Source organism: Streptomyces sp. NPDC054047 (genome assembly GCF_055585065.1).
This window is the reverse complement of record NZ_JBVJKV010000004.1, coordinates 1-53,871: the sequence shown is the minus strand read 5'-3', so window position 1 is coordinate 53,871 and position 53,871 is coordinate 1. Positions and strand designations below refer to the sequence as shown.

Below are 53,871 nucleotides of genomic sequence, written 5' to 3'. Positions count from 1 at the left end.
GGTAGGATGATCCAATGAAAAATCGGGGGCGCACACTCAAGGTCACGGCAACACTGGTGCTGTCGGCACTCGCTCTGACCGGCTTCACGACCGGCCGGGGGCACGGCGGTGGCGGTCGCCACAGCGGCGGTGGCGGCGGAGGCGGCTGCAGCAGTTCGAGCCAGAACCACGACAGCTCCTCGTCGAGCGCCTCCGGGTCGTCCGGATCGGTGACATCGGGGTCGGGCTACGACGACGATGACGATGCGTACGGCAGCAGTGACGGCGGAAGCAGCACCAGCGGCGGCACCTACAACCGGCGACCGGGCAGCAATTCCACCTCCACCAGCTCACCCGGTGGCGAGCAAATGGAGGACGCGCAGGCCAAGTTGGTCAGCTGCGCGACCAAGGCGGCACCGTACGCGACGGTCAAGGTCACGAACGGCAACAAGAAGACCGGCCGCTTCTGGGTGTCGGTCACCTTCGTGGACGCGGAGGGCATCACCATCACCGAGGAGAGCGAGGAGGTCAAGGTGCCCGGGAAGGGCAAGGCGACCGCCCGCCTGGAGATCGGTGGCGAGGGCCTGGTCGACTCCGTCGAGCACTGCGAGGTCGACCCGCACGCCATCCCCGTGTCCAGCTGAACTCCTGCCTCGCCGACAGGTACTCGCACCGGAACTGCGGGGCGGAAAGGCCGACGGTGATGGGCCCGTCTGAGAACCCAGGCTTCTGGGCAGTTCTGGAATCGCTACGCCTCGGCGAGATACTGGCCGGCACGGTCGGGCAGCGCGTTGCGTGTGAGTTCCTCCAGTTCGACACCTGAAATCTGAAGGCCCGGCTGCCCTTGCGGGCGCTACAGCCCGACCCGTTCCAGGACTTCGCGGACCGCACCGAGGTGGGCCGCCGCTTGGAGGATCAGGTCACCAAGCTGCTGCCGTTCGGCGCCTTCGTGCGGGTCGCCGACGGGATCGAAGGGTTGGTCCACCTCCGGGAACTGGCATGCACGCCCGTGGGGAGCCCAAAGGACGCCGTCGAGGTCGCTGACGAGATCTGCGTCGTCGCCACCGAGATCGACCGGGTGCGCCGCAGGGTGGCCCTGTCCCGACGACAGGCTCCTGCTGCCGGGTGAACCGCCCGTCGCAGACGGCGAACGAGGCGGAGACCGCGACCGGGGCCACGGTCGGACCGACAGGCATGCGCAGGGCCGCGCTCAGCGGCGGGCCGGTGCGGAGGAGCCGTTCTCGACGGTGTCGGCGAGGCGGGCGAGCATGCTGCGGTGGCGTAGCTGCAGGAGCGCGTCGAGTGCGGCGTTGTGCAGGGCGGCGCCCGGTCCGCGCAGGGGGTGCTCGTCGACGATGACCAAGGTCTGCCGGCCCCAGGGTCGCACCTCGATGGCGATGCGGGCGGTGCCGAGCTTCCCGCTGTCCGCCTCCAGTTCGATGCGGCGGGGCGGATCGACGTCACGCACGGTTGTCGTGTTGGTCCCCGTCCAGGGGCCCAGGCGGACGGCGTACTCGATCGAGGAGCCCAGCTGTGGCCAGTCGCTGCCGACCTCGCGGGACGAGTCCGGGCCGACCACCCAGTCGCCGTAGCGGGACCCGTCGGCAAGGACGGCCCACACCTCTGCGGGCGGCCTTCTGATCAGCCGGTGACGTACTGCCATGTCGGCTCCCTCGCCTGCGTCGGAACGGTCCTGAACCGGTGTGCCCAGCGTAGGACGGTCCACACACCGCCGCCTTCTCGCAGATGCTCCGGAAGCCGTGGGCGAGAACCCGGTCGCCTGCGGCAGCGTGCGCCTGCGAGGGTGTCGGCCATGGATTTCGCACCGGGCACCGGACCTGTCCGCCACCACGACACGGGGGCTTGGCTGGCCCGGTTCGCCGGCCGCATGCTCGTGGCCTGCCGGACGTGCGGTGGCCGCGCGGTCGTGGTCCCCCGGCCCGGGCTGCCCGCCCCCAAGTACTTCAGCGAGCTCCTGTTCCAGCCGCGGCGTCTGGCCTGCGGTGGGTGCGGGACCGTTGCCGACTGGTCGCCCCAGGTGCGGGGCGCCGGCCTTGTCGGTGCCGTACTGGGCGGCAGCGAGGATCCGTTCTTCCGGCGGCCGCTCTGGCTGCAGACCCGCTGCGTCGGCCACATCCTGTGGGCCTACAACGAGGAGCACGTCGACGAACTGTCCGCGTACGTGGGCGCCCAGTTGCGCGAGCGTGGCGGGGCGCAACCGACGATGTCCATGGTCGCGCGGCTGCCGTCGTGGATGAAGAGAGCGGACCATCGCTCCGACGTCCTGGCCGGCCTGGAGACGCTGCGGGCGCTGGCCGAGCGGTCGTCGCCCGCCGATCGCTCCGATGCCGCGCACGAGCGCGGTGATCGTTCCCGAGCGCGCCGAAGCATGTACTTCCGGGGCGGGCCCTACTGAGCCGGGATGCTGGGCCCTGCCACTCGGTCCGGACACCGTGGCCGGCCGCACTGGCCGGGAAGTTGGTCCGGCGAGCGGCCGCAGCGGTTCCGTGGGACCAGCCCCTTGCGTCTTGACGTCCCTTCACCAGGCTCTCTACGGTCGCCGCATGGCCACCCGAGGATCTTGAGCCCGCTGTCCATCGGCCGAGCACCGGCCACGGCTCGCCGCGGCGGTGTCGGTGGCCGACTCCGTTGTGAGCCCGTCCCTTCCGGCCCGGCCGTCACGGCCCGCCCCGACGAGCAGGATCTCCATGGCTCCGCACACCACGCCCACGCCGTCCGACGACGAGCCGGCCGCCGCCGCCCGCCACGACGCGTTCCACCCGGACCTCCCCGGCCACGACAGCAGCTCGCCGCCCCTGAGCGCCCGCCTTCACCACATCCGCGCCGACGCCCTCGACGGCGACACCGCGCAGACGGGCGGAATGCGGCGCTTCGCCGCGATCACCGGTGGGAGCGTCGGGTCGGAGCGGATCTGGATGGGCCAGACCCACGTCGCCCCGGACACCACCTCCTCCAACCACCACCACGGGGCGTCCGAGACGGCCATCCACGTCATCAAGGGGCACCCGGAGTTCGTCTTCCTGGACGACTCCGGCGGGACGCCCGAGGAGATCCGGATCCGCACGGCGCCGGGCGACTACATCTTCGTTCCCCCGTACGTCCCGCACCGCGAGGAGAACCCCAGCCCCGACGACGAGGCCGTCGTGGTCATCGCCCGCAGCACACAGGAGGCGATCGTGGTGAATCTGCCCGAGCTGTACGTCCTGGGCAGCGAGCCCGGCGCCGAGCGCGCGAAGGGCTGACGGCAAGAGGCGCCGCCAGGCTGCTCTTTGCGGTGCCCCTCGTCGCGCCTCAGGCCTGCCCGGACCGGCCGACCACACCGTGACTGCCGCAGCAGCCCGGGGCCGTCCACCAGCCCGACGGCGAGCATCCGCCCGTCCCGGCTCCACGTCCGCACCGCCGACCCGCACCCGATTTCTCACCGGCCCGCATGGCGGCGGGTTCGGGTCCTCGGGACGACGCCCGACGATCCCAGCGGCGGAACCTACTCCCCTCGCCCCTCATTGCTGCCGCCGTCTCCGATTTCGTACACGCGCCCCAACCGTGCCAGCGGGGCGCGCGGAACGTGCCCGGCCGGCCTCACCGTGTACGGGCCGACGCGAAACGGTGTCCGGAACACGCAGATGGCGGACCAGATCCCCCAGGCGCCGGGCACGCCGGGCCTTCTCGTGAAGGTGCCTTCCATCGTGACGAGGAAGACCGGCTTCTGAGGGGCACTCACCCGGTCACTTTCCTGCAGGTGCTTTATCGCGGCGTCCTGAGTGGTCGCCACCGCCCTGAGGTTGCGCGGTGCGTCCTCGCCCCAGGGCCGGGCCCACTCGCGAGCCGCTGTGCGAAGACGGTCAAGCACATCGTCCGGGATGACGCCGTCGTCCATGTCCGCACCGTAGACGCGCCTCGATATCGCGCAAGGTCCCGCGCTGTACCGGGGGCGGGGCGTCCTTGTGCGCCGCGGGCAGCTGAACCGAGGGGCGGGAGACCGCGTACTTCTGTTTGGGGCGCGGCTGGATGGGGGACCACGTGGTAACTTCCGTATACAAGGTGTATGCGATCTCTGGGGGTAGTGGTGGCATCGGGTCGGGAGAAGGCGTACGCGTACCTCAAGGACACGGTGCTGACGGACCCCGCGATGCAAGGGGAGTTCCTCTCCGAGCAGGACATCGCCGATCGGATCGGTGTCTCGCGCACCCCGATCCGCGAGGCACTGCTCCTGCTGGCCGCCGAGGATCTGGTCGAGTTGGTGCCCAAGCGCGGTGCGCGGGTGGCGCCGCTGTCGGGGCGTGAGATCACCGAGCTGATGCAGCTGCGCGGGATCGTCGAGCGGTTCGCGGCGCAGCACGTCATCGACACGGGGCGGGCCCCGGTGCGGGAGTTGGGCGAGTTCCTGGAGCAACAGCGCGTGCTGAGCGGCCCCGAGCAGGCCAAGGAGTTCATCGACGTGGATCATCTGTTCCACTCGTCGCTCGTGTCGGCCGTGGGCAATGCGCTGCTGGACCGGCATTACGAGGGGCTGCGCAGCCGTCAGGTGCGGGCCGGTGTCGTGGCCCTGTACAACCAGCAGGGCCGGCAGGACGCGGTGCTCGACGAGCACCAGGCGATCGTGGACGCGCTCGCGGCCGGTGACGCGCAGGCCGCGTGCGCGGCGATCGACAGTCATCTGGAGTCGACGCTGAAGGTGTTGCTGGCCGGATAGCCGGGTGCGGTGGAGGGGTTACAGCGGCGCGCCGCCGGGCCGGGGGCCCTGGCGAGAGCCCACCGGCCCGGCGGGGAGAGGCAGTTGCGGGGCCGGACTGCTCAGCCCGGCTCCCCCAGTCGGCGGTTGGCCAGCACCGGGATCTTCTTGCGGACCGCCGCGACCTCGTCGGCGTCCACCTCGGTCACGATGAGCTCCGGTTCGGCACCCAGGCGGTGGTGCACCGTCCCGTCGGGGCCGACGAGCATGCTGTGCCCCACTCCGGTGGGCGCCGCGCCCACCGGCTCGATGCCGCCGGTGGCCGGGTCGGCCTGACCGACGGCCGCGACCCACAGCGTGGCGTCCAGGGCACGGGCCCTCACCAGCAGCTCCCACTGATCGACCTTGCCGGGGCCCGCGCCCCAGGACGCGGCCAGCAGGGTCGCGGTGGCCCCGGCGTCGGCGTGGGCGCGGAACAGCTCCGGGAAGCGCACGTCGTAGCAGGTGGCAAGGCCCAGGCGGACGCCGTCCACGTCGATGGTGACGACCTGCGATCCGGCGGCGACGGTGTCGGACTCCGCGTAGCCGAACGCGTCATAGAGATGGATCTTGTCGTACGTGGCTTCGGTGCCGCGCCCGGTGGCCAGCAGGGTGTTGGCCACCCGGCCGCCGGAGGCGGGGGTGAACATGCCCGCCACGACGGTGATGCCCGCCGTCTCGGCGATGGCGCGGACCCCGGTGGCCCAGGGGCCGTCCAGGGGCTGGGCGAGCGGCGCCAGAGGGGTGCCGAAGCAGGCCATCGACGCTTCGGGGAAGACGACGATGTCCGCGCCGGCGTCGGCTGCGCGTCGGGTCCATTTCTCGATGAGGGCGAGGTTCTTGCTGGGCTCGGGTCCGGTGGTGAGCTGGCTCAGTGCGATGCGCACGGTGGGCCGCCTTTCGGCGTCGGGAGGGGTGGGAAGGGCGGAGGTCTCGGAGGTCAGGGAGCGGCGGCGGGCACGGTCACGGGACTCGGGAGGCGGGCCCGGTCACGGGACACGGGAGGCGGGCCCGGTCACGGGACACGGGCGGCGGGCACGGTCTGCGGTGTGCCCACCCCCGCGAGCTGTGCGTCCTCCTTCTCGGCGTGGGCGGCGTCGCGGCCCAGGCAGAGCCCGATGAGGGTCACGGCCGCGGCGGCGGCGAGGTAGAGCGCCAGCGGGATCCAGCTGTCGTAGGAGCTGAGCAGGGCGGTGAACAGCAGCGGGGCGATCGCTCCGCCGATGAGGCCCGCGAGAGTGTAGGCGAGCGAGGACCCGGTGTAGCGCAGGCGGGGCGAGAACTGTTCGGCGACGAAGGCCGCCTGCGGGCCGTACATGAAGGAGTGGATGGCCAGGGCCACCACGACGCCGCACACCAGCAGGATCCAGCTGTCGCCGTCGACCACGAGGAAGAACACGAACGGCCAGGCTCCCGCGGCGAGGGCGGAACAGCCGTACAGCAGGCGGCGGTTGACCCGGTCGGAGAGGGCGCCGGCCAGAGGGATGAGGAAGATCTGCAGGAAGGAGCCGAGCAGGACGGCCGTCAGAGCGGAGCCGCGTGTCATACCCAGTTCGTCGGTGGCGTAGGTGAGGACGAACACGGTGAACATCGCGTAGAGCACGTCGGGGGCGACCCGGCTGAGGATCGCGGCGCACAGGGCGCGGGGCTGGGTGGTGAAGACCTCGCGGATGGGGGCTTCGGGCCGGGACTCCTCGGCTTCCATGGCCTTGAAGACCGGGGTCTCCTCCAGCTTCGCCCGGATCCACAGGCCGAAGGCGACCAGGACGCCCGACAGCAGGAAGGCCACGCGCCAGCCCCAGGAGAGGAACTGCTCCTCGGTCAGGAGCACGCCTAGGGCGGCCAGTACGCCGTTGGCCAGGAGGTTTCCCGCGGGCGGTCCGATCTGTGCGGCGGAGGCGTAGAAGCCGCGGCGGCGCGGGTCGCCGAACTCGCTGGAGAGCAGGACCGCGCCGCCCCATTCGCCGCCGACCCCGACACCCTGGGCGAACCGCAGCACGACCAGGGCGATGGGGGCGGTGACGCCCGCGGTGGCGTGTGTGGGCAGGATCCCGATGAGGAACGTGGCCGCGCCGATGAGGACCAGGGTGGCGATGAGGACCTTCTTGCGGCCGATCACGTCGCCGAGGCGGCCGAAGACGAAGCCGCCCAGCGGGCGTGAGACATAGCCGACGGCGTAGGTGGAGAAGGCCAGCAGGGTGCCGGTGAGGGGATCTTCCGAGGGGAAGAAGAGATCACCGAAGACGAGTGCCGCGGCGGCGGAGTAGACCGCGAAGTCGTACCACTCCAGAGCGGTCCCGGTGAGGCTGGCGAAGAAGGCCCGGCGGACGCCGGAGCGGTCCGGCGAAACCGCCGGTGGGCCCTGAGGGGTGTGCTGCATGCTTCCCGATCCTTGCGTCGAGGGACATCGACCTGGACATCGACCTTCCGGCATACTTCTTGTATACAGGTCGTATGCGCAACCCCCTCGCCGGAAGTTGACCGTGTCGAGACCCGCCCCCTTTCCTGGAGTGCCCCATGACCGTGCTGACCTTCGAACTCCCCGACGGCTCCACCCGTGACGTCGACGTCGTACAGGTGCTCAACGCCGGATACGCCGGGCGTCAACAGGCCGACGTCGCCGCGCACGTCGCCGAACTCGCCCAGCTCGGGGTGCCCGCGCCGTCGGTGACCCCGGCCCTGTACCCCGTCTCCCCCTACCTGGCCCAGCAGACCGACCGGGTCGCCGCCCCGCACGCCCGCACGTCGGGCGAGGCCGAGTGGGCCCTGGTCGTGGCGGACGGCGGCGAGCTGCTCCTCACGGCCGCCTGCGACCACACCGACCGCGACCTCGAGGTGCACGGCGTGGCCTGGAGCAAGAACGCGGCACCCGATGTCCTGGCCCGCCAGGCCTGGCTCCTGGCCGATGTCGAGGGGCGCATCGACGAGCTGACCCTGCGCGCGTGGGTCACCGCCGAAGACGGCCGGGAGACCGAGATCCAGCACGGCACCCTCGCCGAACTGCTCACTCCCGCCTACTGGGCCGGCGTACTGCGCGAACGCGGCGGCCTGACGCCCGGCACCGTTCTGATCTCGGGCACGATCCCCATGGCCGAGGGCGTGGACCAGTTCGCCGAGGGCTGGCGCGTGGAGCTGGGCGATCCCGCCACCGGCAACACGATCCGGCTCGCCTACCAGGTGGTCCCTCTGCCCCAGCCCATCGGCTGAGCGGGCGTCGTCGACCGGCCGGGACGGCTCGCGGCGGGGATGCGACGCGGCTTCTCGACTCGGGGCGCCTCCGGGCCGGTTGGGGTCCAGCCCCTACGGGATCGTTCAGGGGCGTCCCGGCATTGCGCCACCCACGGCTGCCCCCTCACGGCCGGCCGATGCACCTAACGGGGCCGCAGGGCAGACCGGGTGACGTTCTTGAGGAACAGCACCGGCGTGGCCGCGGTAGCCACCGCGAACACCCCGAAGGCCAGCCGCATGCCGCCCAGTTCGGCCAGCAGGCCCACCAGGGCCGCGCCCAGCGGCATCGCACCGAAGTTGAAGAGGCGGGCCGCCGCGCCGTAGCGGCCGAGCATCCCGTCGGGGACCATGCGCTGGGTGATGGTGCGGGCGTTGACCGACCAGAGCGTGCCGCCCATGCCGCCGACGAAGGCACCGGCCGCCACCGCCCAGATGTTGGTGGTCAGGGCGGGCAGCGCCACCATCGCGATGGTGCCGATCAGATCGGCGAACATCGCCCGGCGCGCGCCGAGCAGCCGGTTCACCCAGGTCACGGCCACCGTGCCGGCCAGACCTCCGATCCCGAGGGCGCTGAGCAGGATGCCGTACTGCTGCGGCCCGAGCTCCATGACCTGCTTGGCGTAGAGCGGCATGAGTGCCAGCCAGGCACCCCAGACGGCGGAGAGCACGGCGACGACCACGGACAGCGTGCGCAGCAGCCGGTCCCGCCACAGGAAGCGCAGCCCTTCGGCGATGCGGCTGTTGACCGAGACACGAGGCGCGTCCGGGGCGGGCCTGCCGGGCCGGAAGGACCCCACCAGCAGGAGCAGGGCGAGGGCGGCGACCGCGTAGGACACACTGATCACGCCCAGCGCCAGGCCTGTTCCGGCGGCCAGCAGCAGCCCGCCGACGAAAGGCCCGGCGAATTCCTGTCCCACGGTCTCGGCCCCCACCATCCAGGTGTTGGCGCGCTCCCGCCCTGCCTCCGGCACCGCGGCCGGGACCAGCGCGGAGCCGGAGGTCGAGGCCAGTACGTCGGCGACGCCGAGAATCACTCCGGCGGCGAAGAGCCGGCCGAGCGTGATGCCGTCGGTCACGGCGGAGAGGGTGAGCCAGCCCATGGCGGCCAGCCGCATGGCACTGGCTCCCCAGAGCAGCCGCCGCCGGTCGAACCGGTCGACGAGCACGCCGACGTGCAGGGCGACGAACAGCCAGGGCAGTGTGAGGGTGAGCGAGACGGCGGTGACCTGGGCGGGAGATCCGGTGAGTTGGGCGGCGAGCAGCGGGAGGGCCATCTTCATCACGCCGTCGGCGAGGTTGGTCGCTGCGGTGAAGCCGACCAGGACAGCGGTGTTGCGACGACCGGGGTCCGGTGGCGAGCTCCCCTCCAGCGCCAACGCGCCGCCGCTCGCTGCGGCTTCCGTCCGTTCATGCACCGTCGTGGCCATGCCCATCCCCCTAACTGGCTAACGCTTTAGCCGGTGAGATCACCTTGGCGCACACCTCCCGTCGGCCGCAACCGGTAAAACGGTTAGACGGTAGAATGGCGGAAACCCGCGGGAGGTGACGCGCCATGCTGGAACCACCGGTCTCAGCCGTCCTGGTGGAGGCATTCGCCAACACGGTCGACGTGGAAGAGGCGAGCGACGAGATCGCCACCCCGGCCGGCCTGTCCGGCTGGCTGAAGGGCAGCGGCCTGCTCGACGCGCCCGGCGAGATCCCCACCGAGGTCCACACGCGCTACCTGACCCTTCGCGCGGGCATCCGCGAGGAGCTGGGCGCCCATGTCGGCGAGACCCCCGACCCGAAACTGCTGGCCGCAGCGGACCGCGTACTGGCCGAACACCCGGTGCTGGTCACCGCGGGCGGCCGCCTGATCCCCGCGGCAGGGCTGCCACCGCAGCGCTCACCACTGGCCGCGCTGGCGATCGCATGGAGCGAGCTGGTCACGACCGGGGACGCCGCCCGGCTCAAGCGCTGCGCCGAGCACACCTGCGGCTGGGTGTTCTGGGACGTGTCAAAGAACCGCAGCCGCCGCTGGTGCTCGATGAAGGTGTGCGGCAACCGCAACAAGTCCCGCTCGTACGCGTCCCGGCAGCGGGAGGCGACCTAGGCGGTGCCCGGCCGGCAGGCACGGCTGGTCACCCTGGCCACCGAGGAACCACCGGCGGCTGCCCGGCGTCGGAAGCGGCCGATACGCTGCGCGCACAGGTCATGATCATGGCTATGCCGGCAGGTCACGGGGATTGGGTTCAGCATGTCGTTTGGGAACGAGCACCGGTTGCCGTCGGACATAGGGATGGCGCTGGCGCGTAAAGAGCGTGCGCGAACCGAGCACTTGGCGCTGCCAGGACTGACAGCGGTCCTGGTCGCCGTAGCGGCCTTCCTGCTGCTGGTGCCGGTGGACTTCAACGAAACGGTCGTGCGCCCCAGCGGAATGGAGCGCAGCCTCTCTCTGGAGTGCGGCTCCGTCATCTCCCCCAAGGCGAAGGTGACGGACGGGGGTTTCTCCAGCTACCCCGGCCAGTGCACCGCGCAGCGGACCCAGTGGGCCGGCTACGCCGGGCTCGCGCTCGCGGGCGCTCTCGTGGTCATGACGGTCGGCGCCGCCGTCCAGCGCAGGAAGCCGAGTCCTGCCGCGCCCTAGCGGTCGCCGCCATTTCCCAGCAGCGCAGCCCGACCATCCCCCAGCCCCGTCGGTCAGCCTCTTCCACCACCTCGCCCCACCCCCTGAGGAACGCGGCGAACGAGGCGAAGTCGCATATCCAGCCGGTCGGTACCGCCGCGTGCCGGGCGAACGGCTCTCGCAAGGTGTCCAGGTCAGGGGCTGCCTGGTGCCAGAAGGCCTTGCCAGAAGGTCTGGTACGCCATGTACGCCATGTATGACAGACCCTCCCAGAACAGCGCGTCCGCGAACCGGTCCAGAGCGGTTCGCAGACCGGGACCGGCGAAGTCCCTGACGTGCTACCAGCGTTCACCGGCCCAGAAGTGCGGCTTGTAGGAACCGAGGGTGTTTTCGATGCACACGCCCATTCCGCAAGGTCAGGCTCCCTGATCAAGCCATCCCGGGCCGGCCGGACCGCCGCTACGCATCACGTTGACAGGCTTGTGTCGACATGTTGCTATAAGGCGCTGCTCAACCGGACTTGCGCATGTCGCAGGCCGTTCGGGCACCGGATCGACACCGGATCGACAGCCACTTGACCGGGGGTGGCGCCCCCGAACCCAGAGCGAGGAACCATGCCGCAGCGCGCCGCGACCATCGTCGGCGGCGGGATCGGCGGCCTCGCGGCGGCCATCGCCCTGCACCGGCGCGGATGGCGCGTCGAAGTGCTGGAGCGCGCCCCGCGGTTCACCGAGATCGGTGCCGGTATCTCCCTGTGGCCCAACGCGCTGCGCGCCCTTGAGGCGCTCGGACTGGCCGACGCCGTGCGGGCACTGGGCGCCGTCGAGGCCTCTGGTGGGGTACGCGATCGCCGGGGCCGCTGGCTGTCCCGTACGGACAACGGGGAGCTGGCCCGCCGGTTCGGTCATCCTCTGGTGGTCCTGCACCGTGCGGACCTGTTGCGGGTGCTCGCCGAGGCGTTGCCCGCCGACCGCCTGCGGTCGGGCAGTGAGGTGCGCGCGGTCCGCGACGACGGCCAGGGTGTGGTCGTCGAGCATTCTGGGGGCGCGTCGCGGCCCGATCTCGTGGTCGGCGCGGACGGATTGCGCAGTGTGGTCCGCGGTGCGCTGTGGCCCGATGCCGCCGGTCCTCGATATGCCGGGTACTCCGCCTGGCGCATGGTCACCGAGCCCCTGGCCGAGCCGCCCGCCGAGGGGGCGGCGACCTGGGGTCGCGGAGAGAGGTTCGGTCATACGGCGTTGCCGGGCGGGCGGATGTACTGCTTCGCGACCGCCTCGCTGCCGGCGGGCACAGCCGTCGGCCCGTCCGAACACGCCGAGCTGCTGCGCCGGTTCGGGGCCTGGCCCGATCCCATCCCCGCCCTGCTGGCCTCCGTCCCCGAGGGCGCGGTGCTCCGCCATGACCTGTACGACCTGCCGCCGCTGCCCACCTTCGCCCGTGGCCGGGTGGCGTTGCTGGGCGACGCGGCCCATGCCATGACCCCGAACCTGGGCCAGGGCGCGTGCCAGGCCCTGGAGGACGCGGTCACGCTGGCCCACTGCCTCGACGGCGCCCCGGACGTGCCCGACGCGCTGCGCTCGTACGACCTGCTGCGCCGCCCGCGGACCCAGGCCATCACGCGCCGCTCCGCCCGGCTCGGCGCGCTCGGCCAGCTGTCGTGGCCGCCGGCGGTGCTGGTGCGCGACACGGCCGCCCGGCTGATGCCGGCGCGGGTGACGCTGCGTTCCATGGCTCCGGTACTCGGCTGGACCGTGCCCGGTGACCGGGTGACCGCGGCGGGGAGCGGGAGCAGCTGATGCCGGACTGGACCTATCACCCGCTGCGTGGCGCGGCCGCCGCCGTCCTGGGCCTGCGCCGGTCGCAGCGGGCGGCGCTGCGGATGCTGGCCTCGGTCGGTTCCCGTCCTGCCGGTGCGCGGTTGATCGCCCGGGGGTTCGGCCACCGCCATCCGCCCCGGCGTCTCGCCGGTGAGATCGCCGGTGTGCCCGTGGCCGTCCGGCTCGGCATATCCGTGCCGCCCTCACTCGCCCGCGAGACGGTCCGTGCCATGCCCCCGCTGGGGGCGGGTGTCGTCGAGGTCGCGCCCGTCTCGGCGGCGGACGTGCACGCCGTACGCGAGGCCGCCGTGGGCCGCTCGATCCCGCTGGTCGTCCGCACCTGCGACCCGGAGGTCGAGGCCGCTCTCAAGCCGCATGTCGACGGGTTCACCAGCAGCGACGACCCGCACATCAGGCAGGTGTCCGATCCGTCGGTCACCGCCGCGGCAGCCGCGCTCGAAGAGCCGGGCGCTGTCGTGCTCGCCCGGCCGCAGGTCCTGGTGGCGGCCGGGCCCGGCTGGTTCGCGCGGGTCACCGAGGCAGCCACACCCACCGCGCCCGCACCGGAGCTGCGGGACGTCGGCCGCGACCCGCGCCGCTGGCCCGCCTGGTGGTGGGCGCTGCTCGTCGGGCTCGGCATGACGGGGGCCGGACTCGGCGCAGCGGCGATCACGCTGGGGCCGGTGCTGCTCTGGTACGACCGCGACTACCTCGGCATGACGCTGCACGAACTGCACGCCGCCAACCACCATCTCGTGCACTTCCTCCAGCACGACCGGATCACCATGGCCGGCACGATGGTGGCGATCGGCGCCCTCTACACGGGCCTTGCCGTGGGCGGGATCCGGCGCGGCTGGCCCTGGGCCCGCGAGGTGTATCTCCTCTCGGGGGCGGTCGGCTTCCCCACCTTGTTCTACTTCCTGGCCACCGGCTTCGTGGAACCCCTGCACACCGCGACCGCCCTCGTACTGTTCCCGATGTTCGTGATGGGAGTCCGGCGCACCCCGCACGCGGCGCGGTGGCGTCTGGCGCCCGAGGGGCCGGAGCCGGAGCGCCGACGGGCGCTGGTGGGCCAGCTGTTGATGATTCTCACGGGAGCGGGACTGTTCGTCGGCGGGGCGGTGATCTCGGTGGTCGGTCTGACCGACGTCTTCGTCCCGACCGACCTGACGTTCCTGGGCACCGACCCGCACACGCTGGAAGCCGTCAATCCGCGCCTTGTGCCGTTCCTGGCCCACGACCGTGCGGGGTTCGGCGGCGCCCTGATGTCGGCGGCGGTGGCGATCGTGCTGCTCAGCGCGTGGGGCTGGCGACGCGGTGAGGCGTGGGTGTTCTGGAGCCTGGCCGCGGCGGCGGCCGCCGGGTTCCTGCCGGCTGTCGTGGTGCACGGCTCGATCCACTACACCGACTTCATCCACCTCGCGCCGGTCTACTTCGGCATCGCCCTGACCGGCACCAGCCTGCTTCTGGCGCGTCCCTACCTCTGCGCCAAGGCGTCGGCGAACCCGGCGAACTGACGGTCCGCTCCGCGACCGCGCCGCCCCTTGCGCCGGCGGGAGCCGTCCGCGCGGGTCAGGTCTCCGCGCCGCCGCCGATGCCGATCTCGTTGCCGTCCGGGTCGCGGAAGGTCGCCTTGCGGACGCCGTTGGAGTACGTCTCGCGCGTATCCGGTTTCAGGCCCCGCTCGGCGATCTGCGCGAGGCGGGCGTCGAAGTCCCCCACGAAGACGGTGTGCAGGGCGTGCCCGGCGTGCTCGGGCCGTACCTCGATGAAGACGTACCGGTGTTCGGCGAGCTCCCACACCGCCTCGGTGTCATTGGGCAAGAAGGCCGGCGGCGTGCCCAGGAGCCGCTCGTACCAGGCCACCGCCACGGTGTAGTCGCTGACAGGAATTCCCGCGAACAGGTCTACGGACATATCGCCATGCTAGTGGCGCGCGGGGGTTTGATCCGGTCGGTGCGGCGGGCCATCCGGGCCACGGTCTGGGCCACGACCTGGGCAAGGAGATCACTTTCCCCCGCACTCTCAACGTATATCCCGCCAGGGGGCTTGCGGCAAGACCCGGGTGGTGGCGCAAAATCATCGACCAAGGCCACAACCTGCGGAAATGAGGGCACGACGTGCGTGTGTTGTCGACAGAGCCGGTGGCACCGGTGATCCGATCGGGCACCGCCGTGCGACGGAGCACGGCCGCCTCGGAGGTATCGCAGTGAGCGAGCAGTACGTGCTGAACCTGCAGGACATCGACGACACGCAGGTCGCGGTCGTCGGCGGCAAGGGCGCGCACCTGGGCGAGCTGTCGCGGATCGACGGCATCCGCGTGCCGGGGGGCTTTTGCGTGACGACGGACGCCTTCCGTCGGGTCATGGCCCAGGCCCCGTCGATCGACGGTCATCTCGATCAGCTGGCGCGCCTGGACCCGGACGACCGGGAGGCGATCCGCACGCTCAGCGCGCAGATCCGCCGGACCATCGAGGAGACCGCCGTCCCGGGCGATCTCGCGGCGGCGGTCACCCGCGCGCTCACGCAGCTCGGCGAGCAAGCCGCGTACGCCGTGCGATCCAGCGCGACGGCGGAGGACCTGCCGACGGCCTCCTTCGCCGGCCAGCAGGACACGTACCTGAACGTCGTGGGAGCGGCGGCGATCCTCCAGCACATCAGCCGGTGCTGGGCCTCGCTGTTCACCGAGCGGGCCGTGACCTACCGCCGGCGCAACGGCATCGACCACCGTACGGTCCACATGGCCGTGGTCGTGCAGCGGATGGTCCTCCCGCATGCGTCCGGCATCCTGTTCACGGCCGACCCCGTCACGGGCAACCGGAAGGTCGCCACCGTGGACGCCGGCTTCGGTCTCGGCGAGGCCCTGGTCTCGGGCCTGGTGAACCCGGACGTCTACAAAGTGCGCGACGGCGCGATCATCGAGAAGACGATCGCCGCCAAACAGCGTGCCGTTCACGCCGTGCCCGCCGGCGGTACGCGGGAAGTGGTGATCGACTCACGGCAGCAGGAACAGCCGGCGCTGACGGACGCGCAGGTGGTGCAGCTCGTACAGCTCGGCCGGCGGATCGAGGCGCACTTCGGCCGTCCGCAGGACATCGAATGGTGTCTGGCCGAGGGGGACTTCCAGGTCGTACAGAGCCGTCCCATCACGACGCTGTTCCCGATCCCGGAGGCCGACGACCAGGAGAATCACGTCTACGTCTCCGTCGGCCACCAGCAGATGATGACCGACCCCATGAAGCCTCTGGGGTTCTCCATGTGGCAGCTGACGGCCATGGTGGCGATGCACGAGGCCGGCGGACGACTGTTCGTCGACGTCATCGAGCGGCTGGCCCAGCCCGCGAGCCGCGCCGGGCTCCTGGACCTCATGGGAAGGGGCGATCCGCTGGTCAGGGACGCCCTGGAGACCGTCATCGACCGTGACGACTTCATCCCCTCGCTGCCGGATGCGGGTCCCGGCGGGCCGCCGGCCGGTGGCGCGTCGGCCAGTGGTGCATCGGCCAGTGGTGTGTCCGTCCCGGTCGAGGCCGATCCGGCCATCGTCACCGAGCTGATCGAGCGCAGCCAGGTGTCCGTCGCCGCTCTGCGGCGCGACATCCGGACGAAGACCGGACCGGCGCTGTTCGACTTCCTCCTGGAGGCCTTCGAGGAGCACAAGCGGGTCCTCGGCGATCCGATGAGCATGCGGGCCATCATGGCGGGGATGGAGGCCACGTGGTGGCTCAACGACAAGCTGCTGGAGTGGCTGGGCGAGAAGAACGCGGCGGACACGCTCACGCTGTCCGCCCCTGACAACATCACCTCGGAGATGGGCCTTGCGCTGCTCGACGTCGCGGACGTGATCCGCCCGTATCCGGAGGTGGTGGCCTTCCTCCAGAGCGTCGAGGACGAGGACTTCCTGGACGGCCTGGCGAAGCTCACGGGCGGGACCGAGGCACGCGCCGCCATCGAGTCCTATCTCGACCGGTACGGCATGCGCTGCGTCGGCGAGATCGACATCACCCGGCCGCGGTGGCGGGAGCGCCCCACCACGCTCGTGCCCGTGATCCTCGACAACGTCAGGATCTTCGAACCGGGCGCAGCCGAGCGGCGCTTCGAGGAAGGCCGGCGGAAGGCGCGGGAGAAGGAACAGGACGTGCTGTCGCGCTTGCGGGCCCTGCCGGACGGGGACCAGAAGGCCGACGCGGCCAAGCGGATGATCGACCAGGTACGGGGCTTCGCTGGGTACCGGGAGTACCCGAAGTACGGCATCGTCAGCCGCTCCTTCGTCTACAAGCAGGCCCTGTTGGAAGAGGCCGAGCGCCTCGTGCGGGCAGGGGTTCTCCGGGAGAAGGAGGACATCTTCTACCTCACGTTCCACGAACTCCACGACGTCGCGCGCTCGAACCAGGTGGATGACCGGCTCATCCAGCAGCGCAAGGAGGCGTTCCGCTCCTACCAGGCGCTCACACCGCCCCGGGTGCTCACCTCCGACGGTGAGGCCGTCACCGGGTCGTACCGGCGCGCGGACGTGCCGGCCGGGGCCCTGGTCGGCGTGCCGGTGTCGGCCGGGACCATCGAGGGACGCGCCCGCGTCATCCTCGACATGGCGGAAGCGGATCTCGAAGCGGGCGACATCCTGGTCACGGCCTTCACCGACCCCAGCTGGTCGCCGCTGTTCGTCGGCATCGCGGGCCTGGTGACGGAGGTGGGCGGTCTGATGACCCATGGCGCGGTGATCGCCCGGGAGTACGGCTTGCCGGCCGTCGTGGGCGTGGAGCAGGCCACCCGGCTGATCCGGGACGGGCAGCGGATCCGCGTGCACGGAACCGACGGGTACGTCGAGCTCCTGCCGTGACCGCCGGGCCGTCCCAGCGGCCCTTCGGGAGCGCGGCCACAGCCCTCCGCTTGGCGGGCGTGTCGATCCAGAGGCCTCGGGCCGCCGCGCTCCCCCACCTCGTCCGTGCACCTCATCCGTGCCGGGCGAAGACCTCCCGGACCGTGCCGAGTGCCGCGTCCTTCTCCGCGGGATCGTCGTACCAGCCCTCGGCGTCCCGATAGGCGATGAAGGACTCGGCGGTGAACTCCTGGCCGAGCAAATAGGCCTCGAGGCAGTAGTCGAAGCCGGATTCGCTCATGGGGTCCAGATCCGCCTGGTCGCAGTGGTCCAGGAACCCTTCGGCTGCCCGCCACTGTGTGCCGTCGAACCAGAACACGCCGCCCGCGTAGTGGATCGTCTCGTCCGTCCCGTGTTCCGTGAGGTTCAGGGATTCGTAGTTCTCAGGGCGGTTGCGCACCAACTGGACGAGATCCGCGGGAACTCCGCGATAGAGCGACTCCTGCTCGGCGAAGGTGCCTTCGGCGTAGAGGTTCAGATCCGTCTCGTGATCGAAGGTCAGCAGCATCGCCCGGCCGTCGGGCGTGAAGTACCACACGGCCGACTGCCCGCCGCTGTCGTTCCAGGCGAACCGCTCGGCGCCCTCCACCGTCACCGGCGAGACATCGACAATCGTGTGGAGGATCGCGGCGCGTCGCCGTATCTCCGCGATCGGGGCCGCCTTCAGGGCGTCCCAGGTTTCGTCGTTCATGGGGCTCAGATTAATGAACTCCCGCCACCACTCGGCGACAGGGCCGGAAAAGGATGCGCTGCTTTGCGACCACGGGCTGGAGGTGGCACGAAAGTCTCTATTTCGCGCTTGTCCTGTAGATCGTTCCGTTGGAGGCTACGTCCATGCAAAATCAGCCGACATTCGTATTTGTCCATGGTGCCTTCGCCAACTCCTTCTCGTTCGCGCCGCTTCAGGCCGAGCTCGGCCTGCTCGGGCACCGCTCGGTGGCCCTCGATCTTCCGGGGCACGGGTTCGAGGCGACCTTCCCCGCGGCCTACCAGGCTCCTCAGGATCTCGGCGCGCTCGCCGCGGAGCCAGGGAGAATCAAGGGGGTGACCCTTGCCGACAATGTCGCCCGCGTCATCGAGGTCCTGGAGCGGGCGAAGCAGAACGGGCCGACCATCCTCGTCGGCCACAGCAGGGGCGGCGCCACGATCACCGCGGTCGGCAACGCCAGGCCCGACCTGATCGACCGGATCATCTATGTCTCTGCCTGGTGCCCCGTCGACCTGGACGTCAACGACTACTACGCCGAGCCGGAGATGGCCACGGTCGACCCGAGTACGTTCGCTGCCGCGCTCGCCGGCAACCCGGCCGAACTCGGTCTGCTGCGGGTCAACTTCCGTACCGCCGACCCGGAGACGCTCGCCGCGATGAAGCAGGCCTTCGCCGCCGACCTCAGCGACGACGAGTTCCGCACGTTCTTGGGCACTTTCCAGCCCGACGAGAACCTCGACGTGGGCACGTCCGCCGACCGCACGCAGGCCGCCACGTGGGGCCGGATCCCCAAGTCCTACGTGCGGTTGACCGACGATGTCAGCATCCCGCTGGCCATGCAGGACCGCATGATCCGCGAGGCCGACGCGCTCACGCCCGACAACCCCTTCGACGTCGGGACCCTCGGTGGGAGCCATCTGAGCTGGCTCGTCCATCCGAAGCCCGCCGCCCAGTTGCTCGCCGAGCTCGCCACGCGCTGACGGTTGCCTTCTGGTCATCGCGGTACGTGCGGCGGCCCGGCGCAGTCACTGCGCCGGGCCGCCGCGCGGCTGTCCCCACAGTTCGCGCAAGGCCGCGTTGACCGCGGCGGGTTGCTGGGTGTGCGGGTAGTAGCCGTCCACGCGCAGCAGCCGGCCGTCGACGGCCTCGGTCACGGCTTCGGCGCAGGCGATCAGCGGCTCGCCCGCGTAGGTGCGGTACATCTCCGGTGCGTCCTGCCAGGTCCCGCAGATCACCAGCGTCGGCCACGGCGCGGCCCGCAACGGATTCAGGGGCACGGCCGCTTCCCATACGGGACGTTCGCGCATCGACGTGGCCACGGCACGCAGGCGCTGCGGGGTGGGGTCGGGCATGGCCATGCCCAGGCCTTCCGTGGAGGCACGCAGGTACTGCTCCGGCGTCACCGAATCCGGCACACCCGCGCTGTCTCGCACCCGGTCCAGCATGGCCTCGACGACGGGGTGGTGGGCGGCCGCGGAGAACGCGGCGGGCTGAATCAGCGTCAGGGAACGTACGAGGTCGGGGCGGCGCCCGGCTGCGAGCATGGCTGCCAGGCCGCCGTTGCCGTGTCCGACCAGGTGCGCGCCCCCGTCCTGCCGCGTCAGCAGGTCCACCAGGTCGTCGGCGTCGGTGTCGTAGTCGCTGCGCTCGGTGTCGGGGCTGTGGCCGTAGCCACGGCGGTCCACCAGCAGCAGGCGGTAGCGGTCGGCCAGTGGCCGCTGGGCCGCGAACCCGTACGCCTCGTCGCTGCCCCACGTGAAAATGTTGTGGGCGAAGACCGCCGGGGCCCCTTCGCCGCCGGTCTCGTCCCACACCGTCACGTGTAGCGCGGTCATGCGCGACCTCCCTCTCTCTGGCCGTCCGGGCGACGTGATGCGGACGGCCCGTCAGCCGCCGCAGGTGTCATGGGTGCTGACCAGGGTGCTGGCCAGGCCCTTCCCCCGTGTCGGCGAGTCGGCTGGGGGACAGGTCCGTCGGGTCCTCGTCCGCTTCCAGCAGTGTGTCGGCGGGGCCGATGATGAGTGGGTCCGCCTCCCCCACCGCGTCCTTGTCCATGGCCTCGTAGTCGATGCGCAGCAGCAGGTGCCGGATGGCTTCGAGGCGCCCGCGGCGCTTGTCGTTGAACTTGATCACCGACCACGGTGCGTGGACGGTGTCCGTGGCGCGGAACATCTCCACCTTGGCGTGGGTGTAGGCGTCCCACAGGTCCAGTGAGGCCAGGTCCGTGGGTGAGAGCTTCCATTGACGTACGGGGTCCACCTGGCGGATGGCGAAGCGGGTGCGCTGCTCCGCACGGGAGACGGAGAACCAGAACTTGACCAGCACGATGCCGTCATCGGTGATCATCTTCTCGAAGAGCGGGACCTGCTGGAGAAATTCGTCGTGCTGCCGTGGCGTGCAGAAGCCCATGACGGGCTCGACGCCGGCACGGTTGTACCAGGAGCGGTCGAAGAAGACGATCTCCCCCGCGGCCGGCAGCTGTGCGACGTACCGCTGGAAGTACCACTCGCCCGCTTCCCGCTCGGTGGGCTTGTCCAGCGCGACGATGCGGGCCCCTCGGGGGTTGAGGCGCTCGGTGAAGCGTTTGATCGTGCCGCCCTTGCCCGCGGCGTCCCGCCCCTCGCACACGACCACGATGCGCTGGCCCTGCTCGCGCACGGATCTCTGCAGTTTCAGCAGCTCGATCTGCAGGATCCGCTTCTGGCGTTCGTAGGCCTTGCGCCGAAGCTTCTCCGCGTAGGGATAGTTCTCCCGCCAGGTCTGCAGGGGCTCACCTTGCCCGTCGAGCAGTACCGGACGCTCCGGCCGGGCCTCATCCACCGACAGGCCGTCCAGCAAACCTTCCCCGTCCTTCTCGTCCGACGTCACGCCTTCTCCTCTCATCGACACGTGCCGTCTTCTTACTACCCCCATCGAGCACTACTGCGCAGAAAACGCCATAAGCCCTGCGACGTCCCCACGCGTCGCGGTTCCGCGCCCCGGGGCCGCCCCGCTCACCGGGCGGCGTCAGCGGCGTCGTCCACCGTGCGCCCGCCGGGCTGGTGGGTTGCCGTGCTCTCCCAAGTGGCTTCTGCACCAGCGGTGTTCAGTGCGGGGTGAGCGGCGTCGCGAACTCGACGCGGGACAGCTTCTGAGGGTTGCGGACATAGTCGAGGCCGGTGATGCGGGCGTCCTCGACACGGGGGGACGAAACGCTCCGTCGCCGGGTCGGTGGCGTTCTCGCTCATGTATCGGGGCCATCTCCTTCGTGGCCTGCGGCGCTGATGATCGCATGCGTGGGGCGCGCCCCGGATACTTCGTCAGGCCGCCGGTTCGGCGACGACCGGTGTCTCGACGGCCGGTGCCTCGTCGCGCACGGCCTGGAGGAGCAGTTGCGGGCGCTTGGCGTCCTTGGTCCACCAGGTGCGCTTGCCGGGCTTGCGCGCCTCGTAGGCCAGCTGCCAGGCGATGCTCCGGCAGATGATCTCCTTGACCTTGGCGCCCGTACGGCCGGCGAGGTAGTACCGGTTGGCGGTGTCGTCCCTGCTGGCGAACTGGAAGATGCCGGCGCGCCGTCCGAGGCTGATGCACTGGCTGACGAACCCCACGTCGACGGTGGCGGGCCGCTCCCCCGCGATGCGGCTGAGCACGGTCTCGGCGGCCTGCGGGCCGAGCTGGACGGCGGCCTGGCAGCTCATCCGGTACGGCAGGTTCGACGGCGCCGCCGAATCCCCGGCCGCCACGATGCGCTCGTCGTCCACGCTGGTCAACGTCTCGTCCGTGAGCAGGCGGCCCAGGGCGTCGGTACGCAGCCCGCTGCGGGCGGCCAGGTCCGGCACACCGAATCCGGCGGTCCAGATGGTCACCTCGCTCGCCATCTCACGGCCGCCGCTGAGTCGTACGGCATCGCGCGTCACCGCCGTCACCGTCGCGTCGGGGCCTTCGATCACGGTCACACCGAGCCTGGCCAGCCGCTTGGCCACCGATCGTCGCCCCCGAGGGTGCAGGTAGGGGCCAAGTTCCGTGCCGCACACCAGGGTTACGGTGCGGCCCTCCTCCGCCAGCTCGGCGGCGGTCTCGATGCCGGTCGGTCCGGCGCCGACCACCGTCACCGCGGCCGTCGCGGGCGCGGCCTGGACGACCGGGCGCAGCCGCCGCGCCTCCTCCAGGTCGGCCAGCGGGTAGGCGAATTCGGCCGCTCCGGGCACGCTCGGGTCGGCGCTGCCGCTGCCCACCGCGTAGATGAGGTGGTCGTAGTCGAGTGCGCCGCCGCTCGCCAGGGTCACGCTGCGCTCGGCGGCGTCGATCCGTGTCACGGTGTCGACCACCAGATCGATGCCCGCGGCCAGGACCTTGCCGTACTCCATGACGGCGTCGTGAGATCCGCCCACCAGTTGGTGCAGGCGGATCCGCTCGACGAAGGTCGGGCGGGGGTTGATCAGGGTCACTGTCACGTCGTCACGCTGGGTCAGTCGATTGGCCGCCATGACACCGGCGTATCCGCCGCCGATCACGACCACTGCGGTGTTCTCACTCATGGCATCTCCTTCGTCTCTGTCGGTTCAGCCACAAGACACCGCGTGATCGACCGCTGTGACAGCATGTGAGGCAGGTCACTTCACCGCCCTGTGCGTGCCAGGAGTCCCGCCCCGATGTCAGCCCGCCAGTGGCCGATGCGCCCGCACATCCACCGGGCGTCCATCGGGATCGCGAGCCGTCATCGTCCACTGCGCGGGCAGTGTCTCGATCGGTCCGACCGGCCACCCGGCACGCAGGACGCGCTCGCGCACCTCACACAGCTGGCTGTACGTCGCCACACGCAGCCCCCATCCCGCCCCACTCAGGGGGTCGAGGTCGGTGGTGGGGGCGGTGGCGGTCTCGACGATCATCAGGTGGTCGGCGCCGCCGACATCGACGGCCGCGATCCGAGGATCGGAAGGGGTCGCGGCACGCTCGAAGGCGAGCGCCGCCCCGAGCAACTCCGTGTAGTACGTCACGAGCCGGTCGAGGTCGGTCGTGGAGAGGGTCAGATGGTTGATTCCGAGGAGTTCAGGCATGGTTGGGCAACTCTAAGGCCGTCACTGAACGGCACCTGGTGGTCCGCCGGAGACAGCGGACCAGGATCCCTGAAGCAGGTTCGCGGGCCCTGCAGGAACAGCGCGAGGTGGAGCCGCCGGTGGCTTGGCTAATCTGCACGGGTGACCACCGACCTGACCCTGCTGCCGCGTGTCGCCTATCGCGGGCAGGAGGTCACCGCGCCCCGGCTCCGGGCCCTGCTCGCGCTGCTCGCGGGCGATGTGCGCACCGGCTGTAGCGCCGAGCGGCTGGTGGCAGGGCTGTGGCCGGAGGAGTCGCCGGAACGGCCGGGAAAGGCACTGCAGGTGCTCGTGTCCAGGGCGCGGGCCCAGTTGGGCGCCGATGTCATCGCGAGCACACCGGTCGGATACCGGCTCGCCCTCGTCGAGGAGCAGGTCGACAGCTCCGCCCTGCTGCTGCACGCCGCCGTGAGCGCACAGCGGGCCAGGGCCGGGGACCACGCGGAAGCGCTGGCAGCGGCCGAGGCCGGGCTCGCCCTGTGGGAGGGCGCCCCTGGCGGGGACGGTGGCACCGGCGATCCCGTAGCTGCGTTGCGCACCGAACGCGCCCCCGTGCGCGCCACGCTCGTCCGCGCCCAGGCGCTCGCGCTCGCCCGCCTGGGACGGCATGCGGAGGCGTCCGGGCCGCTGGCCGTGGCCGTCGCGGAGCATCCGCGTGACGAGGAGGTGCTCGCCGAACTGCTGCGTTCCGAGGCGGCGACGGCGGGCCCGTCCGCCGCGCTGACGCGGTACGAGGCCTACCGTCGTGAGCTGCGCGAGGCGCTGGGCACGGATCCGGGCGCCGGGCTCAAGGCCGTGCAGCAGGAGTTGCTGCGCGGCCAGGCGCCTGTGGTCAGGCACGGGGTGCCGCATGAGCCCAACCCGCTGCTCGGCAGGGACGAGGACATCGCCGCGGTGGAAGGGCTGTTGCGCGCCTCGCGCGCCGTCACCGTCGTCGGGCCCGGCGGTCTTGGCAAGACCCGGCTCGCGCACGCCGTCAGCCGCCGGGCCGAGCAGCGCGTGGTGCATTTCGTGCCGCTCGCCGGCCTGACCGCGGACCAGGACGTGGCCCGCGAGGTGGCCACCGCGCTCGGTGCGGGCGAGGGGCGGCACGGCGTCGTGAGCGGCCACGGCGCGGCCGACCCGGTGTCGGGCATCCTGGGCGTGCTCGGACCGGGGCCCGCCTTGCTGGTGCTCGACAACTGCGAGCAGGTCGTCCAGGGCGCCGCCGGTCTCGTACAGGCACTGGTCTCCTCCTCCAAGGAGCTGCGGGTGCTCGCCACCAGCCGGGCCCCGCTGGACCTCACGTCGGAGGCGGTGTACGCGCTGCCGGAGCTCGGACTCGACACCTCCGTCGAGCTGTTCACGCAGCGGGCGCGGGCCGCGAGGAGCGGTGTGGAGCTGCCGCCGGACGCGGTGGCCGAGCTGTGCCGCCACCTCGACGGGCTGCCGCTGGCCGTGGAGTTGGCCGCGGCGCGGGTGCGGGTGCTGTCGGTGCCGGAGATCGCCCGCCGCCTCGGCGACCGGTTCGCGCTGCTGCGCGGCGGCGCGCGGGACGTGCCCGAGCGCCACCGCACGCTGCACGCGGTCGTGGAGTGGAGCTGGAACCTGCTCGCGCAGGACGCCAGGGCGGCGCTGCGCACGCTGTCCGTCTTCCCCGGCGGCTTCCGTGGTGACGCGGCGGAGCAGGTGCTGGGTGCGGACGCGCTGTTGCTGCTGGAGCAGTTGGCCGGCCAGTCGCTGCTCACCGTCGCCGACACGCCGGTCGGCGTGCGGTTTCGGATGCTGGAGACCGTACGGGAGTTCAGTGCGGCCCGCCGTGCGGAGGCCGGTGAGGATGACGAGGCCGTGGGCCGGTTCCTGGCGTGGGCCCGGGACTTCGGGGTCGCCCGGCACGAAGTGCTCTTCGGCCCGGAACCCTCCGCGTCCTCTCGGCCGCGCTCGAGCGCGGAGGACCCCGTCGCGGCCCGGGAACGGATCAGGGCCGAGCAGGACAATCTCGCGCTGGCCCTGCGACACGCCCTGGCCCGTGCCGACGGCCCCACGATCGCCGCCCTGACCGCCGTCCTGGCCGCTTTGTGGTCCACCGACTCCAACTACCCGCGCCTGGCCACCCTCGCCGCGGACACCGGCCCGCCGCTTTCGCACTACTCCCCCACGCCCGAGTACGTCGAAGTCGCCCGCTCCGCCGCGGTGTTGTGCACGGCGGGCCTGTTCATGAACCACGGCCCGCGAGCCGTGCGCCAGCTCATCACCCTGCGGCGGCTTCCTGCGGCGACGCCGGACACCCTGCCGCGCGCCACGGCCGTCGTGCTCGGCGCTCTGCCCCAGATGCGGCCTCCCGACTACGACGTGCTGCACCTGCTCTGCGCCGACGCGCAGCCGCTGGTCGCCGCCATCGCCGAATGCGTGGCCACGTACGTCTGGGAGTACGAGCACGACATCGACCGCGCGCTCGCCTCGGCTCGCCGGATGATCACGGCACTGGCTCCGGTCGACAACCCCTCCCTGCGGCTCATGGGCCATTCCCGGCTGAGCGAGCTGTCCTTGCGGATGGGGCAGGGCGAGACCGCCTACGAGCACCTGCGGGCGGCGCTGAAGACGTTGCCGCGGCTGGGCGGCGAGCACGACTACATCGGCATCCGCTCGGCCCTCGTCCTGGCCTGCCTGCAGCGCGGGGAGCCCGACGAGGCCGAGTACTGGCTGCGGCAGGTGGAGGGCGAACACACCCCGCAGGAGGACACCTTCTACAGCCCCGATCTCGGCAGCCGCGCCGAGATCGCGCTCACCCGGGGGCTGACGGAGGCCGGACTCGGCCTGTGGCGCAGCGCCGTGGAGCGGATGCCCGAGGCCGGTTCCCTGCACGGCGGCGACCCTTGGCTCGACCCGTGGGCGCTGCAGGTCCAGGCGGCCGCGGTGACGGCGCACGCGCACGCCGGCCGTCTCGACCTCGTCGCCGGGCCGGTCGACCGGCTGCGCCAGCGGCTGCGGACACTGCTGAGTGGGCCGCCCCGCTCGCCCACGGAGCTGCCGGTGTTCGGGTCGGTGCTGCACGCGCTGGGCATGGCGGGTCTCGCGTGCGGTGAAGCCTTCGCCGTACGGAAGATCGCGCTGGCCGAACGGCTGCGGGCGCCACGGGAGTTCCAGCCGACGATGTCGGCGGCCCGCGCCCGGCAGGCGGCCGAGAACGCCGACCGGGCGGCGTACGCCGACGCGGTGTCGATGTACGCGGCCCTGGCGCGGGACGAACTGTGGCGGGCGGCCCGCGACCTTACTTCGGGTCGCGGTTGAACAACGCCGTCGACCAGCGGTAGCCGAGCGCGGCCAGGCCCACGCACCAGGCGATCGTGATCCAGCCGTTGTCGCCGATCCCGCTGCCGAGCAGCAGGCCGCGCAGGGTCTCGATGGCCGGGGTGAAGGGCTGGTACTCGGCGATCGGCTGGAACCAGCCCGGCATCGCGTCGGCGGGGACGAAGGCGCTCGAGATGAGCGGGAGGATCATCAGCGGCAGCGCGTTGTTGCTGGCCGCCTCGGCGTTGGGGCTGGCCATGCCCATCCCGACCGCGATCCAGGTGAACGCCGTGGCGACCAGCACGAGCAGCCCGAACGCCGCCAGCCACTCCAGGGCCGTGGCGTCGGTGGAGCGGAATCCGATGGCCACGGCGACGGCGCCGACGAGCACCACGCTGATGATCGCCTGCAGCACGCTGCCGACGACATGCCCCACGAGCACCGAGCCGCGATGGATCGCCATCGTGCGGAAGCGGGCGATGATGCCCTCGGTCATGTCCATGGAGACCGACACCGCGGTGCCGGCCGGAGTGGCGCCGAGGGTCATCAGCAGGATGCCCGGGACGAGGTAGGCGATGTAGTCGGAGCGATCGGCGCCGCCGCCGCTGATGCCCGCGCTCATCACATCGCCGAAGACGTAGACGAACAGGAGCAGCAGGACGATCGGCGTCAGCAGGATGTTCAGGGTGAGGGACGGATAGCGGCGCGCGTGCAGCAGGTTGCGGCGCAACATGGTGGCCGAGTCCTGTGCGGCCAGGGAGAGCGAGCTCATCGGACGGCCTCCGTGGGGTGGTTGGGGACGGTGGAGCCGCCGGTGAGGGCGAAGAACACGTCGTCGAGGTCGGGGGTGTGCACGGTCAGCTCGTCCGCCTCGATACCGGCCGCGTCGAGCCAGTCGAGGAGGGAGCGCAGTTCGCGCTGGCTGCCGTCGCTGGGGATCCGCAGCGACAGCGCCTCGTTGTCCCGGGTGACCTCGCGCAGGGCCAGGGCAGCGCTCTGATAGGCGGCCGGGTCGGCGAAGCGCAGCCGGACATGCCCACCCGGGATGAGCCGCTTGAGCTCGTCGGCGCTGCCTTCGGCGGCGATCCTGCCGTCGTTGAGGACGGCGATGCGGTCGGCCAACTCGTCGGCTTCTTCGAGGTACTGGGTGGTGAGGAAGACGGTCACCCCGCCGGTGACCAGCTCGCGGATGATGGCCCACATGTTGTGGCGGCTGCGGGGGTCAAGGCCGGTGGTCGGCTCGTCGAGGAAGATGATCCGCGGATGGCCCACCAGCGTCATGGCCAGATCGAGGCGGCGCCGCATGCCCCCGGAGTAGCTGGCGGCGGGCTTCTTCGCGGCGTCGACGAGGTCGAAGCGATCCAGCAACTCGGCGGCGACCCGGCGGCCTTCACGGCGATTCAGGTGGTGCAGGTCGGCCATGAGGAGCATGTTCTCCTCGCCGGTGATCAGGCCGTCGACGGCGGAGAACTGCCCGGTGACACCGATCGCGGCCCGCACGGCCTGCGGGTCGACGGCCAGGTCGTGGCCGCCGACGTGCAGGTCTCCGGTGTCGGCACCGATGAGCGTGGAGAGGATCTTGACGGTGGTGGTCTTGCCGGCGCCGTTCGGGCCGAGCAGGGAGAAGACCGTGCCGGCCGGCACCGCCAGGTCGATGCCGTCGAGGACCGTCTTGTCCCCGTAGGCCTTGCGCAGCCCCGTGGCCGCGATGGCGAGGGAGGGCGATGTCGTTGTCGTCATGCCGCAGAGGTTGCGGCAGGGCGCCTTCAGCGCGGTTTCACGACGGTTTCAGCGCCCCGGAACCCGAGGGTCCTCGAAGTGCCTCGATGTGCCGGGCGTGAGACCACCGGCGAGGGCTCGGCCCGGGACCTCCTCGATCCGTCCGCGGTCGAGCAGAGCCGTGGGCAGGTGTGGCTGCGGCAGGGTGAGGGGGAAGTCCGTGGGCAGGTGTGGCTGCGGCAGGGCGAGGGGGAAGTCGTAGTCGTACGCCGGGCTCGCCATCGCCAGCGGTCCCAGCGCCACTCGGGCGCGCGGCGCCGCCGAGTCGCCCCAGTAGGTGCCGTGATGCGCGAGGGCTTCGGCCAGGGCCTCGGCGGAGGCGTCGTGGCCGCGGGTGAGCAGGCGGTGGAAGAGGGCGGCGGGTGGTCGGACGTCACCACCTCCCGGCCTCCGTGGAAGAACATCCTCGGGCTCTGGAAGGGGCTTGAGGGCACCGACATGCTGCGTCTGAACAAGGCGTATCTGGGGGCCGGCAAGCAGTACGGGGACACCACGTCCCGGCAGACCATCGCGGCGCACGAGCTCGGCCACGCCCTGGGTTCTGCCACAAGAACCCCTCGCCCTACGGCTCGTTGATGGCTCCACACCTCTACGACATGTCCTCCAACGCGGAGCCGACGTCACGGGACCGGCGGAACTACCACGCGCTGTGGGGATGAAAGGCAGAACAATGAGCGAGGTTCGCCGCCGTCCGGCGGTCGCCGCGGCGGCGCTGACGGTGCTGGGATGTGCGGCCTGGAGCGTGTACAGCCTCACCGGTCCCGGCAGGAGCAACGGCCCCACGGAGGCGGTCACGCTCTACGATCCTCAGGACGCCCGGCAGGTGGCGGGGACCGCCGACCACGTGTTCGTCGGCACGGTGGTGGGCCGGACCGGTGAGCGTGACATCTACGGCATCGTCTCCGACATGTACGCCGTCCGCGTCGGTCAGGTCTTCAAGGGAAGCGTGCGCGACACGACCACGGTCAGTCATTACCAGGGGGAAGAGCCGCTGGACGACGGATCCTCCTACGTTTTCGCGACCGGGCGCGTACCGGACAGCCAGAGCCACGCCGTACTCCTGGAGACCACCCCGCCCCCCATCGGCATCCTCGACGCCCCGGCCCAGACGATCTCCGCGGCCGCCGCTTCCGGTGGCCGGACGATCAGCGAGTACTGGACGTGGGCCGTGGAACACGAGATCGACGTCTCCCCCAGGCAGGACCGGTGAGCGGCAGGCGGGAGCGGTGAGCGGCCGCATGCCGCCGGCCGACGCCACCCTTCGGCTCCGGAGCCCGGCAGTTGTCAGGGAGTGTCGCCGGACCAGTCCCAGCGGCGCCGGCCGCCCGACCGGGGGCCGGCGGGGCGTGGGTCGTACAGCGCCCGCCCGCCGGCGCCGAAGTGCCCGAGCTCCGTGGGCAGGGCGACGCCGGTCTCCTTCTCGCCCTTGGTCCAGCCGGTGATGTCGAGCAACAGGCCGTCCAGCGGCCCGCCGACCAGCTCGGCGTAGTCCCGCCCCGGCTGGGGTCCCTGCCGGGGATCATCGTGGTCCTGGCCGTAGACCCGGCCGCGCAGCAACTCCTCGTCCCTGTCCATGCGTCCACCCTCCCAGCCGCCACTGACAATCCCCGGAGCGGCGGCCGGCTCTCCCGCTGCTCGGCCGGTGACCATGACCGGCCGGGTCGGCGCCGCGCGAGGCCGTCACCCCCGAACCGGCAGCGGCAACGGCAGCTCCGGATGATGCCGCAGTGCCTCCAGTACGGCGCGCACCGCCGCGCGAGGCGGGGAGCCGCGGCGGATCGCCGCCGTGATGGTGCGGGTCACCGGAGTGGCGAGTTCCCGGGTGGCGACGCGGTAGCGGCGGTCGACCGCAAGGCCGGGCAGCAGCGCGATCGACAGTCCGGCCTCGACGTGCTGGAGGGTCATCATGTAGTTGCTGAAGCGGCACACCACCCGTGGCTCGAAGCTCGCCTGGCGGCACAGGCGCAGCGCGAGATTGGCCATGTAGGACTGCGGGATGTCGAACGCCCAGGGCTCGTCCGCGTAGGCCGCGAGGTCCACGGCGCCGCGACCGGCGGCGGGGTGCTCGGGCGGGACCACCAGCAGGACCGGGTCCGTGGCCAGTGGCACGAGGTCGATGTCCGGTCCCAGCGGCAGCTCGTCGAAGTCCGTGGTCGTGATGATGATGTCCGCGTCGCCGCCGCGCAGCGCGGGCATGCTCGCGTGCGGCTCCAGCTCGAGGAGTTCGACGTCCAGGTGCGGGTGCTCGCGCGCCAGGCGGCTCACCGCCGGTACGGCCATGGTGTGGATCGCGCTCTGGAAGGCCCCGAGGCGCACCAGGCCGGCCGGTTCTTCGCCGAACCCGCGCAGCTCCGCCTCCACGCTGGCCATGTGGTCGAGGATCGCCCGTGCCCGCCGGGCGAGGATCAGCCCGGCCGGGGTCAGCCGCACCCGGCGGCCCGTGCGTTCGATCAGCTGGGTGCGCGTCTCGGTCTCGAGCACGGCGAGCTGCTGCGACACGCTGGACGGGCTCAGGTTGGCGGCCTGGGCGACCGCCCGGACGGTGCCCAGCGTGTCGAGCTGGCTGAGCAGTCGCAGCCTCCAGGGGTTCATCACACCCCTCATTGTTGTGCGGTTCTACCGAACAGGAAAGCCGGAATCGTGAGATGGACGTGTCGCTCGGCGGCCCCCTACCGTCGGCGGCATGACCGCTTCGACCACCGCCCCCGCGTCCACCGACACCTTCTGGGCCGATGCCGAGAGGCATCTCGTGCGCTACGGCGGCGAGTTCACCCACGAGATCATCGAGCGCGCCGCCGGAAGCTTCGTGTTCACCGCGGACGGCCGGAAGATCCTCGACTTCACCTCCGGCCAGATGAGCGCGATCCTGGGCCACTCGCACCCGGAGATCGTCGCGACCGTGCAGCGGCAGGTCGCGTCCCTCGACCACCTCTTCAGCGGCATGCTCAGCCGCCCGGTGGTCGACCTCGCCCGGCGTCTTGCCGGTACGCTGCCCGCGCCGCTGGAGAAGGCACTGCTCCTGACGACCGGCGCCGAGTCCAACGAGGCCGCGATCCGGATGGCCAAGCTCGTCACCGGCAAGCACGAGATCGTCTCGTTCGCGCGGTCCTGGCACGGCATGACGCAGGCCGCCGCGTCCGCCACCTACAGCGCGGGGCGCAAGGGGTACGGGCCGGGCGCGCCCGGCAACTTCGCCATCCCCGTGCCGAACGCCTACCGGCCCGACTTCACCACGGACGACGGCTCGCTGGACTGGCGCCGCCAGCTGGACTTCGCCTTCGACCTGATCGACGCCCAGTCGACCGGCAGCCTGGCCGCGTGCCTGGTCGAGCCGATTCTCAGCTCCGGCGGAATCATCGAGCCGCCGGCCGGGTATTTCGCGGCTCTGCGGGCCAAGTGCCGCGAGCGCGGCATGCTGTTGATCCTCGACGAGGCGCAGACCGGTCTGTGCCGGACCGGGACCTGGTACGCCTTCGAGCGCGACGGCGTCGTGCCCGACATCCTCACGCTGTCCAAGACGCTGGGGGCGGGCCTGCCGCTGGCGGCCGTGGTGACCAGCGCGGAGATCGAGCAGGAGGCGTACGAGCGCGGGTATCTGTTCTTCACCACGCACGTCGCCGACCCGCTGGTGGCGGCGGTCGGCAACACCGTCCTCGACGTCCTGATCCGCGACAGGCTCGAGGAGCGTGCGCGGTCGCTGGGCACCTTCCTCCACCAGGGGCTTGCGGACATCGCCACGCGGCACGAGGTCGTCGGCGACATCCGCGGCCGGGGTCTGCTGGCCGGGCTCGAACTCGTCGTCGACCGCGAGACGAAGCAGCATTCGAACGAGCTGGGCGCACGGGTCACCCGGCGCTGCCTGGAACTCGGCCTGCACATGAACATCGTCCAACTCGCTGGTATGGGCGGCGTCTTGCGCATGGCGCCCCCGCTGACGGCCACCGAGGACGAGCTCTCCCTCGGCCTCGCGATGCTGGACCAGGCGATCGGCGAGGCCTGCGCAGCGCTCTGAGACCTCGGCTCACCGCAGATCGTGGCGATCGTCGCGTAGCCGTTTGCCAGAACCTGAACCAGGGTGTTCGGCTCAGGACGACTGTGATCAGACCTGACCACGTCTGTCGAAGTCCCGTAGACGAAAGAGAGCAGCTGGCCTGAGGCTCACCCGTTGTGCCCGGCAGGGAACATACTGGGCACGAGCGGGAGGGGCGCCCGGATTCGCGTGTCCCACGATCTTGAGGGTGAGTGGGCGTGCTTGGACTACCGCGTGAAGAGCGCCTGGCTCTGGCCTTCGTCGATCTCGCCGACACACTGGTGCAGGACTTCGACGTCATCAGTTTTCTGCACACGCTGACCGAGCACTGTGTGGACCTGCTGGACGTGGCGGCGGCCGGGGTGATGCTGGCCACCCCCGCAGGCCGGCTGGTGGACGCGGCCGCCTCTGATGAGCGCACCCGTCAGCTGGAGCTGGCCGGCATCGAGTGGGACGAGGGCCCGTGCCGGGACTGCTTCCACTCCAGTCTGCTGGTACCGGACATGGCGCTGGCCACCGCATCGGCCCAGATCCGGTGGCCGCAGTTCACCCCTCGGGCGCTCGAGCTGGGTTTCACCTCGGTGGTGTCGGCCCCACTGCGGCTGCACGATCAGGTGATCGGCGCTCTGGGACTGTTCCGGGATCAACCGGGCCCCTTGGACGCCGCCCAGCTGAGGCTGGGACAGGCCCTGGCGGACACTGCCACCATCGGGGTCCTGCAACAGCGCGCGGTGAGCGAACAGATGACCGTCGCGGCGCAGTTGCAGGCAGCGGTGACTTCCCGGATCGTCATCGAGCAGGCCAAGGGCTTCCTGGCCCACCGACGCGGCACCAGTGTCGAGGAGGCGTTCACGGTGATGCGCCACTACGCCCGCGATCACCGTATGCGGCTGACCGACCTGGCCCGGCAGGTCCTGGAAGAATCCGCAGACCCCTCCCTGCTGGACCGCGGACGGTGAGACGGCGGCGCGACCAAGAGCCGAGTCCCTGGCGCCAGTTCGTACCCGGGAGGGGGTGAGGCCGGTGCCCGAGCGGGCGATGGCCTCCTATCTGCGCACCCTGCGCACCCACCCGGGCCCCGGGCCGGCCCCCCTGCCGCTCGAAGCATGCGCCCGGTCACTGGGACTGGACGGCCTGGCCCTGCTGCTGGCCCCCGGCGGCAACAACCCCGAGCTGGTGCAGTCCTTCGGCGAGCGCACCACCGCCCTGGAGGATCTGCAGCTGACCCAGGGGCAGGGCCCCAGCCTGGACGCCGCCCGGCACGGGATGGTCCTCCTGCTGCCCGACCTGGCGGACACCAGCGCCTTCGCCCCCACCCGCTGGCCCGGGCTGCCCGGCGGCGTCGGGGATTTGGGGGTACGCGCGATGTTCACGTTCCCACTGCGTATCGGGGTGATCGCGATGGGCGCGCTCACCGGCCATCGCACCCGGCCCGGACCACTCAGTCACGACCAGCTCGCCGAAGCCTTCGGCCTCGCCGACACCCTCACCCAGATCGTCATCGGCCGGGCCGCCCGGCCGCCCGAGCCCAGCTGCCTGCTGGTGGACGAACCCGGCTGGGAATTCGCCGAGGTCCACCAGGCCACTGGCCTCCTCTCCGCCCAACTCGGCATTACCTGCGCCCAAGCCCTGAGGCAGCTGCGCGGTCATGCCTACAGCCATGACCGCCCGCTGCTGGCCACCGCCCGCGACGTACTGGCGTACCAGCTCCGCCTGGACGACCCCGACAAACGGTGGCCCTAGCCTGCCCACGGCCGTATCGCCCGCCGCACAGCACAGGTCATGCCACGTCCGCAGCCGTTCGGCACAAGAGCACGCAAGTCTCTCCGCCGGGCCTAGAATCCCCCGTGTCGACCGGGTCCCCGTCGGCGCCAAGTCCCCACGGACATCGCGCCATCGGGAAGGGTCTTCATGATCCCCGTCCAGCCCACCGCATGTGTCCAGGAAGTCCGTACGCACGGCAGCTGCAGCCTCGTGATCGTGTGCGGGGAGATCGATCTGCTCACCGCGCCCGGCCTGGTCTGCCACCTCGACTGGCTGACCTACACCGGCCGCCCCGACCTGCTGATCGACCTGCGCCCGGTGTCGTTCATGGACACCAGCGGCATCAAGGCGCTGGCACGCGCACGTGACCGGGCCACCGGCCGATGCGGCAAGATCCGTCTGGTCTGCACGCGGCCTGCGACCCTGCGCCTGCTGCACCACCCGGTGATGCGGTTGGGGCTGGAGACGCTGGAGGCCCTGCCCTCTCCCGAACCACCCCACGTCGCAGCATGAGGTCCGAGGGGTGGGAAATGCCGTGTCGCCGAGACCGAGCCGCTGCCTCCGCCGGCCCCGCGACGGCGGAGGGAGGTCCAGCCGTACGGGGTCTGTGCACCACGTGCCCTCGCGGTGTCTCAGCGCCCCAAACTGCCCGCCTTGAGGGAGCGTTGGGCGAACACGTCCTCGCGTCGGTCTTCCATCTGCCGCAAGGCGTCCTTGCGGTCCCGCTTGGAGAGCCGGTCCAGATACGTGTGGCCGACGAGGTGATCGCTCTCGTGCTGCAGGCAGCGGGCGAAGTAGCCCGTCCCCTCGATGGCGAGAGGGTGGCCGTCCTTGTCGAGCCCGCGGACGACGGCCCGATCGGGGCGGGCCACGGCCATGGTGGCACCGGGCACGGACAGGCAGCCCTCGGGTTCGTCGACGAGGCGGCGGCTTCCCGGGTCGGGCAGGTCCAGGACGGGGTTGATGATGTGGCCGACGTGCCGGATCCCGTCGTCGTCCGGGCAGTCGTAGACGAACAGCCGCAGGTCGACGCCCACCTGGTTGGCGGCGAGGCCCGCACCGTCGGCCACGTACATCGTCAGGAACATGTCGTCGATGAGCGCCGACAGTTCCGCGGTTCCGAACCCGGTCACCTCGCGGCACGGGCGGCTCAGGACCTCCTCCCCCACCACCGTGACCCGGCGTACCGAGCCCCGTTCCGCCTCCGGCGCCTGCGCAGGATACGTGTCGACGGGCCGGCCCTGCACCCGGACTCGCCGGTCTGCGGGACGGGACCGGTCGTGACGAACAGCCATCGCGCTCTCCCCTTCTGCGTCGGGCAAGACCCCCTTGCCAAGGACTTTGCAAAGTAGCAGACTTTGCAAAGTGACTGAAGATGACCTCGACTCCTCCCCCGGCCCGACCGGGGACCGCGCCGACAGCGGCGATGCACTGCGCGAGCACGAGGTCCGTACGGCCCTGATGGACCTGCTGGCCGAAGTCGGCACCGTCACGGCGACCGAAGCCGCCGCCCGGCTGGGACACAGCTCGGGGCTCTGCTCGTTCCACCTCCGCCAGCTCGCCCGCCACGGGCACATCGAGGAAGCCCCTCACCACGGGGGACGCGCGCGCCCCTGGCGCCTGAAGCAGCACCGCCCCGCCGGCGCACCCGCCGAGGAGCAGTTCGGCGACTTGGCGCGCGGCCTCGAGGACGAGAGCTGGCAGCGATGGCTCGCCCAGCGCGACCAGGCACCGGGCGAGTGGCGCCGCGACGAGGCCTTCAGCGCCATCGCCTACCTGACGCCCGCGGAGATGAGCCGGGTCGCGGACACGGTCCGCCGGGCACTCGCCCCCTACCAGGACCGGGAACAGCGTCCCCTGGCCCGGCCGGACGGCGCCCGCCCGGTGGCCCTCATCACCCGGCTGTTCCCCTTGCTGGCGCAGCCCGATTCGGCTGCGGACGGGGGAGACACTCCCCCGGCAGGTACCTAGTTGGTACCTTGGAGATATGCCGTCTCTGAACGTGACTTTCACCGACGAGGAGCTCAAGGGTGTCCGCGCGGCCGCGGCGGCCGAGGGCAAGAGCCTCAAGCAGTACCTGCACGACCTCGGAGTCCGTGAGATGGAACGTCAGAAGTTCGTCGCCGGCGCCTCCACCTGGGCCGACAGGCTGCGGGCGGAGTTCGACGCGGCCAACCCCGAGGAGATTCCACCCTCCGCACGTCACGAGGGGTCCGCGGCCGCCTGATGGTTCTGTTCGTAGACGTCTCATGGCTCTTGGACATCCAGGAGTTCGCCGTGGCCCCCGAGGACATGTCCGTGTCGGACTACTCCGCGCTGGTCGCCGCTGTCGCCCGGCACAGGACGAAGCTGCCGACCCTGGAATCCTCCGACCCGGACGCCGCCTGGCGCGCGGCCGCCCTGCTGCACACCATCGTGCGCCTGGAGCCCCTGCCCTACCGCAACAGCCTGTACGCGGCGTTCGTGGCCGCCCAGTACATGGACCAGTCCGGCGAGGGCATCGATCCGCCCTACGGAGCGCTGTCCGATCTCGTGCGAAAGATAAGCGAGAGCCGCATCAGCGTCTACGCGGTCGCCGACCAGATCAGGTCCTGGAAGGTCTGACCCCCTTCTCGGCGGGCACCCCCTCCCGACCTGACGGCTCGGCCCGGCAGCCGAGAAGGAAAGTCGAAAGAGAAATCTGCCGACGATGTCGAGAAACCGTGGCCGGCTCCGTCCCCGTAGTGAACGCGGCCACAATGGGTCGCACCAGTACCGAGGAGAATCACCATGGCCAAGTACTTGCTGCTCAAGCACTACCGTGGCGCCCCGGCAGCGGTCAACGACGTGCCGATGGACCAGTGGACGCCCGAGGAGATCTCGGCGCACGTGCAGTACATGAACGACTTCGCGAACCGGCTCGAGCAGAGCGGTGAGTTCGTCGACAGCCAGGCACTGGCCTTCGAGGGGACGTTCGTCCGGTACGACGGCGAAGGGCGCCCGCCGGTCACCGACGGCCCGTTCGCCGAGACCAAGGACGTCATCGCCGGCTGGATGGTGATCGACGTCGACAGCTACGAGCGTGCCGTCGAGCTGGCCGGGGAGCTGTCGGCCGCCCCGGGGGCGGGCGGAAAGCCCATCCACGAGTGGCTCGAGCTGCGTCCGTTCCTGTCCGCGGCGCACACCATCACGGAGTGACCTCTGCGATGGACGAGGCCCTGCTCAGGAGCCTCACGCCGAGCGTGCTCGGGGTCCTCGTCCGCCGCGGAGCAGACTTCGCGGCGGCCGAGGACGCCGTGCAGGACGCGCTGGTCGAGGCCATCCGCGTCTGGCCCGCCGACCCGCCGCGGGATCCGAAGGGCTGGATGGTCACCGTCGCCTGGCGCCGGTTCCTCGATGCCGCCCGTGCGGACACCGCTCGCCGTCGGCGTGAGGATCTCGTCGACGAGGAGCCGGCGCCCGGGCCCGCGCCGACGGTGGACGACACGCTCCAGCTGTACTTCCTGTGCGCCCACCCGTCCCTGACGCCATCGTCCGCGGTCGCGCTCACGCTCCGCGCGGTCGGCGGTCTCACCACCCGGCACATCGCCCAGGCCTACCTGGTGCCCGAGGCGACCATGGCGCAGCGCATCAGCCGGGCCAAGCGCACCGTCTCCGGCGTGCGGTTCGACAGGACCGGCGACGTCGCCACCGTGCTGCGCGTCCTCTACCTGGTCTTCAACGAGGGCTACTCCGGGGACGTCGACCTCGCCGCCGAGGCCATCCGGCTCACCCGGCAGCTCTCGGCCGCGATCGACCACCCCGAAGTGGCGGGGCTGCTCGCCCTCATGCTGCTCCACCACGCCCGGCGCGCCGCCCGCATCGCCTCCGACGGCGGCCTGGTGCCGCTGGCCGAGCAGGACCGCGGCCGGTGGGACACCCGGTCGATCGCCGAGGGCATCGGAATCCTGCAGTCGGCCCTGGCCCGCGACCGCCTCGGCGAGTTCCAGGCCCAGGCCGCCATCGCGGCACTGCACTGTGATGCGCCCACCGCCGAGGAGACCGACTGGGTGCAGATCGTCGAGTGGTACGACGAGCTCGCGCGCCTGACCGACAGCCCGGTCGTCCGGCTCAACCGCGCGGTGGCCGTGGGCGAGGCGGACGGACCGCGCGCCGGCCTGTCGGCGCTCGCGAAGCTGGACGACTCCCTGCCCCGCCACACCGCGGTGGCGGCGTACCTCCACGAGCGCGACGGCGACCTGGCGACGGCGGCACGGCTGTACGCCGAGGCGGCCCAGAAGGCCCCCAACCTCGCCGAACGCGACCACCTGACCCGCCGGGCCGCCCGGCTCAACGCCCGCAGGGGGCGCTGACGGATCGCTCTCGGAGTGTTCCCGCGGACGTGGCACGATCCGGGGCTGCGGCCACCTAGCAGGTCTCCCGCGCCCCGCGGTCACTGCACCGAACGCAGGGGCGGGTGCTGCGTCGTGACCCCTGGGGGCTGGAGCAGGGGCGCTGGTTCGGGGCCGGGGTCCTCGGTGTCCACGACGCCGGCGGCCGCGTGGTCGAAGCCGGCCGGCCATCGCGTGCGCTCGCTGGCCAGCGCCCCGGTCAGACGCGCCTGGAGCAGGTCGGCCGTGCTCAGATCGGAGCCCCGCAGGTCGGCCAGGCGCAGGTCGGCACGGCGGAACACGGCGCCGCCCGCATCGGCCTTGCGCAGACTCGCCTCACGCAGGTCGGCCTCGGTGAAGTCCGCGTCACGCATGTCCGTTTCGGTCAACTGTGCGCCTCGCAGGTCGGCCAGTACGCAGCGTGCCCGGCGCAGGATCGCCGTCGTGAGGTCGGCGTGCCGTAGGTTGACCGCGACGAGGGACGCCTGCGTCAGGTTGGCGTGGTAGAGACCTGCCGCCTCCATGCAGGCGCGGTCGAGGTTGACCTCGTGCAGCCACAGCCCGTCGCAGTCGGCCCGGCGCAGATCCGTGACACTGAGGTTGACCCAGGACTGCTCCCGGGGCTGCTGCAACAACACCCCGAGCCCGGTCAGCGCCACCTGGGCGTCGGCGGCACGGACCTCCAGCGGCACGACGTCGTTGATGGGCACGTCCCTTGCCGGAGACTCCGGCCCGGCAGGTGGCCAGGGCAGATGTGTCCGCAGGTAGGCGGCCTGGATGGAGACGACGGCCTCGCGGTCGCGGGCGGAGTACTCCGCGATCCGCCACAGGGCGTGGAGCCCGCCGATCCGTGTCTGCAGCTTGTCGCTGCCGAGTTGATCGACGGCCGTGCTGAACCGGTCGGTGACATGGCCCTCCTGGGTGGCACGCAACCCGTCCTGGCTGACGCGCAGTTGCCGCCAGGTGGCGTACGCGCCGAACAGCACGACCATGCCGCCCACGGCCTGAAGCAGTGTCGTACGGACGTCGTTCACCGCTTTGAGCCGATCCTGCGCAGCGACGCTCGCCCCGGCGAGATCGTGGTCGACCACCACACCCGGCAGGAAGACGAGCAGCCAGCCCAGAACGGCCGGCCCCGCTGTCGCGGCCAGCAGAGCCGCCATCGCGCGCTGCCGGGCCGGCCGGACACGCCGACGCCTGCCACCGCGCTCCGGCTCCCCCATCTCCATGGGCATGGGACCCTATGCGCCGCTCAAAAAACGATCAAGACGGAGTCAGCCGTCGCCTTCCTGGCGCGTGAACACACTGCTCGCGAGCGAGGACAGCAGGTGGGCGGTGTCGTCGTACACCTTTGCCGCTCCGGCTCGGGTGAGGTCCTCGCCGGGGATGCCGCCGCTGAGGACGGCCAGCGGTGTGACGCCCGCGCGCCGTGCGGATTTCATGTCCCAGACCGAGTCGCCGACGAGCACGCTGTCGCGCGCGTTCGCACCGACCAGGTCGAGGGCGTGGGCGACGGGTTCCGGAGCGGGTTTGCCCTCGTCGACGTCGTCGGCGCTGGCCGTCGCGGCGATGACGTCGTCCGCGTCGACGGCGGCGCGCAGCGCGCCGAGTTCGGCGCCGCCCGCGGAGGTGACAAGGACGACGGTCCACCCCTCCCCCGCCAGGGCACGCAGCAGGCGTCCGGCGTCGTCGAAGGCTTCCAGCCGGTCGAAGTGCGTGCCGTAGAGCGTCTTGTGCGCGGCGCTGATGGCCGCGTCCTGGTCCGTGTCGCGGTCTTCACCGAGGACGTGCCCGATCAGGTCGGTGCCGCCCAGGCCGATGGCATGGTGCACGGCACGCATCGGCACCTGGTGGCCGGCCTGCCGAAACGCCTCCCACCAGGCCGTGACATGCAGGTAGTTGGTGTCGACGAGCGTTCCGTCGACGTCGAACAGGGCGGCACGTGTCACGAGGGCTCCGTTCATGGCCTTCATGGCCTTGCGGGGGGCTTTCACCGTACGCAATGGCCCTACGAGCAGCACGTTTGGCTGGCCGATTCGTGCGCGCAAGCGGGTGAGCCCGCGGTCGATGAGGGCAGGGCGCCGTTTCGCTGGCCGGGCGGCGCAGCGGCGTGAAAGCGACGGTCTGGCATTCCGCTTCGCGGGTACTCGGCGCCTCGCTTTCCCGCTCGTCCTTCCCGTTTTCGCCGCTGGATACCGAGGAGACCCGGATGACGTTCCTTTCCCGAGAGCAGCAACGCGCCGTGCAGGCGCCGCAGTTGGGGAGACGGTCCGTGCCGGTGTGCGCTCCGGCGCCCGCCGTTCGCAGGAGTGCGCACCGGTGAGGGGGCGGTCCCTGCTCTCCGGGGCGCTGGTCGGCGTCGGGATTGCGGCGTTCATCGACGAGATGGTGTTCCACCAGCTGCTGCACTGGCACCACTTCTACGACAAGGCGTCGAGCGAGGCCGGTCTGGTCTCCGACGGGATCTTCCACGCCTTCGGCTGGCTGGCGATGGTGGCGGGCCTGTTCCTGTACGCGGACCTGTGGCGCCGAGGCGCCCGGCACCTCACCGCCTGGTGGTCGGGCCTGTGTCTGGGGCTCGGCGGCTTCCAGCTGTACGACGGCACCTTCCAGCACAAGGCGCTGGAGCTGCACCAGATCCGCTACGGCGTGGATCTGGCGCCGTACGACTGGACCTGGAACGTGATCGCCGTGCTGTTCCTGCTCGCCGGCGTGCTGCTGCTGGTCCGGGCCCGCCGATGACGGCCGTGGTGCTGGTCGTGGCCGTGAGCTGTCTGGGCTATGTGGCGACGGCCCGGCAGCTGCGCCGGCGCGGCGACCGCTGGCCACACCCGCGTGACGCGGCATTCTGCGCGGGCGGCGCGGTGCTCATCGTCTCGTTCGCCGCCCCGTGGGAGGACTGGCCGCCGTTCACCGGGCACATGGCCACCCATCTGGGCATCGGGATGATCGCGCCGCTGCTCTTCGTACTGGGCCGGCCCGTGACGCTGGCGCTGCGCGCGCTGCCGGTGGGACCGCGGCGACGGCTTCTCTCCTGCGTACGGTCCCGGCCGGCGGCTCTGCTCGTGTGGCCGCCGCCGGCCGCACTGCTGCACGTCGCGGGGCTGTGGGCGGTGTACCGCACGCCTCTCCTGGCCGCCGGGCACCACCGGCCCTGGCTGCACGCACTTGTCAGCGTGCATCTGCTGGCCTCGGGCGTGCTGTTCGCCTTCGCGGTCCTGGCCCTGGACCCGCTGCGTCACCGTGCCGGGTACGCGCTGCGGGGCGGAGCCCTGCTGGCCGCGTCGGCGGCGCACGGCATCCTGGCCAAGTCGCTGTACGCCACGGGCCCGCCCGGCACCTCCTATGCCGCGGCCGACCTGCACCTCGCGTCGTACGTCATGTACTACGGCGGGGACGTGGTCGGCATCGCCCTGGCCGTGCTGCTCGGGCGGCAGTGGTACGCGGCCGGGGGCCGGGCCCTCGCCCGGGGCCGACGCACCCCCGGCCCGGAAGCGGACGGGCGAGCGGTGCGGTCGCGGGGCGGGAGGACTCTCGGGGCCCCGCACGATCGCGCCCAGGCCTCTCCCTGACCACTGCCGTGACGCGGCCGCGTAGTGAAGACCGCGCGGGGTACCCGGCGTTCACCCGTCCCCGGAATCCGGAGGTCCCATGCTGTCCGAGACCGTCACCGTGCCCAATGGCGAGGGGGCTCTCCTCGGTGAACTGACCGTGCCGGACACGGCGTTCGGCGTCGCGATCCTCGCCCATGGCAGCGACAACTCCCGCCACAGCCCCCGCGACCGGGCCGTGGCCGACACCCTGAACGACGCCGCACTCGGAACCCTGCTCATCGACCTGCTCACCGCCGACGAAGAGGCCGCCGACTGGGCAACCGGGCGGCACCGCTGCGACATCGATCTGCTGACCCGCCGGTTGATCGCGTCCGTGGACTGGCTCGCCGCCCGCACCGCCGATCTGCCGCTCGGCCTGTTCGGCGCGAGCACGGGAGCGGCGGCGGCGCTCGGTGCCGCGGCCGCCCGGCCCGGCCTGGTGGACACGGTGGTCTGCCCCGGCGGCCGCCCCGACCTGGCCGATGACGAGGTGCTCAGCCAGGTGTGCGCGCCGGTGCTGCTGCTCGCGGGCGGGCGCGACAGGGAGACGCTGCGGCTCAACCGGGCAACGGCCAACCAGCTGCGCACCCTCAGCCGACTGCGCGTGATCCCTGATGCCGCGCATCTGTTCGAGGAGCCCGAGGCCTTGGACGAGGTCGCCGCCGTGGCGGTCCGGTGGTTCGCCGGCATGGGACTGGCACACGCCTGAGCGTCCTGGGTCGGCGCACCCGCACAGCGAAGGAGGGCCCGCGCGCCCGTGCGCATCCATGACCGCAGGTTCACAGCCGCAGGCACGCCGTGCGGGCCGTGGCCGCACATCGCGCGTACGTCAGGCGCCGGGCGGCGTCCCCGCACCGGCCGTCGGGGCACCGCCCATGCCTGACGCAGCATCAAGAACCAGCCGTGCAGGGGCACTTCTGCGCTCATGACCCAGCAGCTCCCGACCCGGCCCCTCACCTCACACCCCACCCCCCGGCACCCGCCACCCCATCCCATCACCATGTGACCGGCATCACAGTGCGCCATCCCACATCCTCAGGTCATCATATGACCCGATCGCCGCACGGATTCAGAGCCGGACCGCACCCCGGGCCGCACCCCGGACGGCACGGCACAGCGAGACGAGGATGGGCATGAACGACCAGGACAGGCCGACACGGCCGCGCGTAGGCGTGGTGGGGCTGGGGGCCATGGGGCTCGGCATGGCGCGCAGTCTGCGGAACGCGGGCTTCGATGTGGGGGTCCACGATCTGCGCCCCGATGTGGCCTCGGCCTTCGCCGAGGAGGGCGGCAGCGCCTTCGCCTCCGCCGGTGAACTGGCGGCCTCGGTCGACGTCCTGGTCGGCGTCGTGGTCAACGCGGCGCAGGTCGAGTCGGTGCTGTTCGGGCCCGGCGGCGCGGCCGAGCGGCTGCATCCGGGCTCCGTCTACGTCATGTGCTCCACGGCCGACCCCACCTGGTCCGCCGAGCTCGAACGGCGCCTGGCCGAGCGGGGCGTGCTCTACCTGGACGCCCCCATCTCCGGGGGCGCCGCACGCGCGGCCGGCGGCGAGCTCACCATGATGACCTCGGGCGCCCCCACCGCGTACGCCATCGCCGATCCGGTGCTCGAAGCCATGAGCAGCACGGTCTACCGCCTGGGCGACGAGGCCGGGATCGGCTCCAAGGTCAAGGTCGTCAATCAGCTGCTCGCGGGGGTGCACATCGCCGCGGCGGCCGAGGCGATGGCCCTTGGCATCAAGGCGGGCGTACCCGCCGATGCGCTCTACGAAGTGATCACGCACAGCGCCGGCAACTCGTGGATGTTCGAGAACCGCATGGCGCACGTACTGGCCGGGGACTACACGCCGCTGTCCGCGGTCGACATCTTCGTCAAGGACCTGGGTCTAGTGCTGGACGCGGCCCGGCCGGAGAAGTTCCCCCTCCCGCTGGCGGCCACCGCCCACCAGATGTTCCTCCAGGCGTCGGCGTCCGGTCTGGGCGGCGAGGACGACAGCGCGGTGATCAAGATCTTCCCGGGGATCGAACTGCCCCACCAGACAGAGCAGTCGGAGGGCTGAGATGGGAATCCGACTCGGTTGCATCGCCGATGACTTCACCGGCGCCACGGACCTTGCCAACAATCTGGTGCGCGCGGGCATGCGCGTCATCCAGCTGATCGACGTACCGCGGACCGGCGTTGAGGGTCCGCTCGACGCGGATGCCGTCGTCATCGCCCTCAAGTCGCGCACCACCCCGGCCTCCGAAGCCGTCGAAGCCTCACTGCGGGCGCTCGAGTGGCTGCGTTCGGCGGGCGCGGAGCAGATCTACTTCAAGTACTGCTCGACCTTCGACTCGACGCGGGCCGGCAACATCGGCCCCGTCACCGAGGCCCTGATGGACGCGCTGGGCACCGATTTCACGGTCGCGACCCCGGCGTTCCCCGACAACGGGCGCACCGTGTTCAAGGGGCACCTCTTCGTCGGCGACGTCCTGCTCAGCGAGAGCGGCATGCGCCATCACCCGCTGACGCCGATGACCGACTCCAACCTGGTCTCGGTGCTCGGCGCGCAGACCGCGCGCCCGGTCGGTCTCATCGACCACACCGTGGTCGCCGCCGGTGCCCAGGCCATCAAGGAGCGCGTCGACGCGCTGCGCGAGGAGGGCATCGGCGCCGCGATCGTCGACGCCGTCTCCAACGACGATCTCGTACGCCTTGGCACGGCGGTCAAGGGGCTTCCGCTGGTGACCGCAGGGTCGGGTCTGGCCATCGGTCTGCCCGCCAACTGGGGCTTCGAGCCCTCTGCTGCCGCGGCCCGGCTGCCCCCGCCCGCGGGTCATCGGGCCGTCGTCTCCGGGTCGGTGTCCACGGCCACCAACGGTCAGGTCCAGGCGTTCCTGCGCGGCGGCCGGCCCGCGTTCAGCGTGGACCCGCTGCGGATCGCGGACGGTCAGGACGTGGCCGGGCAGGCGCTGGCCTTCGCCGCCGCGCACCTGGCCGAGGGTCCGGTGCTCGTCTACTCCACCGAGTCGCCGGACGCGGTCAAGGACGTCCAGGGCCGTCTCGGTGTCGCCGAGGCCGGTGAGCTCGTCGAGCAGACCCTGGCCCGCGTCGCCCAGGGGCTCGTGGAGGCGGGTGTACGTCAGCTCGTCGTCGCCGGTGGCGAGACCTCCGGCGCGGTCGTCCAGGCGCTGGGCCTGACGGGCCTGCGCATCGGGCCGCAGATCGACCCCGGTGTGCCCTGGTGCGCGGCGGCCCTCCCCGGCGGGGACACGCTCCACATCACGCTGAAGTCCGGCAACTTCGGCGGACCCGACTTCTTCACCGCCGCCTTCGGGCACCTCGACGGGGAGTCCGCATGAGCCCGCTCCCCGGTCCGGCCGCACATGACGCGGACGACGTGGCCGCCGCGCGCGCCGAGATCGTCCGGGTGGGCACCAGCCTCTTCGCCCGCGGCTACGTCCACGCCAGCGCCGGGAACATCAGTGCCCGCGTCGGCGACTCCCACCTCATCACGCCCACCGATGCAGCCCTGGGCTTCCTGGACCCCGAGCGCCTGGCCCTGGTCGATGCCGGGGGCGAGCAGATCGCGGGTGATCGCGCCAGCAAGACCCTCACCCTGCACCGGCGTATCTGTGCCGCCGACCCCACGGCACGGTTCGTCGTCCACACCCACTCCACGCACCTGGTCGCGCTCACCCTGGCCGGCGTGTGGAGGCAGGACGACGTGCTGCCGCCCCTGACTCCGTACTACGTCATGAAGGTCGGACACGTCCCGCTCATCCCCTACCACCGGCCCGGCGATCCCCTCGTGGCCGACCTGGTGACCGGCCGTATCGCTGATCGTGCCGCGGGACGCACACCGATCAGGGCCGTACTGCTCGACCGTCTGGGCCCAGTCGTCTGGGGCCCGGACGCCGCATCCGCTCTCGCCGTCCTCGAAGAACTCGAGGAAACGGCACGCCTCTGGCTCCTGACCGACCGTCGCCCCGAGCCGCTCCCCTCCCCCGCTCTCGACGAACTCAAGGCCGTGTTCGGCGCCTCTTGGTGATCGCGCACCGCCCGTCGGAGAATCCCCTGAGCCGCAGTAAGGATTCCGCATGTCCACGTCCACAGAGACGGCCGAGACCCCCGACCTCGTCCGTGAGAACGCCGTGTTCCGCAAGGTCGTTCTGCGCATCGTCCCCTTCCTGATCCTCTGTTACGTCTTCTCCTACCTGGACCGCGTCAACGTCGGCTTCGCGAAGCTGCAGATGTCCGACGACCTGGGTCTGAGCGAGGCGGCGTACGGCCTCGGCGCCGGTCTGTTCTTCATCGGCTACTTCCTCTTCGAGGTCCCGTCGAACCTGATGCTGCAGCGCATCGGCGCGCGCACCTGGATCGCCCGCATCATGATCACCTGGGGGCTCGTCTCGGCGGCGTTCTCGCTCGTCACGAACGAGACCATGTTCTACGTGCTGCGCTTCCTGCTCGGCGCGGCGGAGGCCGGCTTCTACCCGGGTGTGATCCTCTACTGCACCTACTGGTTCCCCTCCCACCGCAGGGCCCGCGTCATCGCGATGTTCATGTCGGCGATCCCCGTGGCCGGCATCTTCGGCAACCCGCTCTCCGGCTGGATCATGGACACCTTCCAGGGGGTCAACGGGTGGCAGGGCTGGCAGTGGATGTTCCTCCTCGAAGCGATCCCGGCGCTCCTCATCGGTGTGGCCACGCTGTTCTACCTCGACAACAACGTGCGCAGCGCCAAGTGGCTCTCCGACGAGGAGAAGGACATCGTCGAGGCGGCGATCGCCAAGGACACCGCGCACCAGAAGCACGGCCGGGTGTGGGACGGCTTCCGCGACGCCAAGGTGTGGCTGATGTGCCTCATCTACTTCTGCTTCGTGATGGGCCAGTACGCCCTGACCTTCTGGATGCCCACCTTCGTCAAGTCCACCGGCATCGACGACACCCTGACCATCGGCGTGCTCAGCGCCGTGCCGTTCGTCGCCGCGCTGATCGCCATGAACCTGTTCGGACGCTCCGCGGACAAGCGCCGCGAGCGCCGCTGGCACCTGGTCGTCCCCAGCCTCATGGGCGCCGTCGGCTTCTCCCTGGCCGCGAGCTGGAGCGGATCGACCGTGCTGTCTTTGATCGCCCTGTCCTTCGCCGCGGCCGGCGTGCTGACCTGCGCCCCGCTGTTCTGGTCGCTGCCCACCGCGTTCCTCGGCGGCACCGCCGCGGCGGCCGGACTCGCCCTGATCAACTCGGTGGGCAACCTGGCCGGCTTCGTCAGCCCGTACATGATCGGCGGGCTCAAGGACGCCACAGGATCGACCTCCATCCCGATGTACGTCCTGGCCCTGAGCCTGGTCATCGGCGCGGGAGCCGTGCTGACCACCAAGAAGGCCGTCGTCAACCGTTGACCGGGTCCGGTCCCGGCCCCACCACAGGAGCACACATGCCGAGGTTCGCCGCGAACCTGTCCATGATGTACACGGAAGTCGACTTCCTCGACCGGTTCGCCGCGGCGTCGGCGGACGGCTTCGAGGCCGTCGAGTACCTCTTCCCCTACGCCTACGACGCCGCCGAGCTGCGCCGCCGGCTCGACGAGCACGGCCTGCGGCAGGTCCTTTTCAACGCGCCTCCCGGCGCCTGGGAGTCCGGCGAGCGGGGCATCGCCTCGCTGCCCGGCCGCGAGGGCGAGCTGCGCTCCGGGATCGAGCGGGCGCTGGAGTACGCCGCGGCGCTCGGCTGCGGTCAGGTGCACGTGATGGCCGGTCTGCTGCCGCCGCAGGCGGCGTCCGCCCAGCAGGCCGCGCACCGCGCCACCTATCTGGGCAACCTGGCCTGGGCCGCCGAGCAGGCGGCCGCCGCGGGCGTCGATCTGCTGATCGAGCCGATCAACGGCCGTGACATGCCGGGCTACTTCCTGCACCGGCAGGCCGAGGCACATGCGATCGTGCAGGAGGTGGGTGCGGCCAATCTCAAGGTGCAACTGGACCTGTACCACTGCCAGATCGTGGAGGGCGACCTCACCACGACGCTGCGCCGCGACCTGCCCACCGGCCGCGTCGGCCATCTGCAGATCGCGGGCGTGCCCGACCGCCACGAACCCGACCGGGGCGAACTCGACGTCCGCCACCTGTTCGACGTCGTCGACGAGCTGGGCTTCGAGGGGTGGATCGGCTGCGAGTACATCCCCCGGGCCGGTACGAGCGAGGGGCTCGGCTGGCTCAAGAACTACCGAGGAGAACGCACATGAGGATCGTCATCACCGGTGGCTTCGGCTTCCTGGGACGCAAGGTCGCCGACGCCCTGCTCGAGCGGCGGACCCTGTGCGGTGCGCCCATCGGCCGGCTGGTGCTCGCCGACCGGTTCGTTCCCGCCGGGTCGCCGGTGGCCGCCGACCCGCTGGTGGACGTCGTACAAGGTGATCTGAGCGAGCGCCTCGACGAGATCTTCGCGCAGCCGGTGGACGTCCTGATCCACCTGGCGGCGGCGGTCTCCTCCGAGTGCGAGGCCGACTTCGACCTGGGCATGGGCGCCAACCTGGACACCACCCGCGCGCTGCTCGATGCCGCCCGCGCGCAGACGGCGGCCGGTGGACCGACCCCCCGGGTGGTGTTCTCCAGCAGCGTCGCGGTCTACGGCTCCGATGCCGCGCTGCCGCTGCCGGAGGTGGTCGGCGAGTCGACGCTGCCCACGCCGCAGTCCAGCTACGGCGTGCAGAAGCGCATCTGCGAACAGCTGGTCGCCGAGTACACCCGCCGGGGCTTCGTCGACGGACGCGTGGCGCGGCTGATGACGGTCTCGGTGCGGCCGGGCAAGCCCAACGCGGCCGCCTCCGGTTTCCTGTCCGGCATCATCCGCGAGCCGCTCGCGGGCCTGCCGGCCACCTGCCCGGTCAGCCCCGGCCTGCGGGTCGCCCTGGCCTCGCCGCGGCGCACCGTCGAGGGCATCCTGCGCATCGCCGAGGCCGAGCGCGGCAGCGGCCCCGGACAGCTGGCGGGCGGTCTACCGGTGAACCTGCCGGCGCTGACGGTCACGGTCGCCGAGATGCTGGACACGCTGCGCCGGGTGGCCGGCGATGCCGTCGCCGACCTGGTGACGGTGACGCCCGATCCGGCCGTCGAGGCCATCGTCGGCTCGTGGCCGGCCGCCTTCGACAACGCGCGCGCCACGGCGCTCGGCCTGCGACCGGACGCGACCTTCGAGTCGGTCGTCCGCGCGTACGCCGAGGACCACCCCGAAGCCGTCGCGGCCGCGGGGCTGCCCGCAGCCGGGGCGATCAGGCCCTGACGGATAGACTGACGAGCATGTTCTCCAAGGTGAGTGGCCCCATACGGCTCGCGGACCGGGTCGCCGCGATCCTCTCGGAGGAGATCGAGTCGGGCCGTCTGGCCGCGGGCGACAAGCTGCCGACCGAGGTCGAGTTGGTCAAGCAGCTGGGCGTCAGCCGCACCGTGATCCGCGAGGCCGTCTCCCGGCTTCGCAACGCGGGCCTGGTCGAACCGCGCCAGGGCCGGGGCGTGTTCGTCATGCCCCGGCGCACCCGGCCGCTGGACCTGGAGGCCGAGGCCTCCGGCACCAAGTCCAAGGTCATGCAGATCGTGGAGGTCCGCCGCGCCATGGAGGGCGAGGCGGCCTCGCTGGCGGCCACCCGTGCCACACCGGACGACGTCACCCGGATGCGGCAGTCCCTGGCCGCGATCGACAAGGCGGTCGCGGCCGGCGGCGACGGCGTGGACGAGGACCTGGCGTTCCACCAGTCGATCGCCGAGTCGACCGGCAACGCGGTGATGGTCTCCACCGTGCGGTACTTGGGCGAGGTCATGCGCGGCGGCATCCGCGTCACCCGGGCCAACGAGGCGCGGCGCAACGACTTCATCGAGGCGGTGCGGGTGGAGCACCACGCGATCCTGGCGGCCATCGAGGCAGGCGACGAGGACGCGGCCCGCAGCGCCGTCCGCCGCCACATGAAGCACGCCGCGTCCCGCCTCCAGGACGCGGACGAGGGTTTTTGGACCGAGACGGACGAGCTCGAAGTGGACTTGGAGCAGCGCTGACCCGCCCCGTCAGCTGTCCGGGGGACGGGACAGGACGACCAGGGAGCGCGGCTCCACGCTCAGGGTCGTGTCGGCCTTGTGTTCGGTCTCGTCCGGGGGGCCGCCGCCGGGTTCGGACGTGTCGAGCAGGGTCGTCCAGCACGCTCCGTAGGTGGCGTCGGGGAGGCGGAACTCCATCGTCTCCCAGTAGCAGTTGAACAGGACGAGGAACGAGTCGTCCACGACGCTCTGGCCGACGCGGTCCGGTTCGGTGATGGCGTCGCCGTTGAGGAAGACGGCGACCGCGTGCGCGTCGGGCCGGTCCCAGTCCGGTGTGGTCATCTCCGCGGCGTCCGGGCGCAGCCAGACCAGGTCCGGCAGCGGCTCGCCCCGCTGCCGGAGGACGTCGCCCCGAAAGAAGCGGCGGCGGCGCAGGATGGGGTGTTCGGTACGCAGCGCCACCACCCGGCGGGTGAAGTCCAGCAGGTCCGCGCGTTCCTCGTCGAGGTCCCAGTCGATCCACGTCGTCTCGTTGTCCTGGCAGTACGCGTTGTTGTTGCCGAGCTGGGTGCGGCCCAGTTCATCGCCGTGGCCGAGCATCGGGATGCCCTGGGACAGCATCAGCGTCGCCAGGAAGTTGCGCTGCTGCCGTGCGCGCAGGGCGCGTACCTGCGGATCGCGGGTGGGGCCTTCGGCGCCGCTGTTCCAGGAGCGGTTGTCGCTCTCGCCGTCCCGGTTTCCCTCGCCGTTGGCCTCGTTGTGCTTGGTGTCGTAGGAGACCAGATCGCGCAGGGTGAACCCGTCGTGGGCGGTGATGAAGTTGACGCTGGCGCGCGGGCGGCGCCGGTCGTGCTGGTAGAGGTCGGCGGATCCGGTCAGGCGTGAGGCGAACTCGGCGAGCGTTCCCTCTCCTGCGCGCCAGAAGTCCCTGACGCAGTCGCGGTACTTGCCGTTCCACTCCGACCACAGCGGGGGGAAGTTGCCCACCTGATAGCCGCCGTCGCCGAGGTCCCACGGCTCGGCGATGAGTTTGACGCGGCTGATCACGGGGTCCTGCTGGATCAGGTCGAAGAACGCCGATAGCCGGTCCACCTCGTGGAACTGCCGGGCGAGGGTGGCGGCCAGGTCGAAGCGGAAGCCGTCGACGTGGCACTCGGTGACCCAGTAGCGCAGGGAATCCATCAGCAGCTGAAGGACGTTGGGGTGGCGCATCAGGAGGCTGTTGCCGGTGCCCGTGGTGTCGTAGTAGCGGCTGAAGTCGTCGTCGGACAGCCGGTAGTAGGAGGCGTTGTCGATGCCGCGGAAGGAGAGGGTGGGGCCGTTCTCGTTGCCCTCCGCGGTGTGGTTGTACACGACGTCGAGGATCACCTCGAGACCGGCCGCGTGCAGGGCCTTGACCATGGACTTGAACTCGGTGACCTGTTGCCCCAGCGTTCCGTGCGCCGCGTAGGTGTGATGCGGGGCGAAGAACCCGATCGTGTTGTAGCCCCAGTAGTTGGACAGCCCTTGGTCGAGCAGGAAGCCGTCCTGGACGTACTGGTGGACCGGCATCAGTTCGACCGCGGTGACGTTCAAGGAGGTCAGGTGGTCGATGACGGCCGGTGCGGCCAGGCCCGCGTAGGTGCCGCGGAGCTCTTCGGGCACGCCTGGATGCGTGCGGCTCAGTCCGCGTACGTGCGTCTCGTAGATGACGGAGTCGGAGTAGGCGTGCGCGGGCGGGCTGTCTCCGGTCCAGTCGAAGGCCGGATCGACGACCACCCCGCACAGGGCGGCGGGCCCGGCCCTGTCGCGGGAGCCCGCCCGGCGCCCCGCGGGCGTGTCCCCCGGCGGCACGTCGTCGTCGCGCAGGTCGTGGATCGCCCGTGCGTAGGGATCGAGGAGGAACTTCCTCGGGTCGCAGCGGTGCCCGGCGGCGGGCATCCACGGGCCGTGCACCCGGTAGCCGTAGCGCCGGCCCGGCCCGACGTCGGGCAGGTAGCCGTGCCACACCGCGCCGTCGGCCTCCGTGAGCGTGATGGCCCGTTCGGCGCCGTCCGCGTCCAGCAGGATGAGATCGACCTGCTCCGCCACCTCGCTGAACAGGGCGAAGTTGGTTCCGTCGCCGTCGTACGTGGCGCCGAGGGGGAAGGGTCGGCCGGTCCACACGCGCACAATCTCTCCCGTCGTCGTCACCTGATCTCGACCATCGGGCATGCGGCGGGTGCGCGCCCTTTCGGGAGCGCACCCGCCGCGCACGTTCGGTCAGGCAGGCTCGGCGACCTCGAGGGGGCCGACGTGCTCCGGCGCGCCCACGCCGACCGGCTGTGCGACGGCGCGGGGCAGGGGCCGCGCCTCGATCGTGATGGGTCCCGGGCGTTTGGGGACCAGGGGTTCGCGAAGCTCCGTACGGCTGCGCAGCGAGAACCAGACGATGTGCTGGTCCGCGGCGGTGCAGCTGCCCCACCCGTCGCTGAGCGCCGCGATCTGGCTCAGGTGGTGCGGCTCGGCGCGGTGCTCGCCGGCAGCGGCCGGAGCGCCGTGCGAGACCGCGGTGATCAGGTGCTGTCCGGTCCACCATGTCTCGATCGCGGTCCGTACCGCGCAGGTGTTGCGTGCCGCCGGCTCCAGAAGGAGACCGAGTCCGCGCGACACGTCCGGCACGTGCTGTTCAAGACCCCAGTACCGCAGATGGGCGGCCAAGATGCGCCTCACCTGACCGACGCGCTCGGGCACCAGGTCCACGTCGATGTGGTAGTAGCGGGGCACTGCGTGGTGGTTCATCGTTCTTTGCTCCTCGCCGCGGAGCTCGCGCCCCGCCGCTTCGACGGAGTCATGCGCACGGAGCGTGAGCGGTGATCGCTTGAGAGTCAGGAACCAGCCTCGGCCCTCTACTCCATTCGTGCAACACGAGAGTGATCGGCCGGCTGCGCTGCGTTCAACAGGACGGGGCGCGCTTCACCTCGCACCATGAAGGGAGGAACGAACCCACTGTGATGGGTCGCTTCCCCTGCGTGAACGACCTGCGGGCCGCCCGGGCCCGCCGTCACGGAGGTCCAGGAGGTCGAGGTGCGATGCGACCGAAGCGCGCCACAGAAGACGTCGATCGGCAACTGGTGAGTTACCGCGCCTGGCAGCGCCGCTTCCTCGCCGCCCCCGGCGACCCCGCGGTGCGGGCACGGTTCGAGGACGCCGTGGCCGCGCTGTGCGCCGTGACGAGCGCCCGCTGCGGCCGGGAGGCGGCCGAAGCCGCGGAGCGCCCGCCGCGCCCCGATCCCGCCGGCCGTGCCCCCGCGCCCGGGAGCCGGTGACGCGAGGACCGAAGCCGCAGCGAACGAACCCCAGACGATCAGCGCACACCGCACGAGCCCGGAGGTGGAGAGCATGTCGGTGGACCCCAGTCACGTCCGCGTCCCCATCGAGGATGTGCGCCCGTGTGTCCACCGGGGCCTGCGCCCGGCGAAGGCCGTCGTCGGCGAGGCCGTGGAGATCACGGCCCGGGTGTTCGTCGAGGGCTCCCGCGTGGTCGGCGCCGCGGCGCTCCTGCACGCGCCCGACGGCCGCACCACGCGACGCCGGACCATGCGGGAGCTGGCCCCCGGCACCGACCGGTGGGCCGCCGACGTCACCCCGGACGCGATCGGCCGCTGGAGCTTCACCGTCGAGGCCTGGACCGACCCCATGGCCGCCTGGCAGCGCGACGCGGTGATCAAGGTGCAGGCCGACGTGGACACCGGGGTCACCCTGGAGGAAGGGATCGGGCTCTTCGACCGGGCCCTTGCCCAGGCACCCGACGAGGCGGCGCGCTCCACCCTGGCCACGGCGCTCGGCGTGCTGCGCGACGACTCCCGCAGCCCGCTGGACCGGCTGGCGGCGGCCACGGCGCCGCAGGTGCGCACACTGTTGTCCGCCCATCCGCTGCGCGAACGCCTCACCGAGAGCGCCCCGTTGCCGCTGCTGGTGGAGCGGGAGCGGGCGCTGTTCGGTTCCTGGTACGAGTTCTTCCCGCGCTCGGAGGGCGCCGTCGTCCGCGAGGGCCGGCCCCCGCAGTCGGGGACCTTGCGCACCGCCGCCGAACGCCT

Annotated in this window: 57 protein-coding genes and 1 pseudogene; 36 read left to right on the top strand and 22 right to left on the bottom strand. The window is 71.4% G+C overall.

The features are described from left to right. The first annotated feature begins 14 nt into the window (after positions 1 to 14). The gene (locus ACZ6ZP_RS16915; protein WP_361468871.1) at positions 15 to 623 is read left to right on the top strand and encodes a hypothetical protein; all 609 of its coding nucleotides are present in this window, start codon (positions 15 to 17) and stop codon (positions 621 to 623) included. A 200-nt stretch (positions 624 to 823) separates the two neighbouring features. Continuing rightward, positions 824 to 1,108, top strand: a complete 285-nt coding sequence (locus ACZ6ZP_RS16910; RefSeq protein WP_469407327.1) for a S1 RNA-binding domain-containing protein — start codon at positions 824 to 826, stop codon at positions 1,106 to 1,108. An 81-nt stretch (positions 1,109 to 1,189) separates the two neighbouring features. On the opposite strand, the gene ACZ6ZP_RS16905 is transcribed toward ACZ6ZP_RS16910, so the two are convergent. Then, positions 1,190 to 1,642 carry an SRPBCC family protein gene (locus tag ACZ6ZP_RS16905; protein ID WP_351166389.1) on the bottom strand — a complete coding sequence of 151 codons (453 nt, stop codon included), beginning with the start codon at positions 1,640 to 1,642 and terminating at the stop codon, positions 1,190 to 1,192. Positions 1,643 to 1,792: 150 nt separating this feature from the next. Here ACZ6ZP_RS16905 and ACZ6ZP_RS16900 point away from each other — a divergent pair, with 150 nt between their 5' ends. Continuing rightward, a complete protein-coding gene (locus ACZ6ZP_RS16900) occupies positions 1,793 to 2,395 on the top strand; it encodes a hypothetical protein (protein WP_366464678.1) in 603 nt (200 codons plus the stop codon). Between the two features lie 292 nt (positions 2,396 to 2,687). Further along, positions 2,688 to 3,242, top strand: coding sequence for a cupin domain-containing protein (locus tag ACZ6ZP_RS16895; RefSeq protein WP_469407325.1), 555 nt, complete (start codon positions 2,688 to 2,690; stop codon positions 3,240 to 3,242). Between the two features lie 242 nt (positions 3,243 to 3,484). Here the strand turns inward: ACZ6ZP_RS16895 and ACZ6ZP_RS16890 are convergent, their stop codons facing one another. After that, on the bottom strand, positions 3,485 to 3,877 hold the full coding sequence (locus ACZ6ZP_RS16890) for a hypothetical protein (protein ID WP_469407324.1): 393 nt from the start codon (positions 3,875 to 3,877) through the stop codon (positions 3,485 to 3,487). A gap of 189 nt (positions 3,878 to 4,066) precedes the next feature. Here ACZ6ZP_RS16890 and ACZ6ZP_RS16885 point away from each other — a divergent pair, with 189 nt between their 5' ends. Beyond that, positions 4,067 to 4,693 (top strand): GntR family transcriptional regulator, encoded by a 627-nt coding sequence (locus ACZ6ZP_RS16885; protein ID WP_361468934.1) that lies wholly within the window; start codon positions 4,067 to 4,069, stop codon positions 4,691 to 4,693. A 101-nt stretch (positions 4,694 to 4,794) separates the two neighbouring features. Here ACZ6ZP_RS16885 and ACZ6ZP_RS16880 read toward each other — a convergent pair whose 3' ends face one another. Then, positions 4,795 to 5,598 carry a carbon-nitrogen hydrolase family protein gene (locus ACZ6ZP_RS16880; RefSeq protein WP_469407323.1) on the bottom strand — a complete coding sequence of 268 codons (804 nt, stop codon included), beginning with the start codon at positions 5,596 to 5,598 and terminating at the stop codon, positions 4,795 to 4,797. Positions 5,599 to 5,726: 128 nt separating this feature from the next. Continuing rightward, a complete protein-coding gene (locus ACZ6ZP_RS16875) occupies positions 5,727 to 7,091 on the bottom strand; it encodes an MFS transporter (RefSeq protein WP_361468886.1) in 1,365 nt (454 codons plus the stop codon). A gap of 137 nt (positions 7,092 to 7,228) precedes the next feature. Here ACZ6ZP_RS16875 and ACZ6ZP_RS16870 point away from each other — a divergent pair, with 137 nt between their 5' ends. Continuing rightward, positions 7,229 to 7,918, top strand: coding sequence for a DUF2848 domain-containing protein (locus ACZ6ZP_RS16870; protein ID WP_351166379.1), 690 nt, complete (start codon positions 7,229 to 7,231; stop codon positions 7,916 to 7,918). Positions 7,919 to 8,082: 164 nt separating this feature from the next. On the opposite strand, the gene ACZ6ZP_RS16865 is transcribed toward ACZ6ZP_RS16870, so the two are convergent. Further along, positions 8,083 to 9,366 carry an MFS transporter gene (locus tag ACZ6ZP_RS16865; RefSeq protein WP_469407321.1) on the bottom strand — a complete coding sequence of 428 codons (1,284 nt, stop codon included), beginning with the start codon at positions 9,364 to 9,366 and terminating at the stop codon, positions 8,083 to 8,085. 125 nt (positions 9,367 to 9,491) lie between these two features. Here ACZ6ZP_RS16865 and ACZ6ZP_RS16860 point away from each other — a divergent pair, with 125 nt between their 5' ends. The 4 genes from ACZ6ZP_RS16860 to ACZ6ZP_RS16845 all read left to right on the top strand — a co-directional run bounded on the left by ACZ6ZP_RS16860 (position 9,492) and on the right by ACZ6ZP_RS16845 (position 13,878). Continuing rightward, positions 9,492 to 10,031: a CGNR zinc finger domain-containing protein gene (locus ACZ6ZP_RS16860; RefSeq protein WP_469407320.1), complete on the top strand. Its 540-nt coding sequence runs from the start codon at positions 9,492 to 9,494 to the stop codon at positions 10,029 to 10,031. Positions 10,032 to 10,175: 144 nt separating this feature from the next. Continuing rightward, positions 10,176 to 10,565: a hypothetical protein gene (locus tag ACZ6ZP_RS16855; protein ID WP_351166373.1), complete on the top strand. Its 390-nt coding sequence runs from the start codon at positions 10,176 to 10,178 to the stop codon at positions 10,563 to 10,565. A gap of 593 nt (positions 10,566 to 11,158) precedes the next feature. After that, a complete protein-coding gene (locus ACZ6ZP_RS16850; RefSeq protein ID WP_366464673.1) occupies positions 11,159 to 12,340 on the top strand; it encodes an FAD-dependent monooxygenase in 1,182 nt (393 codons plus the stop codon). Next, on the top strand, positions 12,340 to 13,878 hold the full coding sequence (locus ACZ6ZP_RS16845; protein WP_469407318.1) for a hypothetical protein: 1,539 nt from the start codon (positions 12,340 to 12,342) through the stop codon (positions 13,876 to 13,878). The genes ACZ6ZP_RS16850 and ACZ6ZP_RS16845 overlap by 1 nt, the downstream gene beginning before the upstream one ends. Before the next feature lie 55 nt (positions 13,879 to 13,933). Here ACZ6ZP_RS16845 and ACZ6ZP_RS16840 read toward each other — a convergent pair whose 3' ends face one another. Next, positions 13,934 to 14,278, bottom strand: a complete 345-nt coding sequence (locus ACZ6ZP_RS16840) for a VOC family protein (protein ID WP_351166365.1) — start codon at positions 14,276 to 14,278, stop codon at positions 13,934 to 13,936. A gap of 292 nt (positions 14,279 to 14,570) precedes the next feature. Between ACZ6ZP_RS16840 and rph the strand changes: the two genes are divergently transcribed. Beyond that, complete coding sequence (gene rph / locus ACZ6ZP_RS16835) at positions 14,571 to 17,198, top strand: rifamycin-inactivating phosphotransferase (RefSeq protein WP_469407316.1); 2,628 nt, start codon at positions 14,571 to 14,573, stop codon at positions 17,196 to 17,198. A 112-nt stretch (positions 17,199 to 17,310) separates the two neighbouring features. On the opposite strand, the gene ACZ6ZP_RS16830 is transcribed toward rph, so the two are convergent. After that, the gene (locus tag ACZ6ZP_RS16830) at positions 17,311 to 17,928 is read right to left on the bottom strand and encodes a hypothetical protein (protein WP_469407314.1); all 618 of its coding nucleotides are present in this window, start codon (positions 17,926 to 17,928) and stop codon (positions 17,311 to 17,313) included. Positions 17,929 to 18,071: 143 nt separating this feature from the next. On the opposite strand from ACZ6ZP_RS16830, the gene ACZ6ZP_RS16825 reads away from it, so the two are divergent. Beyond that, the gene (locus tag ACZ6ZP_RS16825) at positions 18,072 to 18,926 is read left to right on the top strand and encodes an alpha/beta fold hydrolase (RefSeq protein ID WP_351166359.1); all 855 of its coding nucleotides are present in this window, start codon (positions 18,072 to 18,074) and stop codon (positions 18,924 to 18,926) included. A gap of 45 nt (positions 18,927 to 18,971) precedes the next feature. Here the strand turns inward: ACZ6ZP_RS16825 and ACZ6ZP_RS16820 are convergent, their stop codons facing one another. The 5 genes and pseudogenes from ACZ6ZP_RS16820 to ACZ6ZP_RS16800 all read right to left on the bottom strand — a co-directional run bounded on the left by ACZ6ZP_RS16820 (position 18,972) and on the right by ACZ6ZP_RS16800 (position 22,982). Then, positions 18,972 to 19,781, bottom strand: a complete 810-nt coding sequence (locus tag ACZ6ZP_RS16820; protein ID WP_469407313.1) for an alpha/beta fold hydrolase — start codon at positions 19,779 to 19,781, stop codon at positions 18,972 to 18,974. 67 nt (positions 19,782 to 19,848) lie between these two features. Then, positions 19,849 to 20,829, bottom strand: a complete 981-nt coding sequence (gene ppk2 / locus ACZ6ZP_RS16815; protein ID WP_383824902.1) for a polyphosphate kinase 2 — start codon at positions 20,827 to 20,829, stop codon at positions 19,849 to 19,851. 202 nt (positions 20,830 to 21,031) lie between these two features. Further along, positions 21,032 to 21,124, bottom strand: a pseudogene (locus ACZ6ZP_RS16810) (RNA polymerase subunit sigma-24); the annotation flags it as partial. Between the two features lie 121 nt (positions 21,125 to 21,245). Further along, entirely contained in the window at positions 21,246 to 22,463 is a 1,218-nt protein-coding gene (locus ACZ6ZP_RS16805; protein WP_469407311.1) for an NAD(P)/FAD-dependent oxidoreductase, read from the bottom strand. Between the two features lie 117 nt (positions 22,464 to 22,580). Beyond that, a complete protein-coding gene (locus tag ACZ6ZP_RS16800; protein WP_469407310.1) occupies positions 22,581 to 22,982 on the bottom strand; it encodes a VOC family protein in 402 nt (133 codons plus the stop codon). A 141-nt stretch (positions 22,983 to 23,123) separates the two neighbouring features. On the opposite strand from ACZ6ZP_RS16800, the gene ACZ6ZP_RS16795 reads away from it, so the two are divergent. Then, positions 23,124 to 26,291 (top strand): ATP-binding protein, encoded by a 3,168-nt coding sequence (locus tag ACZ6ZP_RS16795; RefSeq protein ID WP_469407309.1) that lies wholly within the window; start codon positions 23,124 to 23,126, stop codon positions 26,289 to 26,291. Here the strand turns inward: ACZ6ZP_RS16795 and ACZ6ZP_RS16790 are convergent. The 3 genes from ACZ6ZP_RS16790 to ACZ6ZP_RS16780 are packed head-to-tail and all read right to left on the bottom strand — an operon-like array spanning position 26,272 to position 28,412. Continuing rightward, positions 26,272 to 27,063 (bottom strand): ABC transporter permease, encoded by a 792-nt coding sequence (locus ACZ6ZP_RS16790; RefSeq protein ID WP_469407307.1) that lies wholly within the window; start codon positions 27,061 to 27,063, stop codon positions 26,272 to 26,274. The genes ACZ6ZP_RS16795 and ACZ6ZP_RS16790 overlap by 20 nt on opposite strands. Beyond that, positions 27,060 to 28,031 carry an ATP-binding cassette domain-containing protein gene (locus tag ACZ6ZP_RS16785; protein WP_469407305.1) on the bottom strand — a complete coding sequence of 324 codons (972 nt, stop codon included), beginning with the start codon at positions 28,029 to 28,031 and terminating at the stop codon, positions 27,060 to 27,062. Before ACZ6ZP_RS16785 ends, ACZ6ZP_RS16790 begins: the two co-directional genes overlap by 4 nt. 48 nt (positions 28,032 to 28,079) lie before the next feature. After that, entirely contained in the window at positions 28,080 to 28,412 is a 333-nt protein-coding gene (locus tag ACZ6ZP_RS16780) for a hypothetical protein (RefSeq protein ID WP_469407684.1), read from the bottom strand. Between ACZ6ZP_RS16780 and ACZ6ZP_RS16775 the strand changes: the two genes are divergently transcribed. Then, on the top strand, positions 28,356 to 28,646 hold the full coding sequence (locus ACZ6ZP_RS16775; RefSeq protein ID WP_469407706.1) for a hypothetical protein: 291 nt from the start codon (positions 28,356 to 28,358) through the stop codon (positions 28,644 to 28,646). The genes ACZ6ZP_RS16780 and ACZ6ZP_RS16775 overlap by 57 nt on opposite strands. A 94-nt stretch (positions 28,647 to 28,740) precedes the next feature. Continuing rightward, positions 28,741 to 29,280, top strand: coding sequence for a hypothetical protein (locus ACZ6ZP_RS16770; protein WP_351166343.1), 540 nt, complete (start codon positions 28,741 to 28,743; stop codon positions 29,278 to 29,280). A 74-nt stretch (positions 29,281 to 29,354) separates the two neighbouring features. Here ACZ6ZP_RS16770 and ACZ6ZP_RS16765 read toward each other — a convergent pair whose 3' ends face one another. Then, positions 29,355 to 29,645, bottom strand: coding sequence for a hypothetical protein (locus ACZ6ZP_RS16765; protein WP_351166341.1), 291 nt, complete (start codon positions 29,643 to 29,645; stop codon positions 29,355 to 29,357). Positions 29,646 to 29,750: 105 nt separating this feature from the next. Beyond that, positions 29,751 to 30,662, bottom strand: a complete 912-nt coding sequence (locus ACZ6ZP_RS16760; RefSeq protein ID WP_454429322.1) for a LysR family transcriptional regulator — start codon at positions 30,660 to 30,662, stop codon at positions 29,751 to 29,753. A gap of 91 nt (positions 30,663 to 30,753) precedes the next feature. Between ACZ6ZP_RS16760 and ACZ6ZP_RS16755 the strand changes: the two genes are divergently transcribed. The 4 genes from ACZ6ZP_RS16755 (at position 30,754) to ACZ6ZP_RS16740 (ending at position 34,377) form a co-directional block, all read left to right on the top strand. After that, positions 30,754 to 32,082, top strand: a complete 1,329-nt coding sequence (locus ACZ6ZP_RS16755) for an aspartate aminotransferase family protein (RefSeq protein ID WP_469407304.1) — start codon at positions 30,754 to 30,756, stop codon at positions 32,080 to 32,082. A gap of 230 nt (positions 32,083 to 32,312) precedes the next feature. Then, entirely contained in the window at positions 32,313 to 33,059 is a 747-nt protein-coding gene (locus ACZ6ZP_RS16750; protein ID WP_399984727.1) for a GAF and ANTAR domain-containing protein, read from the top strand. Between the two features lie 64 nt (positions 33,060 to 33,123). After that, positions 33,124 to 33,843 carry an ANTAR domain-containing protein gene (locus tag ACZ6ZP_RS16745; RefSeq protein WP_383824847.1) on the top strand — a complete coding sequence of 240 codons (720 nt, stop codon included), beginning with the start codon at positions 33,124 to 33,126 and terminating at the stop codon, positions 33,841 to 33,843. 168 nt (positions 33,844 to 34,011) lie between these two features. After that, positions 34,012 to 34,377, top strand: a complete 366-nt coding sequence (locus ACZ6ZP_RS16740) for an STAS domain-containing protein (RefSeq protein WP_351166331.1) — start codon at positions 34,012 to 34,014, stop codon at positions 34,375 to 34,377. A gap of 119 nt (positions 34,378 to 34,496) precedes the next feature. Here the strand turns inward: ACZ6ZP_RS16740 and def are convergent, their stop codons facing one another. Further along, positions 34,497 to 35,159 carry a peptide deformylase gene (gene def, locus ACZ6ZP_RS16735; protein WP_383824850.1) on the bottom strand — a complete coding sequence of 221 codons (663 nt, stop codon included), beginning with the start codon at positions 35,157 to 35,159 and terminating at the stop codon, positions 34,497 to 34,499. A 70-nt stretch (positions 35,160 to 35,229) separates the two neighbouring features. Between def and ACZ6ZP_RS16730 the strand changes: the two genes are divergently transcribed. The 5 genes from ACZ6ZP_RS16730 to ACZ6ZP_RS16710 all read left to right on the top strand — a co-directional run bounded on the left by ACZ6ZP_RS16730 (position 35,230) and on the right by ACZ6ZP_RS16710 (position 38,195). Further along, positions 35,230 to 35,835, top strand: coding sequence for a winged helix-turn-helix domain-containing protein (locus ACZ6ZP_RS16730; protein WP_366464779.1), 606 nt, complete (start codon positions 35,230 to 35,232; stop codon positions 35,833 to 35,835). A gap of 16 nt (positions 35,836 to 35,851) precedes the next feature. Beyond that, entirely contained in the window at positions 35,852 to 36,091 is a 240-nt protein-coding gene (locus tag ACZ6ZP_RS16725; RefSeq protein WP_344521400.1) for a hypothetical protein, read from the top strand. Further along, positions 36,091 to 36,468 (top strand): toxin Doc, encoded by a 378-nt coding sequence (locus tag ACZ6ZP_RS16720; protein WP_351166324.1) that lies wholly within the window; start codon positions 36,091 to 36,093, stop codon positions 36,466 to 36,468. Before ACZ6ZP_RS16725 ends, ACZ6ZP_RS16720 begins: the two co-directional genes overlap by 1 nt. Before the next feature lie 165 nt (positions 36,469 to 36,633). After that, positions 36,634 to 37,041, top strand: coding sequence for a YciI family protein (locus ACZ6ZP_RS16715; protein WP_351166322.1), 408 nt, complete (start codon positions 36,634 to 36,636; stop codon positions 37,039 to 37,041). Between the two features lie 8 nt (positions 37,042 to 37,049). Then, positions 37,050 to 38,195, top strand: coding sequence for an RNA polymerase sigma factor (locus ACZ6ZP_RS16710; RefSeq protein ID WP_469407683.1), 1,146 nt, complete (start codon positions 37,050 to 37,052; stop codon positions 38,193 to 38,195). Between the two features lie 80 nt (positions 38,196 to 38,275). Here ACZ6ZP_RS16710 and ACZ6ZP_RS16705 read toward each other — a convergent pair whose 3' ends face one another. Further along, positions 38,276 to 39,376 (bottom strand): pentapeptide repeat-containing protein, encoded by a 1,101-nt coding sequence (locus ACZ6ZP_RS16705; RefSeq protein ID WP_361473694.1) that lies wholly within the window; start codon positions 39,374 to 39,376, stop codon positions 38,276 to 38,278. 111 nt (positions 39,377 to 39,487) lie between these two features. Continuing rightward, positions 39,488 to 40,162: an HAD family hydrolase gene (locus ACZ6ZP_RS16700; protein WP_361473658.1), complete on the bottom strand. Its 675-nt coding sequence runs from the start codon at positions 40,160 to 40,162 to the stop codon at positions 39,488 to 39,490. Between the two features lie 370 nt (positions 40,163 to 40,532). Here ACZ6ZP_RS16700 and ACZ6ZP_RS16695 point away from each other — a divergent pair, with 370 nt between their 5' ends. From ACZ6ZP_RS16695 to ACZ6ZP_RS16650, 10 genes are all read left to right on the top strand, one after another. Next, positions 40,533 to 40,955, top strand: a complete 423-nt coding sequence (locus ACZ6ZP_RS16695; RefSeq protein WP_351166316.1) for a DUF2243 domain-containing protein — start codon at positions 40,533 to 40,535, stop codon at positions 40,953 to 40,955. Next, positions 40,952 to 41,785 (top strand): cytochrome c oxidase assembly protein, encoded by an 834-nt coding sequence (locus ACZ6ZP_RS16690; protein ID WP_469407300.1) that lies wholly within the window; start codon positions 40,952 to 40,954, stop codon positions 41,783 to 41,785. Before ACZ6ZP_RS16695 ends, ACZ6ZP_RS16690 begins: the two co-directional genes overlap by 4 nt. A 79-nt stretch (positions 41,786 to 41,864) precedes the next feature. Next, positions 41,865 to 42,515 carry a dienelactone hydrolase family protein gene (locus ACZ6ZP_RS16685; protein WP_351166312.1) on the top strand — a complete coding sequence of 217 codons (651 nt, stop codon included), beginning with the start codon at positions 41,865 to 41,867 and terminating at the stop codon, positions 42,513 to 42,515. Positions 42,516 to 42,939: 424 nt separating this feature from the next. Further along, positions 42,940 to 43,866: an L-threonate dehydrogenase gene (gene ltnD, locus ACZ6ZP_RS16680; RefSeq protein WP_469407299.1), complete on the top strand. Its 927-nt coding sequence runs from the start codon at positions 42,940 to 42,942 to the stop codon at positions 43,864 to 43,866. A gap of 1 nt (position 43,867) precedes the next feature. Continuing rightward, positions 43,868 to 45,148, top strand: a complete 1,281-nt coding sequence (otnK, locus tag ACZ6ZP_RS16675) for a 3-oxo-tetronate kinase (protein ID WP_469407298.1) — start codon at positions 43,868 to 43,870, stop codon at positions 45,146 to 45,148. After that, complete coding sequence (locus ACZ6ZP_RS16670; RefSeq protein ID WP_351166306.1) at positions 45,145 to 45,837, top strand: class II aldolase/adducin family protein; 693 nt, start codon at positions 45,145 to 45,147, stop codon at positions 45,835 to 45,837. Before otnK ends, ACZ6ZP_RS16670 begins: the two co-directional genes overlap by 4 nt. A gap of 49 nt (positions 45,838 to 45,886) precedes the next feature. After that, a complete protein-coding gene (locus ACZ6ZP_RS16665; RefSeq protein ID WP_383824870.1) occupies positions 45,887 to 47,191 on the top strand; it encodes an MFS transporter in 1,305 nt (434 codons plus the stop codon). A 35-nt stretch (positions 47,192 to 47,226) separates the two neighbouring features. After that, the gene (gene otnI, locus ACZ6ZP_RS16660) at positions 47,227 to 48,030 is read left to right on the top strand and encodes a 2-oxo-tetronate isomerase (RefSeq protein WP_469407297.1); all 804 of its coding nucleotides are present in this window, start codon (positions 47,227 to 47,229) and stop codon (positions 48,028 to 48,030) included. Beyond that, positions 48,027 to 49,067: a D-erythronate dehydrogenase gene (gene denD, locus ACZ6ZP_RS16655; protein ID WP_361473678.1), complete on the top strand. Its 1,041-nt coding sequence runs from the start codon at positions 48,027 to 48,029 to the stop codon at positions 49,065 to 49,067. Before otnI ends, denD begins: the two co-directional genes overlap by 4 nt. A 17-nt stretch (positions 49,068 to 49,084) precedes the next feature. Continuing rightward, on the top strand, positions 49,085 to 49,834 hold the full coding sequence (locus ACZ6ZP_RS16650) for a FadR/GntR family transcriptional regulator (RefSeq protein WP_361473681.1): 750 nt from the start codon (positions 49,085 to 49,087) through the stop codon (positions 49,832 to 49,834). Positions 49,835 to 49,843: 9 nt separating this feature from the next. On the opposite strand, the gene glgX is transcribed toward ACZ6ZP_RS16650, so the two are convergent. Together glgX and ACZ6ZP_RS16640 are read right to left on the bottom strand one after the other, a co-directional pair. Then, a complete protein-coding gene (gene glgX, locus ACZ6ZP_RS16645) occupies positions 49,844 to 52,006 on the bottom strand; it encodes a glycogen debranching protein GlgX (RefSeq protein WP_469407295.1) in 2,163 nt (720 codons plus the stop codon). Between the two features lie 48 nt (positions 52,007 to 52,054). Beyond that, the gene (locus ACZ6ZP_RS16640; protein WP_351166294.1) at positions 52,055 to 52,573 is read right to left on the bottom strand and encodes a pep a2; all 519 of its coding nucleotides are present in this window, start codon (positions 52,571 to 52,573) and stop codon (positions 52,055 to 52,057) included. Between the two features lie 290 nt (positions 52,574 to 52,863). Between ACZ6ZP_RS16640 and ACZ6ZP_RS16635 the strand changes: the two genes are divergently transcribed. Both ACZ6ZP_RS16635 and ACZ6ZP_RS16630 read left to right on the top strand, forming a co-directional pair. Beyond that, on the top strand, positions 52,864 to 53,100 hold the full coding sequence (locus tag ACZ6ZP_RS16635) for a DUF5133 domain-containing protein (protein ID WP_351166292.1): 237 nt from the start codon (positions 52,864 to 52,866) through the stop codon (positions 53,098 to 53,100). 73 nt (positions 53,101 to 53,173) lie between these two features. Continuing rightward, positions 53,174 to 53,871, top strand: a 698-nt coding sequence (locus ACZ6ZP_RS16630; protein ID WP_469407292.1) for a maltotransferase domain-containing protein, incomplete at its 3' end; no start/stop codon positions are given.

Coding starts and splice junctions, on each gene's coding strand:
- ACZ6ZP_RS16915 (WP_361468871.1), top strand. CDS start 15: ATGAAAAATCGGGGGCGCACACTCAAGGTCACGGCAACACTGGTGCTG.
- ACZ6ZP_RS16905 (WP_351166389.1), bottom strand. CDS start 1,642: ATGGCAGTACGTCACCGGCTGATCAGAAGGCCGCCCGCAGAGGTGTGG.
- ACZ6ZP_RS16900 (WP_366464678.1), top strand. CDS start 1,793: ATGGATTTCGCACCGGGCACCGGACCTGTCCGCCACCACGACACGGGG.
- ACZ6ZP_RS16895 (WP_469407325.1), top strand. CDS start 2,688: ATGGCTCCGCACACCACGCCCACGCCGTCCGACGACGAGCCGGCCGCC.
- ACZ6ZP_RS16890 (WP_469407324.1), bottom strand. CDS start 3,877: ATGGACGACGGCGTCATCCCGGACGATGTGCTTGACCGTCTTCGCACA.
- ACZ6ZP_RS16875 (WP_361468886.1), bottom strand. CDS start 7,091: ATGCAGCACACCCCTCAGGGCCCACCGGCGGTTTCGCCGGACCGCTCC.
- ACZ6ZP_RS16870 (WP_351166379.1), top strand. CDS start 7,229: ATGACCGTGCTGACCTTCGAACTCCCCGACGGCTCCACCCGTGACGTC.
- ACZ6ZP_RS16865 (WP_469407321.1), bottom strand. CDS start 9,366: ATGGCCACGACGGTGCATGAACGGACGGAAGCCGCAGCGAGCGGCGGC.
- ACZ6ZP_RS16860 (WP_469407320.1), top strand. CDS start 9,492: ATGCTGGAACCACCGGTCTCAGCCGTCCTGGTGGAGGCATTCGCCAAC.
- ACZ6ZP_RS16855 (WP_351166373.1), top strand. CDS start 10,176: ATGTCGTTTGGGAACGAGCACCGGTTGCCGTCGGACATAGGGATGGCG.
- ACZ6ZP_RS16850 (WP_366464673.1), top strand. CDS start 11,159: ATGCCGCAGCGCGCCGCGACCATCGTCGGCGGCGGGATCGGCGGCCTC.
- ACZ6ZP_RS16845 (WP_469407318.1), top strand. CDS start 12,340: ATGCCGGACTGGACCTATCACCCGCTGCGTGGCGCGGCCGCCGCCGTC.
- ACZ6ZP_RS16840 (WP_351166365.1), bottom strand. CDS start 14,278: ATGTCCGTAGACCTGTTCGCGGGAATTCCTGTCAGCGACTACACCGTG.
- ACZ6ZP_RS16830 (WP_469407314.1), bottom strand. CDS start 17,928: ATGAACGACGAAACCTGGGACGCCCTGAAGGCGGCCCCGATCGCGGAG.
- ACZ6ZP_RS16825 (WP_351166359.1), top strand. CDS start 18,072: ATGCAAAATCAGCCGACATTCGTATTTGTCCATGGTGCCTTCGCCAAC.
- ACZ6ZP_RS16820 (WP_469407313.1), bottom strand. CDS start 19,781: ATGACCGCGCTACACGTGACGGTGTGGGACGAGACCGGCGGCGAAGGG.
- ppk2 (WP_383824902.1), bottom strand. CDS start 20,829: ATGAGAGGAGAAGGCGTGACGTCGGACGAGAAGGACGGGGAAGGTTTG.
- ACZ6ZP_RS16805 (WP_469407311.1), bottom strand. CDS start 22,463: ATGAGTGAGAACACCGCAGTGGTCGTGATCGGCGGCGGATACGCCGGT.
- ACZ6ZP_RS16800 (WP_469407310.1), bottom strand. CDS start 22,982: ATGCCTGAACTCCTCGGAATCAACCATCTGACCCTCTCCACGACCGAC.
- ACZ6ZP_RS16790 (WP_469407307.1), bottom strand. CDS start 27,063: ATGAGCTCGCTCTCCCTGGCCGCACAGGACTCGGCCACCATGTTGCGC.
- ACZ6ZP_RS16785 (WP_469407305.1), bottom strand. CDS start 28,031: ATGACGACAACGACATCGCCCTCCCTCGCCATCGCGGCCACGGGGCTG.
- ACZ6ZP_RS16775 (WP_469407706.1), top strand. CDS start 28,356: ATGCGCGAGGGCTTCGGCCAGGGCCTCGGCGGAGGCGTCGTGGCCGCG.
- ACZ6ZP_RS16770 (WP_351166343.1), top strand. CDS start 28,741: ATGAGCGAGGTTCGCCGCCGTCCGGCGGTCGCCGCGGCGGCGCTGACG.
- ACZ6ZP_RS16765 (WP_351166341.1), bottom strand. CDS start 29,645: ATGGACAGGGACGAGGAGTTGCTGCGCGGCCGGGTCTACGGCCAGGAC.
- ACZ6ZP_RS16760 (WP_454429322.1), bottom strand. CDS start 30,662: ATGAACCCCTGGAGGCTGCGACTGCTCAGCCAGCTCGACACGCTGGGC.
- ACZ6ZP_RS16755 (WP_469407304.1), top strand. CDS start 30,754: ATGACCGCTTCGACCACCGCCCCCGCGTCCACCGACACCTTCTGGGCC.
- ACZ6ZP_RS16740 (WP_351166331.1), top strand. CDS start 34,012: ATGATCCCCGTCCAGCCCACCGCATGTGTCCAGGAAGTCCGTACGCAC.
- def (WP_383824850.1), bottom strand. CDS start 35,159: ATGGCTGTTCGTCACGACCGGTCCCGTCCCGCAGACCGGCGAGTCCGG.
- ACZ6ZP_RS16725 (WP_344521400.1), top strand. CDS start 35,852: ATGCCGTCTCTGAACGTGACTTTCACCGACGAGGAGCTCAAGGGTGTC.
- ACZ6ZP_RS16720 (WP_351166324.1), top strand. CDS start 36,091: ATGGTTCTGTTCGTAGACGTCTCATGGCTCTTGGACATCCAGGAGTTC.
- ACZ6ZP_RS16715 (WP_351166322.1), top strand. CDS start 36,634: ATGGCCAAGTACTTGCTGCTCAAGCACTACCGTGGCGCCCCGGCAGCG.
- ACZ6ZP_RS16710 (WP_469407683.1), top strand. CDS start 37,050: ATGGACGAGGCCCTGCTCAGGAGCCTCACGCCGAGCGTGCTCGGGGTC.
- ACZ6ZP_RS16705 (WP_361473694.1), bottom strand. CDS start 39,376: ATGGCGGCTCTGCTGGCCGCGACAGCGGGGCCGGCCGTTCTGGGCTGG.
- ACZ6ZP_RS16690 (WP_469407300.1), top strand. CDS start 40,952: ATGACGGCCGTGGTGCTGGTCGTGGCCGTGAGCTGTCTGGGCTATGTG.
- ACZ6ZP_RS16685 (WP_351166312.1), top strand. CDS start 41,865: ATGCTGTCCGAGACCGTCACCGTGCCCAATGGCGAGGGGGCTCTCCTC.
- ltnD (WP_469407299.1), top strand. CDS start 42,940: ATGAACGACCAGGACAGGCCGACACGGCCGCGCGTAGGCGTGGTGGGG.
- otnK (WP_469407298.1), top strand. CDS start 43,868: ATGGGAATCCGACTCGGTTGCATCGCCGATGACTTCACCGGCGCCACG.
- ACZ6ZP_RS16670 (WP_351166306.1), top strand. CDS start 45,145: ATGAGCCCGCTCCCCGGTCCGGCCGCACATGACGCGGACGACGTGGCC.
- ACZ6ZP_RS16665 (WP_383824870.1), top strand. CDS start 45,887: ATGTCCACGTCCACAGAGACGGCCGAGACCCCCGACCTCGTCCGTGAG.
- otnI (WP_469407297.1), top strand. CDS start 47,227: ATGCCGAGGTTCGCCGCGAACCTGTCCATGATGTACACGGAAGTCGAC.
- denD (WP_361473678.1), top strand. CDS start 48,027: ATGAGGATCGTCATCACCGGTGGCTTCGGCTTCCTGGGACGCAAGGTC.
- ACZ6ZP_RS16650 (WP_361473681.1), top strand. CDS start 49,085: ATGTTCTCCAAGGTGAGTGGCCCCATACGGCTCGCGGACCGGGTCGCC.
- glgX (WP_469407295.1), bottom strand. CDS start 52,006: ATGCCCGATGGTCGAGATCAGGTGACGACGACGGGAGAGATTGTGCGC.
- ACZ6ZP_RS16640 (WP_351166294.1), bottom strand. CDS start 52,573: ATGAACCACCACGCAGTGCCCCGCTACTACCACATCGACGTGGACCTG.
- ACZ6ZP_RS16635 (WP_351166292.1), top strand. CDS start 52,864: ATGCGACCGAAGCGCGCCACAGAAGACGTCGATCGGCAACTGGTGAGT.